The following is a 55,643-nucleotide window of genomic DNA, read 5'->3' as shown; positions in this document are numbered from 1 at the left end:
CGCTTGCCGTTCGCGCAAGACGATATAGATGCCGCTGGCAATGATGATGACAGCACCAACATAGGTCGCAACATCAGGTATCTCCTCCCAGAGCAACCATCCAAGCAGCGTCGCCCAGAGAAGGGCCGTGTAGTCAAACGGTGCAACAACCGCTGCCGGTGCGAACCGGAATGCTTGTGTCATCAAAGTGATACCGGCTGTGCCGAACAAAGCGATCCCCAGGAACAGCCAGATATCCTCAAGACGCGGAGGCACCCATACAAAAGGAAGGAGCAGTGCACTCAGCAGCGCACCGGCACCGACCAGATAAAGCATCAGCGTCCAGACGCTTTCGCGCGGATCGACCCAGCGGGCGCTCAACATCAGCAAGGCATAGAAGAATGCGGTTGTGAGCGGCAGCAGCGAGGCCATTTGAAATGTTCCGAAACCTGGCCTGATGACGACCAGGACCCCAAAAAAACCGGCAAGAACCGCTGACCATCGGCGCCATCCAACTTGCTCCTTGAGCAGCAATGCGGAAATAGCGGTCACAAATACCGGCATTGCAAATATGAGTGTCGTCGCTTCAGCAAGGCCAAGGTAAATGAAACTGGTAAAAAAGAGCCCGGCGGCAAGAAGCCAGAGCACACCACGCAACAGATGAGCAATCGGTCGGTGAGACACGAGCGCGGAGCGGCCGCCCAGCCGCAAAGCGATGAGCGTTGCGAAGGGAAGTGCAATGAAATTCCGGATAAAAATGATCTGGATAGGGGAATAGTCTGCCGTGAGAGCCTTCGCGATTGCGTCGCTGACACAAAGGCTTGCAACCCCGACGCTCATCATCAAGATGCCGGTGGTGACCTGCGATTGGGAGTGTGTTGTGACCGTTGACATGGGCTGTCCTCAGACTGAGTAGGCAACTAATCACCCCCAACGAACCTCAACAAGGCCACTTTGCACCTGAAGCGTCTGTTCATCATAAGCAGAGAAGACAGCGGACCTGTTTCTATTCAGCAGGAAACCTGTAAATAATTGGGAATTAGTAGAAAAATCGAACTTCTTTGATCCATGCAACCTGTTTTATCTCATTGCTGGTTTGAACGGTTTTCATGTTATATTTTTATCTGACTGTCGAAAGCGGGACATCTTTGAAAGGCAGAACTCTGCCAGTCAATCCAACTCACTCCCAAGCCTTGGTTGACAACACAAGGTACACGCTGAGCGAGATTTTTTTTCTGACACAGCATTGCCCAAAGCTTCCGTAATCCTGCGGTTCTTTTGCCAGATTTCGCCATGAGCCTGCGGCCCGTTATGTGAAATGGGAAAGGGTAGATCATGGCCGACAATCCGGTGAACAAATTGAGTTCAAGCGAACAGCTTATTTTGGAACTCGTGAACAAGGAACGACTGGCAGCTGGCCTCGAGCCACTTGCATCCGAAGCACAGCTCAATTCGGCAGCGCAAAAACACTCCGACTGGATGGCATCTGGCCGCGTTCTGGATCATACGGGCGCTGGCGGGTCAGAGCCCTGGGACAGAATGAAGGCAGAGGGTTGGACGGAGTACCCAATGGGCGAAAACATCGCCTATAACCCCTTTAACCAGTCCAAGCCGATATCCGGCGAGTATGTGCCTCAGAAGATCATTGAAGACATGCATGAAGGCTGGATGAATTCATCCGGCCACAGAGCCAACATTCTCAGCGCGAATTATTCAGTGCTGGGCGTTGGTGATGCCATTGGTGGCCACCCGAACTCGCCAGACCATTCTACAAGCTACGCCACGCAAAACTTTGCAGGGACTCAGAAAAACTACGTGACGGGCGTTGTCTTTGACGACGCTGACAGCGACAAGTCCTACGATCTGGGTGAGGGGCTCGGTTCCGTTACAGTCACGATCGTCAATTCCTCTGGCGCGACTGTTGCCTCGCGAGCGACTGATCCCGGCGGCGGATACAGTATTGCGCTGGCAGATGGTTCCTACACGGCCAAATTTACCGGTACCGGCATTGATGGAACAATTGAAAAAACGGTCTCGGTTTCGGGCAAGAACGTCAAACTGGACGTAAAGGATGGCTCTGAAGGCGGTGGCACAACTCCTCCGCCGGTCGGAACCAACGGCAACGACACGATCTACTATTCAAACGGCGACGACTTTTGGACGAATGGCGTTCCAAAGGACATCGGCGGCACAGGCATCGACACGCTGATCATCAACAAGGGCTCGGTCTTCAACACTTCGGGCCTGTCCTGGTATGGTTTTGAAAGGTTCGTTGGCGCAGAGAAGAATGATCGCGTCATCGGCAACGAGAGTGATGTCGACTATCGGCTTGTCGGTGGTGCTGGAGAAGACATACTTCGCGGAAATTCGGGCAATGACTACATTAGGGGTGGTGCAGGCCGTGACGATGTTGCCGGTGGTGCCGGAAATGACATCATCTACTATGGCAGCGGTGACAAGTTCTGGGACAATGGCGCGCCGAAAGACATTGGTGGTGCTGGAATTGACACGCTTGTTGTGGAGACCGGATCGAAATTCAACACCGCAGCGCTCTCCAAATACGGATTTGAGAGATTTCAGGGCGCAGACTAGGATGACCGCGTTGTCGGGGATGATGCCAAGGTTGCTTATTTCCTGAATGGTGGCGGCGGCAACGATATTCTCAAGGGCAATGCCGGAAACGACACGCTCAACGGTGGCTCGGGCAACGACACATTGGAGCCTGGAGCGTCCTCAGGGGGCTTGCAAAAGCTTATGGGTGGTTCAGGAAACGACACATATGTCGTCACATCCAAGGGCGGAAAAATGGAGATCATCGAAATGGCGGGAAATGGCGCGGACAAGCTGGTCTTCAAAGATCTCAACCGCTCCGACATCGAAGCTTCGCGTGACAGCGACAACAACATGGTCCTGTCATGGGACAGCAGCCCCGGCGAAATCACCATCAATGACGCAGGCGCGGATCTCGAGCAGTTCGTCTTTGCCGACGGCACTGTTCTGCAACCTGACGATTTTGCGATCGTCTGACCTTCTTCAGAACTCGCTCCTAGGGGAGCGGGTTCTGTCACATCAGATGTTCCAGGACTGAAAAAACGCGCATCAGGCTAGACTTTAATTCTGCCACTTGCCAAATCCACTTGAGCGTTTGGTGAAGGCCTGCATGCGTGCAATGAACCTGGCTGTGATATTGTGAAAACGGTCAGCACAACCTAACTTTCAGTGGAGACCAGCAACACTAGGTGTATCCATTGAAACGATCCCTCGGACCTCAAGAAACGCTATTTTCTGAACTGATACGTCGAGGCAATGGCGGAATACAGCTGGTAACGATGGCGAAGTTTGACGTCTCTCCAACAGTTTCGGAGCTTCGATCGGCGCTGAAACGGATCCACAACCGTCACCCCATGATGCGTGCTCGAATAGAGGGGCAAGTTTCCCGCGACTGGGTTGTGGATGTTCCATTTGAACAAATTGAAATCGCGGGCCACACCGCAGGAGAAGCGTTTGACGTCGAAGCGTTCTACTCCGAAATTGCCAAACCGGTCCTGGACATTTCAACCGTTTCCTGGCGTGCCTATCTGGTGACCGGTCAAAGCGATGAGGTTACCTGGATTGCTCTGGTGACCAATCACGGGGGGATCGACGGACGCTCGGCATTGGTCATTCTCAATGACCTTGACCGTTTGCTGAACGAACCGGAAACCTGGCAATCGGCAACGTTGCCGATGACTGCGCCCGTGGAGAAAGGACTGGCCGCGAGAGGTTTTTCCGGGGATCGGTCCATACTCTCGTCCTGGCCGAAAGAAACCAATTGGCCCGTCAACCAGCCCGCCGTCAGCAGTCGACGCATACCGCATGGCTTTTTACGTGTCCTGGAACCTAGGACCTTGGGTGCACTTCATGCCCGCTTGAAACAAAACGGGTTGCATCTTGCTTCGGCTTTTGGCGCAGCTGCAGTCAAGGCGGCGTCGGTTTTGCCAGGGGGGACGGGTTGGACCGGCATCGTTGCCCCAACGGACGTTCGCGACGATTGCCTCCCGGCCATTTCGCATGATGCAGTCGGGGAATATGTAGCCGGTATCAATCTGCTCCTGGGACCGGAATATCGTGAAGCAGATACACTTGAGATTGCTCGTGCACTGCAGACCCAGTTCAAGGAGCATCGTCTACCGTCCCTGTTGATGGATGCAGAAGTGCCTCTTGCCGTCACTCTGGCAACGGTCGACCAGATGTCGGCAGCAAACAATGCCTTTGTTGGCGGGATTTGCGTCACCGATGTGGGCGACCTTGAACAGCTTTCCAGTCGTGCGGTGGGCTATTCCGAGCTTCTTCTAATGCCATCGCAGAACCATGGCATTCATCCAGTGCTGGTTGCCATTGTCTCGACGGCAGCCGGGGTATGTTTGTCCTTCGGCTACTCGGAACCTTTGCAGACGCGTGAAACTGCACATGCCTTTGCTAACAGCTACGTCAAAGTTCTGGAAGCGCTCGCAGCCTGAGACGCTTGGTAGACTATTCTTCGGTGCCTTTGAGGACATCGTTGCTGCAAGAGGTGAGGCCAAGGAAATAGATCTGTCTGTCATGATAAGCCCAGTCGCAATCGGAGAACAATCATGCTGCCAAGAGGGATGACACTCCTTGCCGTCTTTTTCTTCTCAACCCAGCCAAGTGCTGCATTCCACGACTATATTGATCGCAACTCCAATACCGTAACGACGACACATCAGGCAGCCTATCGGGTCAGCATCATCGAAAGCTTTGAACCGCTTGGGGAATTACATCATCGCCAGGAGAGCAATGGACGGATGTTCAAGGTTTCCTTTGCAGCCTTTTCAAAGGGTTCGGACATTGTCCTGATCCACGCTGAAACGCTCGAGGAGCCAACCGGCATCCTGGACTACGGGCATCTCGATCAGGTGAAGATGGATGGTGTTGCAGTTTCAATCAGGGAGCAGTGCGTTCCCGCAGAAGCGGAAGCGGCATTGGCTGACAATCCGGAAGCGAATTTTGTCAAAGACAATGGCTTTGACCTCCGGCTACCGTTCCTGCTGACACAACACTTGATAACGTCAGATGATGGAAACGCAGAAGTCGTCATCTCATATGGCAGAGGCGTCGAAGATTGCGATGTGATTTCTGAAAGTATCAGGAAAGACATCAGGTTGCGTGTAGAAAACTCAATCACATTGGAGCGTTTAACGGATTAGTTGGTGTTTCGAATTGTTGCCAGGGGAACGTATGACGTTCCTCCTGTCTTTGATTGATATGAGTTCCGGTCCCGCAACGAAAGCCTGCCTGCGGTGAGCTCGCCAAGTCATCGTTTCTCTTAGCGAAAAGACCCTGTCTAATTTGGCGCCGGGCAGCGGTTCAATGGACCATTTTTGACCGGAAAATCCCACCGGAGTGTGAGTTCGCCCTTATCCAGTTTCACGCCCAGAAAATATTGTCGAACGCTGTCTTCTCCGCAACGCGCATGGGCAGCTGAAAAGAGCCCATTTTCACGCCTTTCAACCGGCCCCCAGCTGAGCATGCACCACAACTGGCCCTGCCTGAGCCACTCAGGTCCGATCTCAAAGGGCTCTGAGAGCACGGTTCCACCAGGCTTTAGCGGCACACGCGCGCATTGTTTTGCAGTTCCCCAGGTCCCGAAAAAGCTTCCGTGTTCCCCAGCACCAGCGGGCAACACAAGCACTGTCAGTAAAGCGATCAGAAGGGCCGTGCGCATGGAAACTGAATAGCCGCAAGAATCTTCAGCCACCAATCACTTCGGTTTGATCAGGCCGCTGAAACTCCAACGAAGTCAAGCACAAGGCCTGACGAACGGTTGAAGCTCACAGCTCCCTAATGTGTTTGTGATTGGCAGGTCACTGCAACAGAGCTCTACCGTGCTTCAAGAGTTGAACGACCCATCGCATGCGGTTGCGCTGTAGGCGTGGGTAACTTGGGAAAGGCGACAGAATGGCAGTGGCGATCAGCTTTCGGTCCCGTTTGAAACTCGCAGCCTTCATGGCGGTGCTGGTGTGTCTCTTTTGTATGGAAGACTTGCGGGCACAAGACGCCGGCAAGCTGCCGGACTATGTGATCGAGACCTATGGCGAACGCCCGGCGGTGCCGGATGGCCCGCTTTCAGAAGAGCTTCAAAAAGCAATCCGATCGGCGTTCGTCGACAGTGTCACACAATCAGCCTGGGGCAGGGACCAGGTGGTTGCCTTGTCGGAAATCGCAGCGTCGAAGGACCCGCGCATTGCCTGGATCATTGGCGATCTGATGCGTTTCATAACATCGCCTCAGCTGAATGTGGCTCTCTCAACGGCGGCCTCGGATCTTTTGGGCAAGGATCTGCGCCGACAAAACGCCTGGGGTGTCCTGACGGATCATCTCATTGCCTGGCACATTCCCGCACCTCCCGGGTATCTGGAGGTCAAGCGCGAGATTTTTACAAGCGTCATCCCGGGCTGGGACAAGATCTTTATCGAGGGCGATATCGATTGGCGAATGGTGTCCTGGGGCGGTGTTCTGATTGACAATCGGCCACACGACAAAACCGATGAGCTGTGCAACTGCATACCGGCGGCCGACAACCCGGAAGTGATCAGTGCTCAAGAGGCAACCTGGCTCAAGGACGACGATATTGTTTTCGGAGTCACGGTAAACGGCGAGTCCCGCGCTTATCCTCGCCGCATCATGGAAGTGCGCGAAATGGTCAACGATACACTCGGCGGCCGTGATCTGGGCATTCCCTATTGCACCTTGTGCGGAGCGGCCCAGGCATACTTCACCGACCGCATGCCGGAAGGCATTGACCGTCCGATCCTGCGCACCTCAGGTCTTCTGATCCGGTCCAACAAGGTGATGTACGACCTCAACACCTATTCAGTCTTTGATACATTTCTGGGTCATGCGGTGACGGGCCCGCTTGCGGAAAAGAACCTGCAACTGGACCAGGCAACGGTGGTGACGACTGACTGGGGCCGGTGGAAAAAGGAGCATCCCGAGACCACAGTGCTGAAAGAGCGTTATGCCCTCGGCCGTGACCCGGATTTCCGCAACACCCGCGACGCAAATGGCCCGATCTTCCCCATCGGCGACATCGATCCGCGCTTGCCCGTTCATGAGGACATCATCGGCGCGTTGACTGCCTCGGGCAAACCGGTTGCTTTTCAACGCAGCAAGGCAATGGCAGCCCTTCAGAATGGAGAAGAAATCGCCTTTGAAAACGTGCGTCTCAAACTGGATGCCGGGGGTATCCGTGCGCAAGACGCCGATGGCTCCGATCTCGGCAGTCACCAGGCCTTCTGGTTCGCCTGGTCGCAGTTCCACCCTGGTACAGCGCTTTGGCCGGAGTAACGGATCAAGGACACGGTACCTGTTGCTTATATCTTCGGGTCCGGTTCATGGCTTGAATTCCAAACAACTTAGCCATCTGTTTCGGAATGCTTGTGGCGGCGTGGCCAAGTATTGCATCGCTGATAGACCTCAGATCGCATTTTTCCGCATTGTGTAAGTCTTGGTACCTGCAACTCATCGAATTGGCAGTCATGGTATTATTAGGTAGATAAATTATCTTGATATGTCAGTTAAGTATTATGGACTGCTGTTAAGGGGACAGGCTAGGCTTCGGATCCTTAAAGTGGGTATGCCAATCAGTTGAAATCTGATTCAAATTCCTGAACAGGAGTCTGTAGAGGTCCAATGGGTTATTCTGGCGCAGCGATGAGCAGATTTCACGGTTGCAGCCGCTTTTGCCGACTGATACGCGGGGCAAGGCACGTATTGATGATCGGCGAGTGATCAGCAGGATCATTCGTGTCCTGAAGTCGAGCGGTCGCTGGATCGATGCGCCGGTTGTCTTTGAACCAAAGAAATCCTTGTACAATCGCTTTGTTCATTGGTTCGGGAAAGGAGTCTGGACACAGGTCTTCGATACGCTGTTGCACGCTGCCGGTCCTGTCCTTGATTAGATGATCGCCTCTCGGTGATGCTCGCATCACCTGCCAGCCAACGCACAGCACCGCTGTTCGGGCACAAGGGGGGGATCAAGCACCTAGAGCGCCAGGACGAGAGCTGATTTGGCTGTTTGGGAAAGGTCCAGTTTCTTCCGTTCGACCGTTGCAGTAAATGGCAACTTTATACTGCGCCGGAACACGTTGAATTGCCGGTAACCCAGCTTTTCCAAAACTGCGATCAGTTGCATTCCGCTGACATCGTTCAATACCTCAAACAGCAACGGAATACCTGAATTGACAAGAGTTTTTTCTGCTCCATCAATGACGTTTTTCTCGTGGCCTTCCACATCGATCTTGATCAAACCAATTCGACGCGGGTCGATGCCCTCGTCTGCGACAAATGCATCCAACTGCATGCAAGTGATCGTTGTTCGATCAACGGGAACCGTATGGTGATCACCATTGAGGGTGGCCCAGCCGAGATTGCCATTTTGAGGAACATAGAATGGCACTTCACCACTTTGGTTGGAAAGGGCGAGGTTGACTGGTTTGGCATTGGCAACATTGGCCAACACAATATTGGCCTTGAGAATATCATACGTAATCGGATTGGGTTCGAACGTGTAGATTTTCGAGAAGTAGTCGCGCAGCAAAATAGAATAAACACCGATATTTCCACCCACATCGAGGAAAATGGCATCCTTTTCCGGTGAGTTCTCATCGAGATAGTCCAGAACACCGTCGAGTTGGGTCTGTTCAAAACTGCCAGTACTAAACAGACGCATGCCGATCACATCGTCCATTGGAACGCAGATGTGAGTGAAGCGGTGCTTTTGGACTGCGCGTTTGCGCATAAATTCGGCAAGACTATTCAGCCCACGATCAAACAGAAGGCTCGGTAAGCTTGTTTTACGCAACATATGGGAAGACCTGAAAATACGTCGTTTAAATCGCTATCTTCAAACTATGCAGAAAGGATTTACACGTAATTAAAGGTTGAATTGTTTCTTTTGTTTTGGGGCTTGCGTTTAGGCAAGGATTTGTTTCCAAGGATGTCTTTAACTTCAATGAGATGCCGTGGTAATCATACTCGTCATTACCCAAATTGCATGCTCCATATTTGGATACTTGGGACGACTAGGTGTAAGTTCTGAGAAGGTTGATGCATTGCGGACATGCTTTCTAAGAACGCTTTCGCCGCGGTCGATGCGACACTTAGTGTCTAAGGCTCACCGTTCGGCATATTTGCGTCGTCGATATGCATCTGAATTATAGACACCATTGCGACGAACTATGGCCTGCCAATTGCCAGATGAAAGCTTTTGAAAGTTGGCCAAGTTTGCTATCCAGCGTTTACACTTTGTACGGACAGAGAGATCCAAAGAGGGGTAAACGTGCGCAGTTTTGTCCAACTTTAGGTGTACATATTCGCTTTAAGAAAATGAACAAATGACGAAATATCAAGAGCATAAGTTTGCTGTTGCGCCGATGATGGAATGGACGGACCGGCACTGCCGTGCGTTTCACCGGCAGCTGACGGCGCGTGGCTTGCTCTATACCGAAATGGTGACGACGGGTGCGGTGATCCACGGGGATCGGGAACACCTGATTGGGTTCACCGAGATTGAACACCCAATTGCCTGCCAACTGGGCGGATCCGATCCGGATGAAATGGCAAAGGCGTCGAAAATTGTTGCCGACTTCGGGTATGACGAAGTCAATATCAATGTCGGTTGTCCATCCGACCGGGTACAGTCCGGCCGCTTCGGCGCCTGCTTGATGCAGGAGCCGGATCTTGTCGCCAGTTGCGTGTCGGCGATGAAAGATGCGGTCGATATTCCGGTGACCGTCAAGTGCCGGCTGGGTGTTGATGAACAGGACACTGAGAGCGCGCTTGATGACATGGCCGACAAAGTCTTTGCGGCCGGTGCGGATGCACTCTGGGTGCACGCCCGAAAGGCATGGCTTCAAGGCCTCAGTCCCAAGGAAAACCGGGACATTCCGCCGCTCGACTATGACCGCGTTATCCGATTGAAAGAGCGCATGCCGGACAGGTTCATCGGCTTGAACGGCGGATTGCAATCGCTCGATCAGGCAGAGCCCTTTCTGGAAGATCTTGATGGCGTGATGTTCGGGCGCGCTGCCTATCATACGCCTCAGCTCCTCGGCGAAGTCGACCGCAGGCTCTATGGCAGCCGGGAGGGTGATGTCTCACCCTGGGATGCTGTGCGGGCGCATATGACCTATCTTGAAGACCAGCTCGGCAAGGGCGTCAAACTCGCGCGCATGACCCGCCACATGTTGGGGCTCTTTCACGGACGGCCTGGCGCGCGGTCCTGGCGGCGCATTCTGACGGTCGAGGCGATCAAGCCGGGGGCAGGGCTCGACGTTGTCGAGAAGGCACTCGCTGCCGTCAGCCCGACGGACTATGACGTTGAGGCTGCCGAATAGCGTTGCTGCAAGTTCAAGGGGTCATGATCAGACGGTCGCCTTCGATCCGCCAGCTTCTCAATCGGTCCAGTGCCGTCATTCCAAAAAGGCTTGCTTCAAGATTGCCTTGTCTTCCTACGAACGCACGAACATTGCGCAAGGTATGATCGCCGATAGTCAGGCTTTCTATCCGCACGGGCGCGACCAGAGTTCTTCCATTGGCTGTTGAAACCGGGACTGTGAATGAAAGATCCCGATCCTCAAAGCCTGCGCGGAGGGCGTCCTGATAGCTCAGAACAACTGCGCTGGCGCCAGTATCCAGCAGGAAACTGGTCCGTGTACCGTTGACACGGCCATCAAGGACAAAATGGCCCCCGGCATCACGCACAATCAAGAGAGATCCATCAGGTTGGCTGACGGCAAGACCCGGCGACAATGCCCCCAGCACCCGGTAGCCTGCCTGCACAAGATCTGTACGAAAGGTGTAGCCGATCACAAGAAGAGCGCAAAGACCGCCCCAGAACAGTGTTCCTTGGATGATTTCCCGCACCTTCGGTTGGCCGAAAATGAAGCTGGCGATGAAAACAAACGCCAGTGCCGACAAGGCCACGACACGCGGGCCCCTGTCATCGAAGTTGGCGTTGGCCGGGTCCGTCGGATCACCGAATACGGCGTAGAAAACGGCGATGCCAGCGACCACGATCAGGACGGCGACGATGAGGCCGCGCAGTTGCTTCGGGCCACCCATCAGCGCGCTCCGGAAATGCCGCCACCACGCGTTTCGTGTGCGGCCTTGCGGCTATCCAGCCCGGACATGATCTGGGATCGGATTTCTGCGCTATAGCTCGACCAGCCGGCAATTTCGTCGAGTGAGCGCCAGCATCCCGTACAAAGGCCACTGTTTCGGTCGATCTGGCAGATTTTTATACATGGCGAATTCATGTGGCGCATATGGCGCTGGAATATGGCTTTGCCAAGACGTCATGCCTCATTCAATTGCGGTGATCCATCAAGTTCCACCGCCTGCATAGTTGAACGGGGCTGCAATGATGCGAACGGGCAGCGCAATTGTGTTGCCGACCAAATTGCCCAGATCATCGCCAACTGTCCCGGCGTTTCCCCGGTTTACCGACCTGGTCAAGCTCGATTGCCCGAGAGTTTTGCGCAATTGCGGTTGAAACTGAGCCAATTGAGCGAATTTCGAGTGATGAGACCCGTCCTGGGCATCCAATTCCGTTAGATCCACGACGACGGCACCAAGCTCGGTCAGCTCCTTGTCATCGGAAAAAGCACCAACACGTTCCTTGCCACCGGCTATGGCCCGTGACAGGCGCAATGCCCGGTCGTCACGAGAAACAATGACGATATATGGTTTGGGTGGGCGGCCGAGTTTTTTCAGCTGTGCCTTGAAGAGGTCGATGTCGATATCGGGTGCTGCAAGTATGACCTCGTCAATCTTGCGTGTCATTTTGCGCCTGTCATTCGGAGATGCCTGCACCGCCGTTTCCATCAACAGCCAATTGCCCATGGAATGCGCAAGAATTGTGATCTTCTCTGCGCGTGTGTTTGACAGCTGGATAAGCGTCTGCTCCAGGGCCTGCCGCGCAATCGCAGCGCTGTTCAGGTCATAGACATAGTCCTGAACCTTACCTCTTGAAGCCCATGTGAAGAGAACCGGAACGCCTGAAAACTCTGAATCGTGAATGATCTGCGTGAACCGGTAAAGGGCTTCGGGAAAGCGGGTATTGTAGCCGTGAATGAAGACAAATATTTCACGTTCGTCGCGCGGTTTGGCAGCCAGCCGACGATTTATCTCGTTCGTGAAGGAAGCCTTGTCGGCGATATAACCGGCCTTTCGTGTCACAAAGTTCTTTTCAGGGTCCCCCGGGAAACTGTTTGGCCATTCAATTTGTCCCGGTTCATGGTCCGGAGGAACGGAGATGGACGCTTCCGCATAGCCGATGGCCTGTCCGCGTTCACCGCCGAAATAGGTGTCGGGGGTCGCATCCTTGTCACGTGTCGTGACAATCATGATGTCGGTGACCCGCGCTCCCGGGGCCGGTGCGTCGTTCAACGCCAGGGCGCCAAGGTCAGGTCGCTCGCCGCAGGCAGCAAGACCGAGACACAAAAAAACAATCGTGAAAGCCCTGAGGCATGCTGCCTGGTGCTTGAAGAACGGATCGCGCGGGAAAGTGGCGGTCATCTGTTTGGCAGCCTTTACTCGGTAACTCAGGGCACCATAAGCATCCCAAGCAAAAAACCAAGTGCGCAAATTTGCTGAATTGCGCCCAGAACATCGCCTGAAACACCACCAATCTTTTGGTTGGCGAGGTGTCCGATGCCAAATGCCAGGGCTGCCGGTATCAGGCAGGCAAGCAGTAATCCCGGCAACGTGAGCAGGAAGACTGCAGGCAGGAGGAACGGAGCCGTGAACAAAAACGCCTGTCGGACGCAGTTTTTGTCAGGTTTTCCGAACCGGGCCGCCAGGCCGTCTGGGCGGGCGAGGGGGCGTTGCTGCCACTGCCAGACAATAAAGGCGCGACTGGCCGCTTCTCCACCAAGGAAAAGCAGGGCAGCATCGGCCGGATCGAAACGCTGCCAAAGAGCGGCAAGGAGCGCAATCCTCAAGATCACTGATAGTACCAGTGCCAAAGCCCCGAAGGCCCCGATGCGGCTGTCCTTCATGATATCCAGCCGTTTTTGCCGGGTTGAGCCGCCAAAGAAACCGTCTGCAACATCGCTGAGACCGTCTTCATGAAGGGCACCTGTTGTGACAGCCAGCATGGCGGCAATCAGCGCCGCAATGGCAAGAACCGGAAGAGCTGTATAGCCCAGAAGCATGCCAAGACCGGCGGCCGGCAAGGCAACGGTCACACCGGCTATGGGGGCGGCCCGGCTGATCTTTTCAAAGTCCGGTACGGCAGCCGGATCGTCTTGAACGTTGACTTTTTCCAGGGGCAGACGAGAGAAGAATCGAACACAGGCTGCAGTGTCGGCTATCAGTGCCGGGAAACTTCTTCTGAGCCGATTGAATTGATCCCAGGTTTTGTCGGTTCCGGTTTTTGCACCTGAATCAGCAGGTTGGTCGGTTTCAGGGCTCATCAGGCCGGTCCTGTGCTTGAGTTTTGCGTGTGCGCCGTTATAGATCAGCGCCTTAGCGAGACCAAGTGGCTGGCATGTACCGGCCGAAGAACCGGAACCTGAAATCCATGTCCCTTTCCGAGACCGCGCTTCCTTTTGACGACATCCGCAACTTGGTAAAATCCATGCCCGGGCCGGATGATGAAGCGGTTCGCAAGGTGAAGGAGCGGGACGCGCAATTGACTAAACCCGCCGGTTCGCTCGGTCAGCTGGAAGAGATTGCAGAGTGGCTGGCAGCGTGGTCCGGCAATGCGCCGCCCAAGGTCACGCGGCCACTTGTTGCGATCTTTGCAACAGCGCATGGCGTAGCAGATGAAGGCGTTTCTGCGTTTCCAAGCGCGGTCAACCGGCAAATGGTCGAAAATTTCGCAGCAGGTGGTGCCGCGATCAATCAGATCTGCCGTGCGTATGATGTCGGATTGAAGGTATTTGACCTTGCTGTCGACATGCCAACACCCAGCATCACGAAGGAAGATGCCCTCGATGAAGCCAATTGCGCAGCCACTATGGCCTACGGCATGGAAGCGCTGGCCGGTGGTATCGACCTGATTTGTCTTGGCGAAATGGGGATCGGCAACACGACGGTTGCTGCCGCGGTCATCAATGGTCTTTTTGGCGGCAAGGCAGAGGATTGGATCGGACGTGGCACTGGTGTCGATGACGAAGGTCTGAAACGCAAGCGTGACGCAGTTGAGAAAGCCGTTGCCCGCCTTGGTGGTGAAAGGGATCCGTTGGAGGTCCTGCGCAAGGTTGGTGGGCGTGAGATCGCGGCGATGGCCGGGCTGATCATTGCTGCGCGATTGCAAAGAGTACCCGTCATTGTCGATGGATTTGTCACGACTGCCGCAGCAGCCGTTGTTTATGCAATGGACCCGGATGGGCTTGACCATTGCCTGTTCGCCCATCTTTCCGCAGAACAGGCACATGCCAAAACCCTTGAGCATATGGGCAAGGAAGCCTTGTTCGATTTTGGAATGCGGCTTGGTGAAGGATCGGGTGCAGCGCTGGCTGCAGGTATTGCAAAGGCAGCTGCTGAAATGCATTCCGGCATGGCGACTTTCGCGGATGCAGGCGTTTCGGAAAAATCAGACGACGAGGAAATCTGAAACGCTTGAGTGCGGCATCGATCAGGCCGATTTGGCGCCAATGTCCTTGTTGTTCCCAGGGCCCCACTGCACTTCCGGCGAATAGTTCATGATACGTGTGCGGGGCAGCGTAACTGTCACCTCGGTGCCATTGCCAGGGCTCGATTTCAGTGAAAAATTGCCGTCATGCATGCCGATAAGAGCTTGTACGATCGACAGTCCCAGGCCTGTACCGGGTTCCGCGCTCTTGATTGCATGAGACCCTTGGCCGAATGCTTCCAGAACAGTGGGGATTTCATCTTCGGGAATACCGGGGCCGCTGTCCTTGATGGAAACGTACTGGCCGCCTTCTGCAGTCGGTCCGACCACAATCCTGACCTCGCCGCCAACCGGCGTAAACTTCAAGGCGTTGGACAGTAGATTCAGAACCACCTGGCGCAAGGCACGTTCGTCCGCCCACACAGTTGGCAGGTTTGGTTCGTGTGCATGGTAAATCGAGATCGATTTCGCTTTGGCCCGCACCTTCATCATGGCGCCGCATTCTTCAACGACATCATCGAGCAACAAAGGAGCCTCGTGCAATTCGTGACGTCCAGCCTCGATGCGTGACAGATCCAGAATTTCATTGATCAGATTAAGCAGATGCTGGCCGGAACCGTGAATGTCCTCTGAATAGGACCTGTAAGTCTTGTTGTGCATCTCACCGAGAACTTCATCCTTCATGATTTCAGAAAATCCGAGGATCGCATTGAGCGGTGTGCGCAGCTCATGGCTCATCGTTGCCAGGAAACGTGACTTGGCCATGTTGGCCGCCTCGGCTCGGCGCCGCGCTTCGTCCGACATTGCGTTTGCTGTTTCAAGTTCCGCAATCAGATGATCCTTGTCAGCGCGGTATTCCAGCATTGTATTGGCGTTCTTCAGGAGCTGGTTGCCGAGGATCAGAAAGAACCCTTGAGCGCCGATCGCCATCGCAGCCAGCGTATAGTGGATCGGATCGACTTTTTGCAGAAAGCTGATCGTGACCACCAGCGTGATTGGCATGGTGCTGACCAACAGACACTTGGGCAGCGTAGCGGCCTGCATCGTGTTCATGGCCACAACGATCAAAAGGGCCGCAAACTGAAAAATGACAAAACCTTCGCCGGCACCGTTCTTCAGCGGCAATATGAAAAACAGGGCCCAGCTGCAGCCATAAATGAGTTCACCGATGGTGAAACGGAGACGCCAGATGGACCGTACTTTCTGGTCCGACGGTGCTCTTTCATATGAATGGCTGGTTACGACCATCAAAAGATGGGTGCACAGGACAACTGCGAACCATGCGCCAATCGAAACAGGTTCGACCCAAAGAACCGATATGGCGGCAACAATGAGTGCCAGTAGCGGAACCGCATAAGCGGCATTGATACGGGTATCGGCAAAAAGATGCTGCCGCTCAAGATCGAAAGTTGTGTGCAGACCGGTTGGTGTGCCCAGTTTGCTGCGCACATTGTTCATCGTGCGTGCCAGCTCGCGGCGGCGTTTTGCCCGCTGCTGGTTGATGGCGACTTTTTCGTCGCCTGTTTCTGGCGCAAGGATGCCCATTTGCCGCCCGCACGGTTTTGATTTGGTTATTTGGATACTGCGTGTTTATTGAAAGTGACTCACCATTCCTTAAGATCGTCCTCAGGAGCGTGGTAAGAGAAGTGTTAACCGGCTGTGCCAAGGTGCAACTCATTGTCTGAAAAGAAGATTTCTGAAAGCTTGAAGTCCATTGCAGCTGACATTCGTGCATGCCGTATATGCATTGAAAATCCAGAGAAATCTGCGCTGCCACACGCGCCGCGTCCGGTCCTTCAAGTGTCGTCCTCTGCAAGGCTGTGTATTTGTGGTCAAGCACCTGGAACCAGGGTTCACAAAAGCGGCAGACCATTCACGGATCCCTCCGGAGACCGTCTCAGAAACTGGATGGGGATCGGGGAAGATGTGTTTTATGACGCGGACCGACTTGCCATTATTCCTATGGGGTTCTGTTTTCCAGGATTGGACGCAAAGGGAGGCGATTTACCGCCGCGCAGCGAGTGCCGGAAAACCTGGCATGATAAGCTTTTTGCGGCGATGCCTCAGTTGGAACTTGTTCTGGTAATTGGACAATACGCACAGGCCTATCATCTAGGCAGCCGCCGTGGAAAAACGCTTACCGAAACCGTATCCAGGTGGAACAGCTATCTTGAGGAAATGCCGGGGAAGGATCAGCCCAAAGTGTTGCCTTTGCCCCATCCGTCCTGGCGAAACAATACGTGGCTCAAGAAAAACCCATGGTTCGACAAAGATCTGGTGCCTGTTCTGCGAAGCGAAGTCGCACGCCTGACTTCCCGCTAGAAGGCTGAACAGCGTTTTCGAATTTTTTTCTCAATTGGGGCGCATTTGACATTCATGTTGAAATTCCGTTACGAGGATTGGCTTGGAATTGAAATCATTTACCAAGATCTGAGCGACCTGCCACAGTTAGACGAAACGAAAAACAATGATTGACCGTATCGACCGCCGAATTCTTTCAATCCTGCAGGAGGACTGCACTGTGCCGGTTGCTGAAATCGGTCGCCGTGTCGGATTGTCGACCACACCTTGCTGGCGGCGCATTCAGAAGATGGAAGAAGACGGCGTCATCACAGGCCGTGTCGCCTTGCTTGATCCGACGAAGGTCAATGCAAAGGTAACTGCGTTTGTCGCCATAACGACGAGCCAGCATTCTGAGGACTGGCTGAAGAAGTTTGCCGATGTAATCCAGGAATTTCCGGAGGTGGTGGAATTCTACCGGATGGCCGGGCAGGTTGACTACCTTTTGCGTGTGGCCGTTCCGGACATTGAAGCCTATGATGCTTTTTATAAAAAGCTGATTGCCAAAATCGAGATATCGGATGTGTCGACGACATTCGCTATGGAACAGATCAAGAATACGACGGCATTGCCGTTGGCATATGTTGCTGCTGAAAAGCCCCGCGCGGACAACTAGACCGGATTTGCGCTTACCGATTGGTGCCCGGCTGAGTGCCTGGCGAGAAAACGTGAACACTCAGCTTCAGTTACGTGCTGCCCGCTGAAAATCTCGGCGTAATTGGGCATGCGTTCAAGTCGCGGTAGAAACGGCTCGGACGGCCTGTCCTTCATCATGGAGATGTAGCCGATCTGGGTCTGATAAACAGTATTGGCCCGAATGTTTGCATAAAGAGTGTCAAAGCCGTACCGCTCAAACATGACTTGGAGGGCATCCACCCGGATCTTGTCGGCCTCTTCAAGCTGCCTGGCCAGGACTGTGTCAACATGAGCCCAATTTCGGACTGCAAACTCAAGTCGTGAATCGAATAGGTCCGGCATCAGCCAGAGGTCGAAAACGTTGAAAACGGCTTCGTTGATTGTTTCGGCATAAGCTTCTGACCGCTCGATCAAGTTGCCGGTATTTTTTGATTGCCAAAGCGTGATCAAAGCGCCCAGCAATTCATTTCGATCCGAGAAGTGACCGTAAAAACTGGTGCGAGACAGCTTCAAACGGTCAGCAAGAGGCATGACCTTTACGCCATCGATCCCCTGTTCAAGCAAGGCATGATAGGCAGCGTCGATCCAGATCGCCCGGCTGCCGCGCCAGCCGGATGTTTTTTCAATCAGATGTTCCATCGTTCATTCTCGATAGCAGCGATAGATCGCGCTGCCAAACAAAATTGACACCTATGTTTTCAAAAACGACATAGATGTCGTTTTTACGTCTTTTCACATGTAGTCACCCGCAATTAGTCTCGCTGATGCCGACACTGAATAGTGCGCTTGAGAGGAAGGCTGATGTCCAAAGATCCGCTGTTACAGCCCTATCGGCTCAAACACCTGACGCTGAAAAATCGGATCATGATAACCTCGCACGAGCCGGCTTACCCTGAAGATGGGATGCCGAAGGATCGGTACCGCGCTTACCACGAAGTGCGCGCAAAAGCCGGTGTCGCGATGACCATGACAGCAGGTTCAGCGGCTGTGTCGCGCAATTCTCCCCCGGTCTTCAACAATATCCTGGCTTATAAGGATGAAGTCGTTCCCTGGGTGAAGCGGTTGACCGACGCGTGTCATGATCATGGTTGCGCGGTGATGATCCAGTTGACGCATCTTGGACGTCGTACCCACTGGAACAAAGGGGACTGGTTGCCTGCCGTTTCCGCCGGGCATGAACGGGAAGCAGCTCACCGTGCATTTCCCAAACAGGTGGAAGACTGGGACATTCAGAGGATCGTCCAGGACTATGCCGATGCTGCCGAGCGCATGCAGGCAGGTGGAATGGACGGGATCGAATTGCAGGCCTATGGCCATCTTATGGACCAGTTCTGGTCTCCTGCCACCAACACGCTCGACGGTCCATATGGCGGCTCCCTGGACAACAGGATGCGTTTCTCGCTGGAAGTGTAAGCGCAGTCCGTGAACGCGTTGGAACGGACTTCATTGTCGGGATCCGCTTCACCGCGGACGAAGATCTGGAAGGCGGACTGTCGGCAGAAGAGGGGCTGAAAATAGCCAAACGCCTGAAGGAAACGGGTCAGATCGATTTTCTCAATGTCATCCGCGGGCATATTGACACCGATCCTGGCCTGACGGACGTCATTCCTGTTCAGGGCATGCCGAATGCACCCCATCTCGACTTTGCGGGAATGATCCGCAAGGAGGTTGGCTTGCCGACGTTTCATGCGGCCAAGATCCCGGACGTTGCTACTGCCCGCCATGCCATCGCGGAAGGTTTGCTGGACATGGTCGGGATGACCCGCGCGCATATGGCCGATCCACTGCTTGTGAAGAAAATTGCCGAAAGGCGGGAAGAAGACATCCGGCCCTGCGTCGGTGCAACCTATTGTCTCGACCGGATCTACCAGGCAGGCGATGCCCTTTGCATTCACAATGCGGCGACAGGCCGAGAACTGACCATGCCGCATGAAATCGATGCTGCAACAAACAAAAAGAAGGTCGCCGTCATTGGAGCCGGGCCTGCGGGAATGGAAGCCGCCCGGGTAGCTGCTGAACGCGGGCACGATGTGATTGTCTTCGAAGCAGCTCCGGATGCAGGCGGTCAGGTTCGGCTCACCGCACGATCAGAACGGCGGCGAGAGATGATGTCGATCATCGACTGGCGCATGGAGCAGTGCCTGAAGCGGAATGTCGTCTTCCGTTTCAATTCCTTTGCAGCGGCAGACGATATCTGCGTTGAAAACCCCGACGTCGTTGTTGTCGCAACTGGCGGGCTGCCACATACCGACGTTTTGCACGAAGGCAACGACCTTGCCGTTTCTTCCTGGGACATCATCGCAGGTGACGTGAAGCCGGGACGGCGCGTTCTTGTCTATGATGATGCAGGTGATCACGCTGCGTTGCAGGCTGCTGAAATTGCAGCAAAAACCGGTGCTCATGTGGAAATCATGACCCCTGACAGATCGTTTGCGCCGGATGTCATGGCAATGAACCTCGTGCCTTATTTGAGGGCACTACAGGACAGGGACGTTCGTTTCACCGTGACATACCGTCTGAAAGCCGCGAAGCGGTCGGGCAACATGATAACCGCAGTAATCGGCACTGATTATTCAAACCACACGGAAACGCGTGAGTTTGATCAGATAGTCGTCAACCATGGAACAATTCCCATGGATGAGCTCTATTTTGAACTCAAGCCCAAATCAAAGAACCTTGGTGCCATCAATCAGGAAGCGTTGATCTTTGGTCGTCCGCAGCCGCTCGGAGCCAATCCGGATGGGCAGTTTGCACTTTTCAGGATCGGCGATGCTGTGTCGGCACGAAATACTCATGCGGCGATCTACGACGCGTTGCGGTTGCTGAAAGACATATGACGGTCACGCAGACTGTGAAGTTTTTGCCGTGTCTCAACTGAATAAGCGTGTGCCGCTTTTGCACTACGGGAAATGCAAAAAAGCCTCTAAGTTCATCAGGAACACGGATCGATGATGCCGATTGGAAAGGACCAATCACTATGTACAGCGATGCGGACATACTTTCTTTGTTGATGAGCCGCAGGCCGGGATATTCCCTGCCGCAGGCATTCTATACCGACGAGGATGTTTTTCAGGCGGATATGAAGAACATCTGGCACAAGGAATGGGTTTTCGCCGTGCCAAGCGCCGAGCTGCCAAAGTCTGGCAACTATGTAACGCTGCAGATCGGGGATTACTCAATTGTTGTCGTACGAGGTTCGGACGGCAGGATCAGGGCATTTCACAACTCCTGCCGCCATCGGGGCAGCCGCATATGTTCAGCCGCACGGGGCTCGGCACCGAAGCTTGTCTGCCCGTATCATCAATGGACTTATGAACTCGACGGCAATCTGCTCTGGGCGCGCGATATGGGGCCGGATTTCGACCCAAAACAGCATAGCCTCAAGACTGTCCATTGTATTGATGTTTCCGGCATGATTTTCATCTGCCTTGCCGATGCCGCGCCTGATACGTCTGCTTTGGAAAAGCAGGCATCGCGGTATCTTGGGCCACATGACCTGACAAATCTGAAGGTTGCCCACCAGTCATCCATTGTTGAAAAAGGCAATTGGAAACTGGTGCTTGAGAACAATCGTGAGTGCTATCACTGTTCGGGGTCGCATCCTTCGCTATGCCGGACATTTCCGGATGATCCGAACCTTTTTGGTGGTGACGATACAAATACAACCAATGAAGCCAGGCAACATATTTCGCGGTGCGAAAGCGCCGGTCTGGCATCCAGGTACGTCATCTCACAAAATGAGCAGTGGCGCTTTGTTCGCATACCGATCCTCGGAGAAGCGGTCAGCTATACGATGGATGGAAAGGCTGCAGTTTCCAGGCGGACCGGAACAATTCCATTCGACCACGCAGGCGCATGCCTCTTCTTTCACTATCCGAACACCTGGAACCATTTCCTGTCAGATCATGTTCTGATGTTCCGTGTCTTGCCGATTGGGCCAATGGAGGCGGAGGTCACAACGTTCTGGCTGGTTCACAAGGATGCAAATGAAGGTGTTGACTACGATCTCAACCGCCTGACCGAAGTGTGGATCCATACCAATAATGAAGATCGCCAGATCATTGAAGAAAATCAGCGAGGCATCAGATCGCCGGCCTATGAGCCTGGACCATATTCACCGGTGCAGGAAAGCGGGGTGATACAGTTCGTTGAATGGTACGCCCGGACGCTGGAAGCCGGTCTGCTAGGCCGTTTCCGAGTGGCCGCGGAGTAAGATCATGATCCCGATGCCTGCGCGCGACACGCCGGTGTGGTCCGATGAGGAACTGCTGGAATGCGTGATGGTGGTGCCGGAAGCACCTAACGTGAAGACCTTCTCGTTTCGCCCGCCGTCAGGAGCTGGTTTCGTTTATCGGGCCGGTCAGTTCATCACGCTGGACTTGCCTGTCCCAGGGGGTAATCTTCAAAGAACCTACACGCTATCTTCGTCGCCGGTCTCCAACGCCTACATAACCGTGACCGTGAAGGCGCAGGAGGGCAGTGTCGGCACGCGGTGGATGCTCGATCATCTCAGGCCAGGCATGCGCCTGAAAGCGTTTGGCCCGGCGGGGCTTTTTCACCTGCCTGCGGTCCCTGATGGAAAGTATCTCTTCATTTCGGCCGGTTCCGGCGTGACACCGGTGATGTCCATGGCGCAGACGCTCTTTGAAAGAGGGGAAGACCCTGACATTTGCTTCATCCAATGCGCGCACCGACCGGTGGAGCTGATTTTCAGGCAGAAACTGGAATATATGGCAAGCCGGGTCACAGGATTGCAGCTGCATTTTGTTGTCAATCAAAGCGATCCATACGAAGTCTGGACCGGCTATCGAGGCCGGTTCAATCAATTGATGCTCGGGCTCATGTGCAGCGACTATCTGGAGCGTGATGTGTTCTGTTGTGGCCCGTCTGGCTTCATGGAAAGCGTGCGCGAAATCCTGAATGCGCTTGGGTATGACATGGAGCGGTATCATCAGGAGAGTTTTCAGGCTCCGGCAGAAACGAGGGATGAACTCACCGATTTCGATGACGTGGTGCCTCAGGAGGATCAACAGGCACAAGTCGTCTTCACCAACTCGAATGTTTCGGCCTGGTGCTCTCAGACGGACACCGTCCTTGCTGTTGCCAAAGAAGCTGGTCTCAACATTCCTTCGGGCTGCACCTTCGGTGTTTGTGGAACATGCAAGGTCAGGAAGGGTGCCGGCGAGGTTCACATGATCCATTCCGGTGGTATCAGTGATGAGGATATCGAGGCAGGATTTATACTGGCTTGTTGTTCCAACCCGATTGGAACTGTAGAGGTTGAGGCCTGATCGGTCGGCCTGAGCATTTTCAAAAACAAAGATCGCGGCAGCAGTATTCGTTGAGGTTGGTATAAGCTCAGGGAAGGCCGAGACGGGTTCTCACCTTCTCTGAATCCAGTTCCTTGACCGCTTCCTTGCCGATCCGACGCGCAATTCTGTCGTCCGAAGCTTGAAGTTCAAGGGCAAGGGCGAGGGCAGGGCCGTGCAGGTCAGTTGAGCGCTTGCCTATCTGGCGCAATGCCCAGTGAACGGCCTTCCAGACAAAGTTTCGTCCGTCGCTCGAAGCTTCCCGGATCAGCTGCAGGTGCTCAAGGAACTCAGCATCAGATGCTTTCTTGGCATGAACCGCGCGCCATGCGATCAGGGCAAAGGCAGCCCGTTTGACGAACTCTCGCTCATCAAGGGCCAATTTCGTAACCAATGCGTTCGAATCTGCACGCCGCGCCAGAACGTTTGTCAGCTGGTCGCACAAATCCCAGGAGCCGATGTCTTCCAGCCAAGTCAGTGCCTGCTCAGGTGTCATGTCCTTTGCGGGTGTCAACAAGATCGCAAGAAGTCGTGCTTCATGAAAGCCCGTTTCCCAGAGATCTCGAGCCAGTTCGGGCGATCTGCCGATCTTTTTTGCAAAGGGACGCAATACTGACATCGGCACACCAAATGCCTGGTCGATCTCGATGCCAAACCGCGCCATTCCAGCGCGGTTTGTGTCCGAACCGGAACACCGGAGTTCGGCCAGGACATCATCGACGGTCAAGTGGTCGTCATCTCGCACTTTCATGTCAGCCGACTTTATTTCTTGTCGGCATTTTCAAGTCGCGCAATCAGGCTGGACGTGTCCCAACGATTGCCACCCATTGCCTGAACTTCGGCATAGAACTGGTCGACAAGAGCGGTTACCGGTAGACGTGCACCTGTTTCATTGGCGGTGCTTAGGCAGATGCCAAGGTCTTTGCGCATCCAGTCAACTGCGAACCCAAATTCGAATTCGCTGGCATTCATGGTTTGCCAGCGATTTTCCATCTGCCAAGACTGTGCGGCACCGCCGCGGATCGCCGAGATGACCTTTTCGACGTCAAGGTCGGCCTTTTTGGCGAAATGAATAGCTTCGGAGAGCCCCTGAACAAGCCCTGCGATACAGATCTGGTTGACCATCTTGGTCAGTTGACCTGCGCCGCTGTCACCCATGAGACCAACGAACTTTGCAAAACAGTCAATAACCGGTTTGGCTTTGTCGAACACGTCCTGATCACCACCGCACATCACCGTCAGGACACCATTTTCCGCGCCTGCCTGACCACCGGAAACCGGTGCATCGATAAATCCGCACCCTTTTTCCTTTGCAGCAGCATAGAGTTCGCGGGCGACATCGGCCGAAGCAGTTGTGTTGTCGATAAAAACAGCCCCGGTTTTAAGACTGTGAAAAGCACCATCCGGTCCGGTTGTTACCGACCTTAGATCTTCATCATTGCCGACACAGGCAAAAACGAAATCGCACCCTTCGGCTGCTTCCATGGGCGTGTGTGCGACGCTTCCGCCAAATTCCGCAGCCCACTTTTCGGCCTTTGCTGTTGTGCGGTTGAAGACCGTGACCTCATGGCCTCCCTTGGTTTTCAGGAAACCGGCCATAGGATAGCCCATGACCCCGAGACCAATGAATGCAACCTTTGCCATGAAGACGTTCCTTTTGCATGAGAAGGCCCGGCAAATCTGCCGGGCCTTGCTGTATTTAAAGTCGTCATGGTTTTAGGCCATTTGCGGCCGGCTGTCAGCTAACAGCACGCATCAGAGCCAGTAAGGCCTGCGCTTCCAGAGCTTTGCGGGTATCCCATGCCTAGCTGCCGTGAGGTCAAGGTGTTGCTGGGTTCTCGGGTCGGGACGCGTGAAGGATGTGAAGCGACTGGCATCGAGAAACTTCTGAATTTGAAGACTTAACATCTGCTTACAACTCCTCATCGGTGTGTCTGGTTGAAAAGTGATGCTTTTTCGCCCAAATTACCAATCAGGAAGATTTTTAATATGTAAGGAAAAATTACATATGGATTGGCGCTCGCTTCCGCCCCTCAATGCGCTGAAGGCTTTTACCGCGGTTGCGGGACGAAAAAGTCTTTCAGCAGCAGGTCGAGATCTGAATGTCACGCACGCGGCGATCAGTCAGCAAGTTCGTAGTCTTGAAACCTTCATGGGTCAGCAATTGGTTGTCCGGGAAGGCCGCGGCATTGCACTGACGCCGGAAGGGGAATTGCTTTTCAACGGCCTGAAACGCGGCTTTGAGGCAATTCAGGAAACGGTGGATGAGCTCCTTGAAGACGATGCGGCAAGGCCTTTGCACATAACGACCACACCGTCCTTTGCTGTCAGCTGGCTAATGCCCCGGATCAATGATTTTCGCCTGAAACATCCCGAAATTGAATTGATGCTCAATCCAACGCCTGAAGTTGTCGAATTGACACCAGGAGGTGCTGATCTGGCGATCCGGTATGGCGATGGAGACTGGCCAGGGATTGCGGCTGAACTCTTTATGGAGACCCATTTCGCGGTCGTCGGCGCAAGTTGTCTGGTCAAGGATCGAAAGATTGAGAAACCCGAAGACATTCTGGATTTCCCCTGGCTACAGGAATACGGCAGCAACGAATTGAAACTCTGGTTGGAAAAACAGGGGAAGGTGCCTTGTGGCAAACTGAATGTCACCCACATGCCCGGCTACATGGTCCTGGAGGGTTTGCGGCGTGGCGACGGCATTTCCGCTGTCGCGACGGCCTTTGTCGAGCCTGATCTTGAGACAGGAAATCTGGTCATTTTGATTGAGGGCAGCATCTATGAGGGGACAGGATACTACATAGCATCGAGACCGGGCGTAAAACGTCCCCCCTTAAAAGCCTTCATGAGTTGGCTCAGAACCATGCGAGCTGAACAGGAACACAAATCCAAAAGCATATGCTAGAGCATCGGCCTAAAGTGCCGCCAGTGCCTGATCGAGGTCGGAAATCAAATCATCCGCGTGTTCTATTCCGACTGACAGGCGAAGCAGGTTCTCCGGAATGCTGGAACCTGGGCCTTCAATTGTAAATCGATGCTCAACGAGGCTTTCCGTACCACCAAGTGAAGTTGCCCGTTGGAAGAGATCCAGCGCGCCTGCCACATTCAGGGCCGCCTCACTGCCGCCCTTGACCTGCAAGGATAAAAGAGACCCGAATCCTGCCTGCATTTGTGTTTTGGCAAGATCGTGCTGAGGATGGTTCTTGAGACCGGGATAGAGGACCGCTTCAATCCGCGGATGTTTTTCCAGAAAACCAGCAACTGCCATGGCGTTCTTGTTCATGCGTTCCACCCGCAGGGACAGCGTTCTGAGGCCACGCAGGAGCAGCCATGTCTCGAACGAGCCGAGAACGGCACCGGCGAGTTTTCGTTCCTCGCATATCAAGTCCCAGCTTTCTGAAGCTGCGTCCTTTGCCGTTACGACGCCGCCGAGCAGATCAGAATGGCCATTCAGTGCCTTCGTTGCTGAGTGCATTACAAGATCGGCACCCAATTCCAGCGGTTTCAGGATCAATGGGGTTGCAGCAGTCGCATCAACCGCCAGGACGGCACCTGTCTGGCTACACTGTTGCGCTATGCTTCTGATGTCCGCGACCTTCAAAAACGGATTGCTTGGAACCTCAAGCCAGACAAGATCCGGCTTGGTTATGGAGAGTTCCTCGTTGAATGCTTGCAGGTCCGCAGCGTCTGCTTCAATCAATGCCACTTTGTTGCGGGCGCACAGCTTGCGCAAGAACAGCGTGGTTCCCCAGTAAATGTTCGACTGGACCAGCAGCGTGCCACCCGGTTTGACGAGACGGGCCACCGCGGCCACTGCCGCCATTCCGGAAGCGAACAATCGGCTCTGGGATCCGCCTTCCAGAGCAGCGATCAAACCTTCAGTCTTTTGGTAGAGCTGATTGTCGTCCCGGCTGTAGATGTGACCGGGGCTGACAGGTTCATAGTCTTCGTCACGGACAAAGGTGGTCGCCATCTGGATTGGCGGTACCACTGCACCGGTCGCTTGATCGAAGCCACCTCCGGCATGTGCCAACAGGCTGTCTGGGTGCAGGCCTTGAGCCTTGGGCAGGGTTGCGGACATAGCGAGGTATCCTCATGGAAAAGGGACGTTGGAATCGGTAAATGTGCTGACAATCAGCGTTTCAGGTGGCGGGTGAGGCGATCTTCGATCTTGTCCCAGATGCGCCGCAAAGTCTCGACGATCATCAGGTAAATCACCGCAGCCCAAATGTAGGCCTGGAAATCGTAAGAGCGGGAATAGGCGCGCCGGGTTTCGCCCATAATGTCGTAGATGGTTACGATGGACGCAATCGCTGACCCCTTGATCATCAAGATGATTTCGTTGCCGTAAGGGCGCAGGGCCACCATCAAAGCCTGAGGCAGGATAATTTTGAAAAAGGTCACGGGTTTCGAAAGGCCAAGCGCAGCAGCACCTTCCCATTGACCTTTAGCCACATTTTGGACTGAACCACGAAGAATTTCGGCCTGATAGGCAGACGTATTCAGCGAGAAAGCGAAGATCACGCAGTTGAATGCTTCACGGAAAAATCCCCAAAGTCCGACCGCTTCAAGTTCAGGCCTGAAGGAACCAGCGCCGTAATAAATCAGGAAAGTCTGCGCCAGAAGCGGTGTGCCGCGGAAGAAGTAGACGAATGCATAAGCGGGCGCAGAGAATATTTTCCAACTTGAGGAGCGCGCGAAGGCCACTGGCACACTCAGGATCATTCCAAGGACCAGCGACAAACTGACGATTTGCAGGGTTACCAGAAACCCATCGATATATTTTGGCCAGTATTTCTGGAAGAAGGGGCTCGCAACGCTGGTGCCCAGATACCAGACCAGCGACACACCTGCGACGATCCAGAGAGCCATCAGTGCGTTGCCAAAAATCCGTGTATTTGTCCAGGGACGCGGAGGGATTGGAGGGCGTTTGGCTCCGGTTTCAGGGCTGGCAGCAATCATCTTGAAGCCTCTCCCCGTTTGGACCAACGTTCAACACGGCTCAGCCCTGCAGATGAGATCATCGCCAAAACGAGATAAATGAGGCAGGCGAGCCCGAAGAACAGGAATGGTTCTTTTGTGACCCTTGCCGCGATGCCCGATTCACGGATCAGGTCGGCAAGTCCGATGACTGATACGAGCGAGGTTTCTTTCAAAAGGATCAGCCACAGATTGCTGAGCGCTGGGAGAGCGAGTCGGATGAGCTGAGGCAGAATAACAAGCGTCATTGTTTGATAACGGGACAGGCCCAGCGCATAGCCCCCTTCATACTGGCCTTGCGGTATGCCTCGAAATGCGGAGAGAAATGCCTCGGACGCGTATGACGAAAACACCAGTGCCAACGCGACCATGCCGGCGACGAACGAATTCACTTCGAAATAGACATCGAAGCCGAGCAGTTTAAGTCCTTGCTGAATGCCAATCTGGACACCGAAATAGACAAGAAAGAGCGTCAGAAGTTCCGGTAAGCCGCGAAATATAGTCGTGTAGATATTGGCGGCGAGCTTCAGACTGGGTTCTGTAGAGTTTTTTGCCAGAGCAATCAAAAACCCGAGGATGAGGCCAAAGGGCAGGGTGCAGATTGCCAGTGCGACCGTTATCATGACGCCGAGCGCGATAGTGTCGCCCCAGCCTTGTTCCCCAAACGATAGCAGCGTCAAAGCTTCATTCATGAGCCGGCGCTTCTTTCTGTCTTGTTGTTGTTGTTGGCCGCCCCTCCGGCCTTCTGCGGGCTATTACCCTACAGCAAAGCGCGGCACGCAAGCGCGCCGCGCTTATTTAGCGATCAATCCAGAATAAAATCAGCCGCCATACACGTCGAAAGTGAAGTACTTGTCGTTGATTTCCTGGTACTTGCCGTTCGCAATAATGGCTTCGATGGCCTGGTTGAACATTTCCTTCAACTCGCCGTCATCCTTGCGGATTGCAATGCCGGCGCCTTCGCCGTTGATCACAGGATCCGGCGTCAGCGTGCCGAGGATCTTGCAGCAAGCACCGTCATCGGTCGCAAGCCATTCGGACAATACAACCACATCATCAACGACTGCATCCAGTCGACCGCTCACCAGATCCAGTTTGTATTCTTCTGCAGTTGGGTAAAGACTCAAGTTGGCGGAAGAGAGCTTTTCCTCTGCATAATTGGAATGTGTAGACGAAGATTGTGCACCTAAATTTACACCTTTTAGGTTTTCGTCAGAAGTCCCTTCCAACTTTGAATCTTTTGGAACTGCAATTGCAGGTGGTGTGTTGTAGTACTTTGCAGTGAAGTCGACTTTTTCCTTACGCTCGTCTGTGATCGACATAGATGCAATGATCGCGTCGAACTTGCCTGCCTGAAGTCCAGGAATAATTCCATCCCAATCCGAAATGACAAATTCGCACTCGACCTTCATTTCTGCACAAAGTGCTTTTGCGATATCGATGTCGAAACCAACTAGGTCTCCATTGGCCGTCATATTGTTGAACGGAGGGTAAGCACCTTCTGTGCCGATGCGCACCTTGGACCAGTCTTTCGCCTCAGCGCCACCTACAACAGCCAGAACTGCAACGGCGGCCGCAGCCATACGCAATACACGCATATTTAGTTCCCCTAATCATTTTTCGCGGCGCAGACAGGTTCTTCCTGCCTTTTTGCCCGATGGCCCTATTCCATACACTTCAGACTGAATTTCAAGCATGTGCGCGAAAAAAACACAGTGTTAGCGTGCCTTTTTCGCATTCCCAGCGTGTATTCCGTTAGGGAAGGCAGCGTCTGGCTGTGGAAAATTGTTGCGCCTTGGATGTCTTCCTGAGTGAAAGTTCGCAGCTTTTTTGGAAACTGCGGAAAGCATGTTGCTGCAATCAACCGATCTTGGAACTCTTTTAATCGGGCGTAAAAACTCATGCGCGTTAAGTAAATTATGATGATTTTTAGCTTAATTTACGGAAATACTATAAGTATTATGATGAAGATTTGCGTTTCCGCAGTTTATTTTCAGTTGCGGATAATAGATCAATAATTTTCATCGAATTCATGAACTTCTTGAATTTGTATATCCCGATTCAGCATCGTACGAACTTCATCCAGCTCAGTGATGTAACTTGCTGATAGGCTGCGAGATCGACGAACTTGAAAGGAAATCCAAATGGCAGAGATTGAATTGTTCATTGGAAACAAGAACTATTCCTCATGGTCTTTCAGGCCCTGGATTGCCCTGAAACAAAAAGATGTTCCTTTTCGCGAAACCCTGGTTCCCTTTGATTTCGACAATGGCAATCCCGAATTCGCTGCCTTTTCGCCAAGCATGAAAGTTCCGGTGCTGAGGGATGGTGATCTGACCGTTTGGGACAGCCTCGCGATCATGGAATACGCAGCAGAGCTTTATCCGGAAAAGGAATTGTGGCCCGCGGATCGGGCAGACCGCGCGAAGGCGCGCGCAATTTCATCGGAAATGCATTCAGGGTTTTCAGCTTTGCGCGGAGCGTGCCCCATGAACATGCGCCGCCCGGTTGAAGCATTGAATGTCGATGACGCTGTTAAGGCGGATGTCGCGCGCATTGTCGATATCTGGAGCGAATGCCTCAATGCGTCCAATGGGCCTTTTTTGTTCGGAAGTTTTTCGATAGCAGACGCCATGTATGCACCAGTGGTCAGCCGGTTTGCCACGTATGGCTTGTCCGAAGATCCAATCGTTCGTCGCTACACGGAAGCATTGACCCAGACCAAGGCCTGGAAGGAATGGGAAACCGAGGCTCTGAAGGAGACTTGGTATGTCGCCGTCGACGAAATCTGAACAGGAATAGCGTCGGCTTTATCTGTGTGCCACCTGCAAGCCATTGTTGAACGCGCCGTGGTGATCAAAGAAGGTTTGCAGGCTGTCCACAAACCGGCGAACCTTCAAGGGGATGAACCGGTTCGACGGATAAACGGCATGAATGGGATGCGGCGGATACTGCCAGTCTGGAAGGACCAGCTCCAGCTCGCCTGATCGTAGAAGCGGGTCGATAAGCCACCGGTTCGCAAGGGTTATGCCAAGGCCGGCGAGGGCGGCTTGCCGCAACGTGGCCGTGTTGTTGACGATCATGGACGGGACAATGCGCACGGATAGCCGCTCGCCGATCGTACTGATAAACGGTACCCGGTCGCCGGTCGAGATATTGCGATAAAGCAGATAGTCATGATCCGGCAGATCGGCGGGGTGTTGGGGACGTCCGCGCCTATCGAGATAATCCGGTGAAGCAACCAGACACCTTTGTGCCGTTCCCAGCTTTCGGACAATCAATCGATCGTCGCTTATTTCTCCCATGCGTATAGCCAGATCCAATCGTTCCTGAATAACATCGACAAAGATGTCGGACAGCGACACATCAAGTAGAATTGACGGGTGGTTCTGCTTGAAGCGGATCAGAAAGTCCGACAGCACACTTTCAGAAAACCCCAAAGGCAGGCCGATCGATAGCGGGCCTGACATCTGTGCTTCATCGCTTTGAACAGAACGGTCGGCTTCGGCAATGCGGTCGAGAATATCGCGGGCATAGGCGTAATAGCGTTCTCCCGCTTCCGTCAGTCTCAATTGTCGCGTGGTTCGGTTCAGCAATCTGGTGCCAAGGTGGTCTTCCAGGCCACGAATCTGTTGGCTGACGGCCGGTTGTGAAATGCCAAGGTGTTTTGCAGCGGCTGAAAAACTCCCCAGTTTGACAGAATGAACGAACCCGGACAGCGCACTGATTTTTTCCATCGATCAAGGTTCCCAATAGCTCTAGGCGGTCAAGGCTTCTTATATAACTTTTGCTTATGAGTTTTATAAGATCTCGGGGACTTCAAAAACCATGCGAATGAAACACTTATGGAACAGCCCGGTTGCTCCTACCATTCCGGGTGTTCATCCGATTGCAATCACTTAAGGTCGAGCCTGGAGGCGTTCATGCCAAATTCTCGTTTTTCTCTCTCCAGACGTTCACTTCTTGGGGCCACAGCCGGAGCTGGAGCTCTTGCCGCGGCCGGGGGAATGTCAGTTCTGTCGGCGCCGGCAAGCGCCGCAGCTCCCAAAGCCGGAGCGCCAATGGCCGGTGCACTTCGATACAAGGTCGGAGACTTCGAAATCACTGCTCTGCTTGACGGCTACCTGGATGTTACCCCGGAGTTGGTCGTCGGCTACGATGCCGGTGAGGGCGAGAGACTTCGCGGCGACGCAATGATTGAAGGAGAGGCATTGCGTATCCCCGTAAACGCGTTTCTGGTCAATACCGGCGATCGGCTGGTTTTGGTCGATGCAGGCACGTCGGACGCGCTCGGTCCAACCATGGGACGGTTGCCCAATGCACTTGAGGCGGCCGGTGTCACACCTGATCAGATCGACGCATTGCTGATCACGCATATGCATCCGGATCACTTGTTCGGAGCAATTGACGGAGACGGCAAACCCGTCTTTTCCAATGCCGAGCTGATCCTGCCTGAAGTCGACAATGCCTTCTGGTTTGACGACGGGGCCATGAACGGCGCACCTGAACAGTTCAAGCCTTTCTTCTTGGGCGCCCGGCGTGTTGCCGAGGCCTACAAGGACAATCAAACGCTTGTTTCGGGTGACAAGGAAATTCTACCGGGAATTCAGGCGATGGCCTTGCCGGGTCACACGCCCGGTCACTCGGGTTATGTATTCGACAGCAACGGTGAAACACTGGTGATAGCCGGCGACATCATTCACATGACCGTTTATCAATTCGCAAAGCCGGATTGGGGCATCGGATTTGATATCGATTCAGGTCAAGCTGCTGAAACCCGGAAAAAATTCTTTGATCAGGCAGCGAGCGAAAAGCTCTTCTTCGCCGGCGCCCATATTCCGTTTCCGGGGATGGGCCATGTCGCACGAGAAGGCGACGGCTACCGGTTCGTCGCCGCTAGCTGGCCCTACGCCTACTAAACTTCGACTGATGGACCCGGCGCGCTGCGCCGGGTCCGGTTCTTACGCGCGAACTAACGAATGCCAAATTCCGAAAAGGGCAGAAACCGAACCAGGTCCCCCATTCGAATTTCCGTGGTTTCTTCCGGTATTTCAATCAATCCGTCGGCTTCTCTCAAGCCAGAAATCAACCCCGAACCATCACGCTGAAATTTTTGCGCCACGGGATTGCCATCGGGGTCTTTTTCCAGCCAACCGCGATAGAATTCGCGTCTGTCCGGTTTCTTCTTTGGCACCTCGAAAGCAGCTGGTACCTGATATCCTTGTGGCTCCAAGAACCTGCCGCCAGCCAGCACATTGATAACCGGACGTGCATAGAGCAGAAAGCAGACCATGGCGGCGACCGGATTGCCGGGCAGACCGAGAAAGGCGCAAGACCCGATGTTGCCGAACATCATTGGTCGGCCCGGTTTGATCGCCAGTTGCCACATGTATCGCTGACCCAATTTGTCGAGCAAACGCAGAATGTGGTCTTCTTCTCCAAGGCTCGCGCCCCCGGTTGTCAGCACAAGGTCAAATCGGTCCGCTGTTTCCTTCAATTTGGTCTCGATAAGCGTCGCATCGTCTTTGAGAATGCCGAGATCTTCAATCACGACCGGAAGCCCTGCACACAGCCCTCGTAACAGGAAATGATTGGCGTCATAGACATCGCCAACAGAAATGAGATCGCCGGGTCGGCGAAGCTCGTCACCCGTTGAGACCAGTGCAACCTTGAGCGTACGAAAGGCTTTGATCTCTGCCTGACCTGTTGAGGCGATGGCCGCCAGATCCTGTGGTCTCAGCCGGTGCCCTGCAGCCAGGAGCGCTGTTCCCTCCTTGACGTCCTCACCAGCTTTCCGGCAATTGGCGCCTTTCTTGAGGCCCTGAGGAACGATGACAAAGTCTTTCCCGTCCTGCTGGTGCGTCTCGCAGTCCTCTTGCATGGCGACAGTGTCCGCACCGGGCGGCATGACTGCGCCGGTGAAAATGCGGCCTGCTGCCCACGGACCTAGAGTGGCATCGCTTGCATGACCGGCGGCAATACGCTGCTGAATCTGAAAAAAACCTCCAGCTTCTTCAAAATCCGAATGACGGAAGGCATAGCCGTCAACCGCTGAATTGTCGGCGAGCGGAATGTTTCGTGGGGCGGTGATGTCTTCAGCGAGAATGCGTTCAAGCGCATTTTCGAGGCGCACCGTTTCAGTTTCTACAATTGTCGTAACTTGCTCTCTCAGGATATTCAGAGCTTCGTGATGACGCAGCCGTTGCTTGTCGTGCAAAAAACAGTCGTTAAGGACGGATTTGTCGCTCATGTGGCCGGCCTTTTCAGACCTGAATGGGATTCGATGAAATCCGCCATGGAACTAACATCGTTGAGGTCGAACACAGGCAGGGTTTCGTCTGGCTGAGCGTGATCCGCTGCAACAGCCAGAATGTTCGGATCTGCAGGCGCGAGGCGCCCGCGATCGCGAGTCTCGGTCCGTCTGGCTTCAATTTTGGCGTGGTTTTCCCGCTTGTATCCCTCGATCAGAATGAGGTCACACGGAGCAAGCCGGGAAAGAATTTCATCAAGCGGTGGTTCTTCTTCGCCCCGAAGCTCATGCATCAGTGCCCATCGGCGTCCGGACACAAGAGCGACTTCGCTGGCGCCGGCCTCCCGGTGCCGGTAGCTGTCGGCGCCTGGCCGGTCGATATCGAAATTGTGGTGTGCGTGCTTGACGGTAGACACTTTGAACCCACGCGCGGTGAATTCGCCAACAAGGCTGGTAACAAGTTGTGTTTTGCCGGAGTTTTTCCAGCCGGTGATGCCGAAAACAGGGGTTTTTGTCATGTAAGCGCTTTGCGGACGGTGTTCAGGTCTTCGGGCCGATTGGCGTTGAAAAACGGATCCAGACCGGTGGTCGCGTCGGTGTTGAAGGAAACTTCGACACTGTCGTGCCTGTCGACAAACGCGAGTACCTTGCCGCTCTGTCCGGTGGCCAGCCAGGTATGAAGGTCCGAACACAGACTGACCGGCCAGAGGCCAAAGACGGGATGCAACTTGTCTGACGATGTGGCGAGCGCGATCACGGGTTTTTCTGATGGAACCGAAGAGCAGAGATCTTTGACGAGAGTTGCCGGAAAAAAGGGTGTGTCGCCGGCAACCGAAACAACATGGGTTACGTCCGGTCTGTGTTCTTTGACATAAGTTAACCCGGCAAGAATGCCCGCCAGAGGTCCGGCGAAACCACCGATAGGGTCCGGAACAACACTCAGCCCGAATTGTTCGAAACGGCTCGGATCTCCGTTGGCATTCAAGACAATGCTGTCCACTTGAGGCGACAGGCGGGCGAGGATCATCTCGAGCATTGTCTTGCCGCCGATATCCAGAAGGCTCTTGTCGCCACCTCCCATGCGCCGGGACTGACCTCCGGCCAGAACGCAGCCGAGTACATTTTCAATCGGCACACTCTTGCTCATAGCGTTCATTCCGCTGGCACGCTCCCTTTTCGCTTTATCTTGTCCGGCTCATCGCTTGCCTGCGACGGATCCATGTCAAACTCGATCCTTTCGGCTCCCGAAAGGGCGACGAAGCGTTTTCCCTTGGCGCGGCCAATCAAGGTCAGACCGGCCTTGCGTGCAAGCTCGACACCCCACGCGGTAAAACCGGACCGCGATACAAGTATCGGAATGCCCATCATTACGGTCTTGATGACCATTTCGGATGTCAGCCGGCCCGTGGTGTAGAAAATCTTGTCATGGGCGGGCACGTCATTCAGGACCATCCAGCCCGCAATTTTGTCGACTGCGTTGTGGCGACCGACATCTTCCATGTAGACCAGCGCGTTGTCTTGCTTGCACAAGACGCATCCATGGATAGCGCCTGCCTCAAGATAAAGGGACGGGGTCGTATTGATGGTCTTGGACAGCGCATAAAGCCAGGATGTTTTCAAACGCGCTTCCTTTGACAAGGCAACGGTTTCAAAACCTTCCATGATGTCGCCAAATACGGTGCCCTGGGCGCAGCCTGATGTACGCACCTTTTTCTTCAGCTTTTCCTCAAAATCGGTCTCACGCTGTGTGCGCACGACAACGACCTCAAGATCATCATCGTATTCGATCTCCGTGATGACATCATCGTCGGCGAGCATGTTCTGGTTCTTAAGGTAACCCACGGCAAGAAGATCGGGATGATCACCGATTGTCATCATCGTGACCACTTCTTGCCTGTTCAGGAAAAGCGTTAGGGGTTTTTCCGTTACGACCCGTGTCTCGACCGCTTCACCGTTTTGGTCAATTCCTTGAACGGAGGTGGAGAGTTTCGGATCAAGAGGGTTGGGTTTTAGAACATATTGGCCTGTCACAGCCTGGCGACTCCGCATGTGATTGTTTCGCAAACACTATGGGAGCATGACGACAAAGGGCAAGGCGTCAGGTGGACCAACGCGGTAGATTTTTTGAGAAGACTTGATTGCCCGTAGTCGAAAGTCTGTGGAGACATCCGGCTCTGAAGGCTGCCGAACAGTTTGGGACACGAGGCAGCAGCCCAGAGCAGGCGCGTCAGATGCTTGAGACGTGGACCGTCGTCAGATCCGTGCCACTCAGATCATAAGCATGTCGTTGGTCAGGCGACCTTCTTGCAGCTCTTTGGCAAAATGTCCGAAAGCTGCATAGGCTTCTTCACGTGTCACATCACCTGGATGATCGAGCAACGGGCGCAGGACGTCATGCTGTGATGCTGCAATGCCGTCACTCAAGTCCCGGAAGAACATCAGTGAATTCGGGAACATGCGGAAGTCCGCCGGTTCATGAATGATGCCTTCAATGGAGTGCAGCCGAGGATCGTTCATGACACAATAAACGGTGTCGAGCACTTGACCGGTTTGCCCTTCCAGAACCTGAACAATGTGCTGATCAACGAGAAGAAGAGCCCCGGTCACACCAGCCTTTCGATTGATTCGCCGTATGCGCAGAAGGGTTTTGTCGATTTCGTCGGGCAGCGGCAGATGCATTTTGTTCCATCTGATCTGGCTGCGGTAACAAGCGCGATAGAGTTCCATGGCGTGTCCCATCTTTTTTGCCGATGAGATCAGCGTGCGCCTCAATTCCTCACATTTGCTTAAAATTTGGAACAAATCCGAAGAAGAGCTGAAAATCACGTGGATGTGTTGGCTAGTGTTCCCAGGCCTTGTGCTTCAAGGGTCTGTGCGCAGTATTAGAAGATTGCGTAAAACAACGCGGCCTCATCTTTATGTGGAAAAGTGCACTAGCGTTCTTCGGCAAGCTTGAATTCCAATCCGGCTCTCACGGTTGGCCATTCATGAGGAAGAATCGAATAAACGGCGGTGTCTCTCAAGGAACCATCCGTGGTCCTCATGTGGGATCGCAGGACGCCATCGAGTTTCGCGCCGAGACGCTCGATAGCTGCGCGACTTTGCCGGTTCATGAAATGCGTCCTGAATTCAACGGCGATGCATTGCAGTTCCTCAAACGCATGCGTAAGCAACATGCGCTTGCATTCCGTATTCACTCGCGTCCGCTGGACGGCTTTTCGGTACCATGTCGAACCGATTTCAACCCGCTTGTACGTCGCGTCGATGTTCATGTAGGTGGTCATGCCGACCGCCTTGCCGTCGGGCGTCAGGACAGCAAAGGGAAGCATTGAGCCACTTTTTTGCAAGCCGAGCCGACGGTCGATTTCAGCCGGTATTTCACTTGGTTTCGGCACCGTGGTGTACCAGGCTTTCCACAAATCGCCTTCATTGGCCGCCTCGGCAAGATCAGCTGCGTGCTCTTGTGACAAGGGCGCAAGCGTTGCGTATTGGCCGGTCAGCGTGACGGGAAGGGGCCATGTCATAGTGCGACTCCTGAGTAACCTTACAATGGGACTAAAAGGGGCGTTCTTCACCCGTCCATTTGAAAAATTTACCGGTCTCTGCAATGGAAAGACTGTCAGCGATATCCAAGATACCGTCCGCGACGTCCTTCGGGCAATTGTCGGCTGAAGGGCCGCCCATATCCGTGCGAACCCAACCGGGGTCGATCAGGGCAACCGGGATGCCTTCCGCTTCAAGCTCGGTGGCAAGGCCTTGCATGACCTTGTTTACGGCGGCCTTCGAAGCGCGATAGGCAAGAGTGTCCGACTTGCGATACCCCATCCAGGACATTTGGCTCGAGATTGTCAGTATCCTGCCGGCGCTGGAGCGTCGCAGGTGCGGAAGGAAGGCATGTGAGACCGCGAGCGGAGCGATAGTGTTGATGGCAATCGTTTCGCTAAATCCGGCCATGTCCATATCGAGCGGAGATTGCCGCTGAGGGCCTATGACACCGGCATTGTTGATCAGCAAGTCGACCTTATCGGAAAGCAAAGCTGCCGAATTCTGGACGCTGTCATGGTCTGTCACGTCGAAAACCAGGGGAATGAATCCTTCGCCAAGGGACTTGGCGGTTTCATCTGCGGCTGCATCTGTGCGCGCAGATCCGAAGACGGTCCAGCCTCTGGCAAGTGCTGTTCGCGCCAATTCATATCCAATCCCGCGGTTGGTCGCGGTGATAAGGCAAGCCGGCATGGCAAAGTCCTGTAGTTTGATTGCTTCGAGGGAATCCTGAACGGACCTCCGTGCGAAGACTAACTTCGGACTTTCGCACTGCAAGGCAAATATTGTCCTCATGGTTTCATCGGGACAATCGGCCGAACGTCCAGTTTTCGAACTAAAATCGACACAGGTTGTTGCCTTGGCCGCGCTTCAAGGCTCCAAAAAAGTCGCCGGTTTCAAGATTGAAGGTTTGAATTTGCGGCAATGGGCAATACCTAGGGTTTGGACAGTTTTGGGGCGCAGGACTCATATGTGCAGCATTTTGACAGATTGCTTTTGATGTCAGGAAAACTAGGGTTCCCTAGGTTTTTGCCCCAAAGGGCAGCAGAAGTCGGATCAGTCGACAGGACAAGTGAATGAACGAGAGCATTAAATCAGCGGTCATGGAGCGCCTCAGGCAGATTAAAGGGCCGGATCTTGAAGGAGATATCGTTTCTCTGGGACTTGTCTCCGATGTGTTTGTCTCCGATGGCCGGGTGGCCTTTTCCATAACAGTGCCGGCAGAGCGCGCGCAGGAGTTGGAACCCCTTCGCCAAGCAGCCGAGAAGGTCGTCAAGGAAGTTGATGGCGTTCAAAATGCAATGGTCGCGCTGACCGCAGAACGTGCACCCGGTGCCGCCAGAAACGCACCGCAACCGACTGCGCCGGCACCCCGGGCCCAACCGGCCCGGGAGGAGCAAGCGCCTGCCAAGCCAGGTGTTCCCGGTATTCGGCACATTGTTGCGGTTGCTTCCGGCAAAGGCGGCGTCGGCAAATCGACAACAACAGCCAATCTCGCGCTCGCGATGGCCGCAAACGGACTGAGGGTAGGTGTCCTTGATGCCGACATCTACGGGCCATCCGTTCCCAGGCTCTTCAATGTATCAGGGAGACCGGAAGCCGATTCTGGACGTGTGCTGAAGCCGTTGGTCGGATACGGCATCAAGGTCATGTCCATGGGTTTCATGGTCGAAGAGGAAACACCCATGATCTGGCGCGGACCGATGGTGATTTCCGCCCTGACCCAGATGCTTCGAGAAGTCGCCTGGGGAGATCTGGACGTTTTGGTTGTCGACATGCCACCTGGAACCGGTGATGCGCAGCTGACCATGGCCCAGCAGGTCCCCCTTGCTGGTGCGGTCATCGTGTCGACGCCTCAGGATTTGGCGTTGATCGATGCACGCAAAGGCCTGAACATGTTCAAACGCGTTGATGTTCCTGTGCTCGGCATCGTGGAAAATATGAGCTACTTCCTCTGTCCTGATTGTGGCGGACGGCATGACATCTTTGGTCACGGCGGTGCGAGGGCGGAAGCTGAACGCTTGTCTGTGCCATTCCTGGGCGAGATCCCACTCACGATGAAGATCCGTGAAACGTCTGACGCAGGAACACCGATCGTCGTGTCCGATCCGGAAGGTGCTATGGCCGAAATCTACAAGGACATTGCAACCAAGGTTGTGGCTGGCATTCAACGCGCTGAGAGTTCGCCGGAACGGGGAGCTCCCAAGATCGTCTTTGACTGAGAGCGGTCACTTTCGAATTTGCAGACAAGCCGGCGGCACATTGTGAGTTGCCGGCTTTTTTATGGGTGAAAGCTGCGTTTTGCGCGGAAGCCGGCAGAAGCGGTATACGATCGTGACACAGTCATTCAGGTTGTGTTTGATGCGACTCGAAAATCTGAATCAATTCTCCAGAAAGGTAAGTTTTTTCATCCAGTTGAAAGCTGACTGGTTGTATCAATAGCGCTTTTCACAACCGGATCACGCCGGTCACTTATGGTAGCCCTATCCTAAGCTGTTTTCGGCAAAGGAAAAATAACAAGGGTTCCTTCCTGGGCATGAAATCCGGCCAAAGACACGCGACAGAAAAGGCTGCAAGGCCTTCTTTAGCTGTACTGATAGCGGTTTCGACCGTCAATCCGCTTGCAATGCAGATTTATCTGCCCTCGCTTGCGGGAATGATGATTGTTTTTTCCGCAACTGCTGGCGAAATCCAGTTGTCAATGTCCGCATTCTTTGTTGCCGTTGCCGTGTCGCAACTGATTTGGGGGCCGCTGTCTGATCAATATGGCCGTCGTCCCGTGATCATTGTCGGCATGACACTGTTCGTGATCGGCAGCGTCATGTGCCTTTTTGCGCCTACGATCGAAGCTCTGATCTTTGCCCGCATCTTGCAGGCCGCCGGTGGTTGCACCGGAATGGTTCTCGGCAGAGCCATCGTGAGGGACCTATATGGTCCAAATCAAGCTGCCAGTATGATCGGGTTTGTCACCATGGGCATGGCCGTTATGCCCACGATCGGCCCTGCCATAGGCGGTTTGCTCGATGAGTTTTTCGGCTGGCAGGGTGGTTTTGTGTTGATGCTATTCCTCGGTATCGGGGCTTTGTGGGCAAGCATCTACAAATTGCCGGAAACGCATACAGAAAGAACCAAAGTCGGGCCGCGGCAAGTTGTGAAATCCTATACGGAACTGTGCAGGGAACCGCTGTTTTGGAGCTATGCACTGACGGCTGCTTTTTCCGCGCTGACCTATTTCGCCTATCTCGGGGGCGCGCCCTATATCGCCGCCGGAATGTTGTCACTCAGCGCTGCTGAAATGGGGTTCTACTTCATGTTCGTGGCGCTTGGTTACATAGCCGGAAATTTCGTATCAGGAAAATTTGCCGAACGGGTTGGTCTGATGCCAATGATCATGGCAGGTACGCTGATCGGAATTCTCTCGGTCTCGATCATCGCGACCTTCACTTATTTCAATGGTTTGTCGGCGCAGATCCTGTTTTTGCCAATGTTCTTGCTTGGGCTGGGGAACGGCGTTTGCCTGCCAAGCGCGCTGTCAGGCGCCGTCAGCGTCCGGCCTGAACTTGCTGGTTCGGCTTCTGGATTGACTGCATCGCTGCAAGTCGGCGCTGGTGCGATCACCGGTTCATTTGTCACCTGGCTTTGCACCGGCAGTGCCATCGCGGGTTCGCCTTGGGGCATGATCATTGTTATGGCTGTCGGAATGCTTCTTAGTCTCGGAGCAGCACTTTCGGTGCGCCATCTTTCGGCGCGGCATTCATTCGTGCCCGCCGAATAGCGCAAATGTTCGTCTGAAAAACTCTGGATCTGGCAATCAGCCGCCAGTGACGCTCATATGCCGCGAAACAGCCGGCTGGTTGCGATCTCTGTCAATGACAAAGTCATGGCCTTTCGGTTTTCTGCCGATCGCTTCGTCAATGGCATCGTTCAGCAGTTCATTGCCTTCTGAAGCGCGCAAAGGCGCGCGCAGATCAGCCATGTCGTCCTGACCAAGGCACATGTATAACTGTCCGGTGCAGGTAACCCTGACGCGGTTGCAGCTTTCACAGAAATTGTGAGTCAGCGGAGTAATGAAGCCAAGTTTACCACCTGTTTCCTCGATGGTGACATAACGCGCAGGACCACCGGTCTTATAAGGAATGTCAGTGAGCGTGAAACGTTCGGCAAGTCGGGACCTGACTGTCGACAGCGGGAGATACTGGTCGGTGCGGTCGCCGTCGATTTCCCCCAGAGGCATTGTCTCAATGAGTGTCAGGTCGTGACCTTCGCCGTGACACCACTCCAGCATGGGTTCAATTTCGTGCTCATTTACATCCTTGAGCGCCACCATGTTGATCTTTGTCTTCAAGCCGGCCGCAGTTGCAGCCCGGACCCCGTCCAGAACTTTGTCGAGGTCACCCCATCTGGTCACGGTCTTGAATTTCTGAGGATCGAGCGTGTCGATTGAAACATTGATCCGCCGGACGCCACAGTCATAGAGTTCATTCGCGAAGCGCGATAACTGCGAACCGTTCGTCGTGATCGTCAGTTCCTCCAAAGCCCCACTATCAAGATGACGGCCAAGGTTTCTGATCAGGCTCATGATGTTTTTTCGCACCAGCGGCTCGCCGCCGGTCAGACGCAACTTGCGCACACCTTTTTCGATAAAGGCCGTGCAAAGACGATCCAGTTCTTCAAGGCTGAGCACTTCGCGCTTCGGAAGGAATGTCATGTCCTCGGCCATGCAATAGACACAGCGGAAATCACACCGGTCGGTCACAGAGACGCGCAGATAGGTAACGGCACGTCCAAACGGATCAATCATGGGACCTGATATCGGTGCTGCACCGGTATCCGGCTGAGCCGGAACCACAATCTTGCCATCTGTCACGAACGTTCTCCCTCGTATTTTGTTCCCGATCATATGGCGCGTAAGCGGGCAAGATCAATTCAAACCGGACTTTTCGTTTCCGGTTTGTCTTTGCAGGTAAACTTATCAGTGTATTTTTGTCAATCGACCCCTTTTGCCGATGTCACGCGCCAAAGGTCTCACGGGTCCCGATATGCGTCCATGAAGGATCTTATTTCAGCCAGGAGTGGAAGCATCTGTTCCACCTTCTGTTTTGGGAAAGCTGCCTGCAGTGCATCGATGTCCGGGTCGCTTGACTGGATCGCAGCCGCGCGAAATGTCCGCCCCGCATCCGTCAGCCAAACAGTTTTGCTGCGCCCGTCTTTCGGGTTTGGCCGCATTTCGACCAAGCCATGCTCAAGCAAGCCGGACAAAGTGTGCGTCATGGTTGTTTTGGGAACCTGAAAGGCCCTGGCCAGGGTCAGCGGCGTTTGTCCATCGCGTACCCTGATCAAATGATTGATGACGCTGAAATGGGGCAGAGTAAGCCCTTTCGGCAACCGGGCTTCCATGGCGGCTCGGCTGAGCTGGGCAATGATGCCAATCTCATTGAAAAATGTAAAATAGACGTGCCGTGTGTCGTTATCCATTCAATATCCGTGTTTCGAGCGGCCAGCGCGGCGTCCGTGGAATTGTCGGGCCGTAACCCAAACGTCCTAGCATCTGAACGGTTTCACCCGGATTGGCAAGTATGCGATGAGCTTCGGCATAGTGTGCGTTCATTTCCTCATATTCCTGAAGCGCTTGACTGACGGGGTGAAGAGCCAGTCCCAAGGCGGTCGTTTCAAGGTTCAGCCTCAGCCATCGGCGACCCGCTTCAATCTGGTCTGCGCGGCCATTTCCTTGAGTTGTTATCGCGATATAGGCTGGAGTTGCTGCAAGCATCTCCTGATAGATCTTCACGCCTTCCTGAAATCCGCTTGAGCCTGGATCAAGCTGGCCCTCACGGGTCAAAACGCCCGCAAGCATGAGACTTTCGAGGAACGGCCCGCCGAGATCAATGCCATCCGGGTTTGCGTTGATTTCCGATTTGCCGAAACGCATGAGATCAACACTCTCCTTGAGGGCGCGATACGTATTTGCTTCAGTGAGCCACGCGTCCCAGGTGAGTTTCTTCAGGGCCGCAACGGAGTCATCGTCCTGAATCACCTGTCCATAAGAAGCGAGTTTTTGCGCGATGTCTTTCGGAACCGGGGTAGCCTCAAATGGTTCCTTGCAGGAGCGCCGGTTCATTATGTGGTCTGAAAGCGGGTCGATGGAACCTCCGTCCCGCAATTGAACAAAGGCTATCGGCCCGTCCGGGCCATCCGGAAACAGCTCGATTTCGGCACTTCTATGCTGAAGCGTGGCTGCAACAGCCATCAACTCAATGAAGCAGCCAAGCCCGACGAATATCTGTCTCAGGAACGGATCTGTATGCGGCAAGGCCCGGGTCTTGTCTCTATGCAGAAGAAAGCTTGTGCCTTCTGTGAGTTCAACCAGCCAGGGTTGTCTGTTGTGCGGGTTTGGTGCCAGCAGCGCATAGGAGAGTGCGAACAAGCGCGGGTCTTCATAGCTTCCTGCGGCTTCCCAGGGAGAAAGAGCCTTCTCAGGGGTTCGTGTGGCAAGAAACGTTCCTGCCGACGCGGAAGCGGCAACAACAATACCTCCACCGATCAGAGCGAGCGTTCTTCGACGTGACAAGTGCATGATGATTTCTCCAGTAAGTACGATATCGTACTAAATAGTGCGAAATCGAACTAAAATCAATCGCTGAGAAATTCGATAAGAGAAAAGTTTTTGGAATGACTTGTAATAACACTAAAAGGTGTCATATAAATAACACCAAATGGTGTTATAAGGAGATTGGAATGAACATCGGAAAACTTGTTGGTGCAGCGGCAGTGTCGATCTCGGTTGCGAGCCTGACACTCTCGGCTCAAGCCGAGGACATTAAACTGGCGATTCAACCTGATCTCACATGGGAGACGACACCGGAGGGCGTCGCTTTTGCGGCACTTAAGGGCAATCGCTTTAGCGAAAGCTATATGGCGATGGTTCGGCTTCCGGCGGGACTTGTCAGCCCGGTTCACACCAAGAGCTCGGCCATGTTCGGCCTAATCGTTTCTGGAGAAATGGTGCATCTGTCCGAAGATGGGGTCGGTGGCAAGGAAGTCGTCCTGAAGCCGGGGGACTACTATGAGATCCCTGCGCACCTTCCGCACCTGAGCAAATGTGTGTCTGAAGCAGAATGTGTCACCTTCCTCTATCAAGATGGACCATTTGACTTTGTCCCGGTTGGGGAGGGGCAAAAATGAACTCCGGACCTCAAAGTGTTTTCCGGGCTCTGTCCGATCCGACGCGTCGCCAAATTCTTATTCATCTGGCCCAAGAGAACCTTGCCATTTCAGACATTGCAGCGCGTTTCGATATCACCAGGACCGCAATCAACAAACATCTGACCATTCTTGAGGAAGGCGGCCTTATTCAGACCGAAGTGATCGGACGGGAGCGGCGCAACCGGCTGTCGCCGGAGCCATTGCGATCGGCGTTCGAGTGGCTCGGATTTTTTGAGCAGTTCTGGGACAGCAAGCTTGCAGATTTGCAGCGTGAAATCGCCAAAGACATGCAGAATAGAAAGGAAACAGGAAAATGAATACGACAACCATCACAAAGACAATCTTTCTGGACGCGCCACGCGATATCGTTTGGTCGTTTTTGACCCAAAAAGACAAGCTCGCCCGCTGGTTTCATCCGGCCGAGGAAGACTTGAAGGAAGGCGCGGACTACACCTTGCTCGATCAGCACGGCGACATGTCACGTATCTGTTGGGGGCAGGTCCTAGAAATGCGTCCGCATGACAGCTTGGTCTACACATTCACCGTCAAACCGCTGAACGGTGCGATGACCACAGTGCGCTGGACACTTGAAGATGCAGCAGGTGGAACGCGTCTGACGCTTGCGCATGAAGGGATTGAGCAAGCAGCAGGAGAGGCGGCCTTCATGATGTTAAGCGCACTTGACGCAGGTTGGGACCAGCACTTTGGACGCTTGCGTCAAGAGGCGAAGGCTCTCGTCGAAGCCTGACTTGGCCCGGTTTCTGCCAACAGCCGGTCCAATTGGGCCGGCTGTTGCGTTGATCTGTTCGGAACCTTTTGCGTATGTCTCATCAAGAACACCTCAGAGGCATCATGACAACACTCGTTTGGTTCCGCCAAGATCTGCGAACACAAGACAATCCCGCACTATTCGAAGCAGCACGGAAAGGGGCGGTGCTTCCGGTTTTCATTCTTGAATCGCCGGCGCAATCCGGCGAAACGCACCCAATGGGTGGGGCCAGTCACTGGTGGCTGCATCACAGTCTTGCAAGGTTGAAAGCATCATTGCCGGGACTGGTGTTTCTGCGCGGCGATGCCCGGCATCTCATTCCGCATCTGGTATCCGAACATCAGCTGAATGCCGTCTATTGGAACCGCTGTTACGAGCCACACGCCATTGAAAGAGACACTGACATCAAGGCGGGTCTGAAAGATGCCGGCATTGAGACCAGGAGTTTCAAGGCCTCCTTGTTGTTCGAGCCATGGGAACTCGAAACCAAGTCGGGCGGGCCTTTCAAGGTTTATTCGCCTTTCTGGAAATCGGCACAGCAAAAGCCAATTGGATTGCCCTTGGCTGCACCAAAAAACGTTCAATTCGTGAAAACCGATGCAGGTGAGGACCTGGAGAGTTTTGGACTGTTGCCGCAAAAGCCCGACTGGGCATCTGGGTGGGGAAACATCTGGCAACCGGGCGAAGAGGGCGCAAGGAGGCGTTTGACAGAGTTTCTTGATGAAGGCCTTCAAGGTTATGGCGGTTTGCGCAATCGGCCTGACCTGCCCAATGTATCGCGCTTGTCACCTGCATTGCATTTCGGTGAGATCTCTCCCCGGACAATCTGGCATGAAACGCAAAAACACATGACTTCAGAAGAGTCCGCCACGTCAGACGGGTTGAAATTTCTATCCGAGATTGCCTGGCGGGAGTTTGCCTATCATCAGCTCTATCACTTCCCGCACTTGCCTACCGACAACTGGAAACCGGCATTCGACGCCTATCCCTGGCGTGAGGCTCCAGGTGATCTGAAGAGATGGCAAAAGGGCCAGACAGGTTATCCGATCGTCGATGCAGGGATGCGCGAACTCTGGCAAACCGGTTACATGCACAATCGCGTGCGGATGATTGTCGCAAGCTTCCTGATAAAGCACTTGCGAATTCATTGGAAACACGGCGAAGCCTGGTTCCGCGACACGTTGCTGGATGCCGATCTTGCGAACAATTCGGCCAGCTGGCAATGGGTCGCCGGTTCCGGTGCCGACGCAGCGCCGTATTTTCGAATATTCAATCCGATTACTCAGGGCGAGAAGTTCGATCCGGAAGGCCATTACACCAGGCGGTGGGTGCCGGAACTTGCAAACCTGGCAACGCAACACTTGTTTGCGCCCTTTGCTGCACCGACGGAAGCTTTGCAGCAGGCAGGCATTGAATTGGGAAAGATCTATCCGAAGCCGATTGTCGATCATAGCCAGGCAAGGCAGGCAGCGCTCGCCGGTTACAACGCCGTCAAAGAGGCGGGACAAAACGCGGCTTGACGGTAGAGGCCTGGGCGCTATCGTCCGCCTCAACCTGCTGAAATGATTTCCGATCAAGGATCCGACCATGACCGATGACACTGCTCCCTGGCCGACGGAACTGCGCGTTTCCAAGGACAGAAAAGTGCTGACAGTTGCCTTCAATACCGGCGATCGGCACGAATTGTCCGCCGAGTATCTTCGGGTTTGTTCCCCCTCGGCTGAGGTGAAAGGACACACCCCCTCGCAGAAGCAAACGGTTCCAGGCAAACGAAACGTTGAAATCATCAAAATCGAGCCGGTTGGCAACTATGCCGTCCGCATTCATTTCGACGACATGCACAGTTCCGGTATCTACACCTGGACCTATTTCATGGACCTTGGAACACGACGCGATGTTCATTGGGCCGGCTATTTGAAGGAACTGGAGGACAAAGGGCTCGGACGGGATCGATAAGCCTTCAAGATCATTCTGACCCTCTAGGCAGCGAGGGTGCGAATCTGGTATCCAAAAGACGGTGCTGCCCGCGCCATCCCCCTCCGAACGGAGCAGCAGCTGACCTGCAGGGCTGAATGGTCTTGAACCGCTTGTCACGTGCGCGCACAAGGAGGGACTGCGGCTTTTGCACGTTGCCGAGAGGTCGCATATGAGACTTAAAGCACCCATCTATCGACTGAAGCGACAAGCTAGAGTGCTGTCGCGCGAGTCGGGAATACCTCTTCACAAAGCGCTCGATGAGATCGCGACCACAATGGGGTACAGGTCCTGGAGCCAGCTTGCCAAGATTGAGCGCTCATACGACCGGCCGGCCGCAAGAATACTCTCCACTTTGAAACCTGGCGCACTTGTGACCCTGTCGGCGCGCCCGGGTCACGGGAAGACAGTGCTTGGCCTGGAGATCTTAAAAGAGGCGGCATCAAGCGGTCGATCTGCAGGTTTTGTTTCTTCCGAGTTTTCGCTTCGCGACGTCCGGAACAAAGTGCCGGGCTGTGAAATTGAAACCTCAAAAACGGATGAGCAACTGAAGCTTCATTTGTCGGACCGCATTGCCGCAAGTTATGTCGTCAAACAGTATTCGAACGCCGCTGCCGGGGCTGTGGTGGTCATCGATTTTCTGCAGGTTATGGATCAGCATCGCAGCGATCCACCGATAGGCGAACAAGTCCGGCAATTGAAGCAATTTGCATCAGACAAGCAAATGAGCATTGTCTTTCTGTCGCAAATTCATCGCTCGTTTAACCCTGAAGAACGGTCTGTGCCTAACTTTCGGGACATGCGAAAAACCAATCCGCTCGACTTGGGTCTGTTCGATGTGGGGTTTTTCCTGCATGAGGGCGTGTTGCAGGCGCAGTCTGTCAGTGAAAGACCAGTCCGGTAAACTAGCAGCCGAACGGGTTCTATTTGGCTCGCTATCCGATGGTGAAATCAAAAAAAGCCGGGCACGTCGGCCCGGCTTTTCAAACGTATCGTCTAAACGGTCAGCGCTTGACGATAATCTTGGCACCAACCTGTACATTTTTGTAGAGGTGAATGACGTCTTCATTGGCAAGCCGAATGCAGCCGGAGGATACTGCTGATCCGATCGTCCATGGCTCAGTCGTACCGTGGATGCGATAAAGCGTAGAGCCAATGTAGAGCGCGCGTGCACCCATCGGATTGTTCGGGCCGCCCGGCATGTAAGTCGGCAGGATGCGGCCTTTACGGCGCTCGCGTGCACGCATCTGTGCAGGCGGTGTCCAGCTCGGCCACTCTGCCTTACGGGTGACGCGGTGTGTGCCCGCCCACTGGAAACCATCTTTGCCGACACCAACGCCGTATTTCATCGCCTTGCCATTTGGCAGAACGTGATAGAGACGACGCTCGGACGTATCGATGACAATGGTACCTGGCGAATAGGGACCGTCGTAGCTAACACGCTTGCGCTTCACAGGCGATTTGCCACCGGGATGATATTTCGGTGTCACCCAGGTGTTTGTGCTGTGATCGAAGTATCCAAAACGCGGTGCGGCCTGTGCGGTGAGTGCAAAGACCCCCGCCATAAGCGCCACCATAACGAAGTAAAATCTGTTCATTCTAATTCCCCCATCAGCGCTCGCTCCACCTTAGGAGCGCTTCATGTCGAAGGTTACGTTAGGAAAAGGTCCTTGCCGCACTATTAACAATCATGACCTAAAAAGGGCGAAAATGGAATCTCACGTTGATGTGAGGTGCCCTTGCCGTGATCAATTGTGCTGAAATTGCAACTCGTCTTCCGGATTTGGCGGTGTGTCACGGTTCAAAAATCGCGTCAAGGTTGTTTATTGTGTCTTTTCAAGAACAAGACGCCGGTGATTTTTAATTAAGTCGATTGACGAACAAGAGTCGAATGCCTGTTTCGCTGCCCCGAATTTTCAGGTCGATTCGATCTTCACCCACTTTTGAGTAGCCTTGCCCGGTGCCGGATGACGCCACTGAGCGGCCAAGGTTCGACTGCTCTGCGTGTGAAGTCGTGGTCGGAAGCTGGCTGCAGGGCAGCGATTGCTGCCCCAGCGCCAATCGTCAACTCAGGTTGAGCTCCTTGAAGAAGTCGTTGCCCTTGTCATCGACCACGATGAAGGCAGGGAAGTCCTCGACTTCAATCTTCCAGACAGCTTCCATTCCGAGCTCTTCGAATTCGACGACCTCAACTTTTTTGATGCAATCCTGCGCCAGTCGAGCAGCCGGTCCTCCAATTGAACCGAGATAGAACCCTCCATGGGCTTGGCAGGCCCGGCGAACCTGAGCCGAGCGATTGCCTTTTGCCAGCATAACCATAGAACCGCCTGCCGCCTGGAATTGATCGACATAGGCATCCATCCGTCCCGCGGTTGTTGGGCCAAAGGAGCCCGACGGCATGCCTTCCGGCGTTTTGGCAGGACCTGCATAATAGATCGGGTGGTTCTTGAAATAGTCCGGCAACGGTTCGCCGCTTTCCAGGCAATCGCGCAGCTTGGAATGTGCCAGGTCACGCGCAACGATCAGCGGCCCTGAAAGGGACAGCCGGGTTTTAATCGGATGCCTGGAGAGTTCACCAAGAATTTCGGACATTGGCCGAGTCAGATCGATCTTGACCACGTGATCCGACAAGTTGTCATCCGTGACTTCAGGCAAATATTTTTCAGGATGCATCTCAAGCTGCTCCAGAAAAATACCATCCTTGGTGATTTTTCCGACAGCCTGCCGGTCCGCCGAACAGGAAACGGCGAGGCCGATCGGCAATGAGGCTCCGTGCCTGGGCAGCCGGATAACACGCACATCATGGCAGAAGTATTTTCCGCCGAACTGAGCGCCGACACCGGTGGCCTGGGTCAGTTTGTGGATTTCGTCTTCCATTTCGAGGTCGCGGAAGGCGTGACCGAGATCAGAGCCCTGTGTTGGCAAGCCGTCCAGATACCGCGCGGATGCATATTTGGCCGTCTTGAGGTTCATCTCTGCCGACGTGCCACCGATGACAATTGCAAGGTGATAGGGAGGGCAGGCCGCCGTGCCGAGCGTCAGGATCTTTTCCTTCAGGAATTCGATCATGCGGTCGTGGGTCAAAAGAGACGGAGTGCCTTGAAAAAGGAAGGTCTTGTTGGCTGAGCCACCGCCCTTTGCCATGAACAGGAATTTGTACGCATCTTCGCCATCGGCATAGAGCTCGATCTGCGCCGGCATGTTGTTCTTGGTATTTTTTTCCTCGAACATAGAGATCGGCGCCAACTGCGAATAACGCAGGTTTTTCTTGTAATAGGCGTCGCGGGCGCCTTCGCCGAGCGCGGATTCGTCGGATCCGTTCGTCCAAACGCGTCTGCCCTTCTTGCCCATCACTATGGCAGTGCCTGTGTCCTGGCACATGGGCAGGACGCCGTGGGAGGAAATGTTGGCATTTTTCAATAGGTCGAACGCAACGAACTTGTCGTTCTCAGTTGCTTCAGGGTCGTCCAATATTCTACGCAGTTGTTCCAGGTGACCTGGACGCAGATAGTGGTTGATATCCTTGAATGCCTCTTCAGCCAGCAGCCTCATCCCTTCCGCCTCGACAACCAGAACCTCTTCGCCATTGAATTCTGCTGTCTTGACATGGTCCGAAGTGAGCTTGCGATAGGGGGTCTTGTCTTCTCCTTGAGGGAAAAGTGCGCTGTGCTGGTAGTCGGGAGGGGTGACGGGAGCGTTCATAGGACGGTTTCCTGATCTGGCTGCTACTGCGGTCTTGCTCAACCGGAAGCGCTGGAACTAAAGTCGCCCTGTCTTACGGCAAAAAGGCCGCGCACGCCAAGTGCTGCGGCCTTCCCAATTCGTCTGAAGTTTCGGTTTCGTGCCCTACCGGGCTGCAGTCAGATCAAGCGTAACGGATACAATGTCGCCAACGGTGTCGGTTCCAACCCCAGCACCAAGCGCGTAGGAAAGTCGATTGACTGTCGCTGTCCCTGTTGCCCTGGCAGTGTCTCCATTGATCTCAAGCGTGAAATCCAGTTCAACGGGGTGTTCCATATCTTTGATCGTCAAGGTCCCGTCAGCCCGGTAGCTATTGCCCTCGACAAGCGTCACCGCAGTCGACTGGAATGTCGCTGCCGGAAAGGCGCTTACGTCAAACCAGTCCTGGTTGGGCAGGGTGCCGTCGAACTGGGCATTGCCGGTGGTTGCAGTGGCCGGATTGATCTCTGCCGAAATTTTAGCGGCTTCCGGTGCTGCGGGGTCGAAATCAATACTGGCTTTCCAGATGCCAAAGAGGCCGGTCAATTTGCCGCTTCCCTGTTGGACTTCAAATCCCAGTTTGCTATTTTCCTGATCGACCGTCCAAGTGTCAGCAAGACCGGGTGAAACAAGGCCAAGCGAAACAACAGCACCAAGTGACAAAATCATATTTTTCAGTTGCATAAAGATAAGTCCTAAAGCTGTTTCTCTGAATTCGCGGAGGCTGTCGAAACCATCCTTTTCAACGTGTCGTCTCTGGCGATGAAATGGTGTTTCAATGCTGCTGCGACATGGACGACAATCAATGCAATCAGCAGGAAAGCTCCATATTCGTGCAGTACCTTGAAGAAGGTTTCAGCGTCCTCCTGACTGCCAAGCGCGGCAGGAACCGGTAGATGCGGAATTGGCAGGACGTTGAAGGCGATTGTCGGAATGTTCCAGGGCGACGCCGACACCATGAACCAGCCCGTGATCGGCATGGCAAAGATGAGTACGTAGAGCCCGACATGGCCAAGGTTTGCCGCGACTTTTTCAAGCGGGTGCATTCCCTCTGGCAATTTCGGAGTGGGATTGAACAACCGCCACACAAGCCGCATTGCAGCGAGAGCCAATACAACGAACCCTATGGACTTGTGCAACTGGTAGAGCTGAAACGTCGACTGCTCGGTTTGCGGCAATCCATCCAGGTAAAGGCCGAATGCGAGCATGCCCAGGATCAGGAGCGCCATTGTCCAGTGAAAGAAGATGGCAATGAGACCGTACCCGGTGGAGGAATTGCGCAGCATGAGTGGCTCCAGTGAAGCTGAGACCGGCATTTACCAGTCTCAGCCGAGGGATATTAGTTCGTTGCTTCGGCCTTAAGCACTTCAGCGTGGAACGTCACCGTGATGTCATCACCCACATAAGGCACGAACTTGTCCATGCCAAAGTCGGAGCGCTTGACAACCGTCGAGACGGCAAAACCGGCCGCTGCTTTCTTTGCCATTGGATGTTCCCCGATCGAAGTTACGTCAACAGTCAGCGTGACTGGTTTCGTGATGCCTCGGACGGTCAGATCACCTGTGACGGCCAGTTGTTTTTCGCCGGTCTGCTCGACGTTGGTGCTTTTGAAAGTAGCTTCCGGAAATTTTTCTGCGTCGAAGAAATCGGCACTCTTCAGGTGTGTATCGCGGTCAGCCCAGAACGTGTCCATGCTGGCAATATCGATGGTGAATTCGATGGATGAATTTGCCGGCGTTTCCTTGTCGATCAACAGAACGCCATTCCAGGACCCGAAACGGCCTTCGGTCGTGGAATACCCGAGGTGGTCGTAGGAGAAAGTGAGGTTCGCGTGGGATTTATCAAAGTCATAGGCGACAGGCTCGGCGACGGCGGTGCCGGCCAGAAGGGACAAAGCAAACGCAGACGCAGCAAAACGGATCATGTTCAAACCTCTTGAATGGTGTTTCCTTGAGCGTTCGGCTGTGAACGCTTAGGGGTTGAGATAGTCATTGCTGCGCTGCATGCAATTTGACTGACCGTTCGAGCTGAATGAACAATTCGTTATCCCTTGGGTCTCAGAAGCAATGCACGGAGGTAAAGGGGATTGGCTGTTTCCTTTTGCAAGCGAACGATTGACAATCGTGCCAGCTCGAATCGAGGGCTCCTTGTGGAGTTGATTGCAGAGAAAGGTTGTTGCAATCCAGAATAGATTTGGTGGATTAGCTATTGAAAACAAAAGAAGACTTGATCTGTCATCAATTCATCAAGGAATTCAGGCACCTCTTTGACGGTCGTCACAAGCGGACGGCGGCAATAACCGGCAAGTTCCAGATCCATGATCCGAGAGCGCAGGAGAACTAGACATGAAACGAGCAGTCATTGTGTCCCATAGAGGCGCTTGTTTGGTGGCTCCGGAGAACACTTTCGCGTCTCTGGAAAAGGCCATCGATCTCGGAGCGGACGTTGTCGAATTCGATGTTCGTCCCTCTAGCGATGGTATTTTTTATGTGATGCACGATGCGACCGTTGACCGGACGACGAACGGCAGTGGCCGCTTTGCTGAAATGACGTCTGCCGAAATTGATCAGCTTGATGCAGGCAGTTGGTTCGGTTCCGAATTCGCGGGAGAACGGGTTCCGCGATTGGACGCTTTTCTTGATGCTTGTAAGGGGCGCATTGGGACTTACGTGGAAATCAAGGAAGGTGATCCTGCAGAAGTGCGAGACATGCTGGCTGCACGCGGCATGCTTGAGCACGCATGGACCTTTTCCTTCGATCAATCGATCCTGGCTGAGGCTCGTGCCAAGGTGCCGGACCTCAGGCGCATGGTTCTCTTTGGGCACGTCGGATCTGTTGAGCGCGCTGTTGCCCAGGGCGCATCCATTCTTGAGTTTCACGAAGATTGCCTGATCGCAGACTCTGTCGAGGAAGCGCGGGAAGCAGGTCTTACGACCCAAATGTTCTATGCGGGTCAGGATCGATCCGTATTCGAGCAGGCCGTCCGCCTCGGTATTGAACAGATGAATATCGATCACATAGAGATTTTTCGCGAAGTTCAAAAGTGTATTTTGGAGTAAACGTGAATTATACTTATTTCCGTGTTGGGTATGATATTATTTTTTCAAAAATATTTGGTAAATATAAATATAATGAGAGTGATGGAATTTTAAGAATGATTGAATAGTGTTTTTGTATTTAGAATATTACCAGTTTTCATTCAAATGCTATTAATTTTCTTATGACACGATGGCGCGCAATATCACTTTGAACGTGTGAGCACCGAGCCATGTTGACGGAAAAATTTGAAGAGCTGCCTCAGCGAGAATCATTCACTGCTGTATTAGAAGCCCAAATTTGTGCAACTCCACATTCAAGAGCAATCGAGTTCCTATCCCAAGCAATTCTGATCTTGTGTCTGGCTTTTTTTGGGTCAGGAACAGCGCGTGCGGCAAGCCAAGATAAGCAGACACAAGACTGGCATTGGCAGATTGAGCGTGTCGTTGGAAAGGTAACGGTCGAAACGCATGATGGTGATGTTTTTAATGCCAAAAAAGGCATGCTTGTTCGCAAGGGCTGGAAAGTAACGACAGGAAAAGGACGGGTGTTGATCGCAAGGGGGGGAGAGAAAATCACCGTCATGCCTGGATCATTGGTGAAGTTGGAGCCAAAGGGTTTCCTGATCAAACGGACGGTTGTTTACCAAGACCGTGGTCGAATAGACGTGGATGTGAGCCGCCGCTGGTACCGGCATTTCAAGGTCGAGACGCCTTTTTTGGCCGCCGTTGTTAAGGGTACGAAATTTAGCGTTCGTGTTTCCCAAAGTAGCGCATCTGTCAATGTTGGGCGGGGTCTGGTCAATGTTCATGACTTTGCGTCCGGTGAAAAAGCCAACGTCGGATCAGGTCAGTCAGCAAAAACCAACCCAACGAGACGTGTGGGTCTTTCCGTAAGTGGAAGAACGAAACCTCAAATTGAATCGGGGCCCAAGCGAGCACCAGCATTTGAAACACGCATTGTAAAAAACGTACCTGCAAATCAGGAAGCCGCACGCGAGGCAAATGGCAACTCCGGTGGGAACGGCAACTCTGGTGGCAACAGCAACGGCAACTCCGGTGGGAACGGTAACTCCGGTGGGAACGGCAACTCTGGTGGCAACAGCAACGGTAACTCCGGTGGGAACGGAAACTCCGGCGGCAACAGCAACGGCAACTCCGGTGGGAACGGCAACTCCGGTGGCAACAGCAACGGTAACTCCGGTGGGAACGGAAACTCCGGCGGCAACAGCAACGGCAACTCCGGTGGGAACGG

General features: G+C 53.9%; 55 protein-coding genes and 3 pseudogenes (1 of these 58 running past the window's edge). 27 read left to right on the top strand and 31 right to left on the bottom strand.

What is annotated here, in order from left to right; translation table 11 throughout:
* Positions 1–873, bottom strand: the 5' portion of a protein-coding gene (locus tag Q0835_RS00285; RefSeq protein WP_298814199.1) for a DMT family transporter. 9 nt of this gene lie to the left of the window's left edge; only the first 873 of its 882 coding nucleotides appear in the window; it begins with the start codon at positions 871–873; its stop codon lies off the left edge, out of view.
* 441 nt (positions 874–1,314) lie between these two features.
* Between Q0835_RS00285 and Q0835_RS00280 the strand changes: the two genes are divergently transcribed.
* The 5 genes and pseudogenes from Q0835_RS00280 (at position 1,315) to Q0835_RS00265 (ending at position 5,186) form a co-directional block, all read left to right on the top strand.
* Positions 1,315–2,571: a CAP domain-containing protein gene (locus Q0835_RS00280; RefSeq protein WP_298957712.1), complete on the top strand. Its 1,257-nt coding sequence runs from the start codon at positions 1,315–1,317 to the stop codon at positions 2,569–2,571.
* Positions 2,572–2,613: 42 nt separating this feature from the next.
* Positions 2,614–2,685 (top strand): annotated as a pseudogene (locus tag Q0835_RS30315) (hypothetical protein); the annotation flags it as partial.
* Positions 2,686–2,733: 48 nt separating this feature from the next.
* On the top strand, positions 2,734–3,006 hold the full coding sequence (locus Q0835_RS00275) for a calcium-binding protein (protein WP_298957710.1): 273 nt from the start codon (positions 2,734–2,736) through the stop codon (positions 3,004–3,006).
* Positions 3,007–3,308: 302 nt separating this feature from the next.
* Positions 3,309–4,478 (top strand): hypothetical protein, encoded by a 1,170-nt coding sequence (locus Q0835_RS00270; protein ID WP_298957708.1) that lies wholly within the window; start codon positions 3,309–3,311, stop codon positions 4,476–4,478.
* Between the two features lie 114 nt (positions 4,479–4,592).
* A complete protein-coding gene (locus tag Q0835_RS00265; protein WP_298814191.1) occupies positions 4,593–5,186 on the top strand; it encodes a hypothetical protein in 594 nt (197 codons plus the stop codon).
* A 137-nt stretch (positions 5,187–5,323) separates the two neighbouring features.
* On the opposite strand, the gene Q0835_RS00260 is transcribed toward Q0835_RS00265, so the two are convergent.
* On the bottom strand, positions 5,324–5,737 hold the full coding sequence (locus Q0835_RS00260) for a hypothetical protein (protein ID WP_298957705.1): 414 nt from the start codon (positions 5,735–5,737) through the stop codon (positions 5,324–5,326).
* A 200-nt stretch (positions 5,738–5,937) separates the two neighbouring features.
* Between Q0835_RS00260 and Q0835_RS00255 the strand changes: the two genes are divergently transcribed.
* Positions 5,938–7,326: a DUF3179 domain-containing (seleno)protein gene (locus tag Q0835_RS00255; RefSeq protein WP_298957704.1), complete on the top strand. Its 1,389-nt coding sequence runs from the start codon at positions 5,938–5,940 to the stop codon at positions 7,324–7,326.
* A 374-nt stretch (positions 7,327–7,700) separates the two neighbouring features.
* Positions 7,701–7,928: pseudogene (locus tag Q0835_RS00250) on the top strand (transposase); the annotation flags it as partial.
* A 95-nt stretch (positions 7,929–8,023) separates the two neighbouring features.
* Here Q0835_RS00250 and Q0835_RS00245 read toward each other — a convergent pair.
* A complete protein-coding gene (locus Q0835_RS00245) occupies positions 8,024–8,845 on the bottom strand; it encodes an FkbM family methyltransferase (RefSeq protein ID WP_298957702.1) in 822 nt (273 codons plus the stop codon).
* 529 nt (positions 8,846–9,374) lie between these two features.
* On the opposite strand from Q0835_RS00245, the gene dusA reads away from it, so the two are divergent.
* Positions 9,375–10,376, top strand: coding sequence for a tRNA dihydrouridine(20/20a) synthase DusA (dusA, locus tag Q0835_RS00240; protein ID WP_298957699.1), 1,002 nt, complete (start codon positions 9,375–9,377; stop codon positions 10,374–10,376).
* A gap of 13 nt (positions 10,377–10,389) precedes the next feature.
* Here the strand turns inward: dusA and Q0835_RS00235 are convergent, their stop codons facing one another.
* The 4 genes from Q0835_RS00235 to Q0835_RS00220 form a co-directional block, all read right to left on the bottom strand.
* Positions 10,390–11,103, bottom strand: a complete 714-nt coding sequence (locus Q0835_RS00235) for a TIGR02281 family clan AA aspartic protease (RefSeq protein ID WP_298814151.1) — start codon at positions 11,101–11,103, stop codon at positions 10,390–10,392.
* Positions 11,103–11,297, bottom strand: a complete 195-nt coding sequence (locus Q0835_RS00230) for a DUF1289 domain-containing protein (RefSeq protein WP_298814150.1) — start codon at positions 11,295–11,297, stop codon at positions 11,103–11,105. The genes Q0835_RS00235 and Q0835_RS00230 overlap by 1 nt, the downstream gene beginning before the upstream one ends.
* 67 nt (positions 11,298–11,364) lie before the next feature.
* A complete protein-coding gene (locus Q0835_RS00225; protein ID WP_298814148.1) occupies positions 11,365–12,558 on the bottom strand; it encodes an alpha/beta hydrolase in 1,194 nt (397 codons plus the stop codon).
* A 26-nt stretch (positions 12,559–12,584) separates the two neighbouring features.
* Positions 12,585–13,457, bottom strand: coding sequence for an adenosylcobinamide-GDP ribazoletransferase (locus Q0835_RS00220; protein WP_298957697.1), 873 nt, complete (start codon positions 13,455–13,457; stop codon positions 12,585–12,587).
* Positions 13,458–13,564: 107 nt separating this feature from the next.
* Between Q0835_RS00220 and cobT the strand changes: the two genes are divergently transcribed.
* Positions 13,565–14,602 carry a nicotinate-nucleotide--dimethylbenzimidazole phosphoribosyltransferase gene (gene cobT / locus Q0835_RS00215; RefSeq protein ID WP_298958577.1) on the top strand — a complete coding sequence of 346 codons (1,038 nt, stop codon included), beginning with the start codon at positions 13,565–13,567 and terminating at the stop codon, positions 14,600–14,602.
* 21 nt (positions 14,603–14,623) lie between these two features.
* On the opposite strand, the gene Q0835_RS00210 is transcribed toward cobT, so the two are convergent.
* The gene (locus Q0835_RS00210; protein ID WP_298957695.1) at positions 14,624–16,165 is read right to left on the bottom strand and encodes a HAMP domain-containing sensor histidine kinase; all 1,542 of its coding nucleotides are present in this window, start codon (positions 16,163–16,165) and stop codon (positions 14,624–14,626) included.
* Between the two features lie 132 nt (positions 16,166–16,297).
* On the opposite strand from Q0835_RS00210, the gene Q0835_RS00205 reads away from it, so the two are divergent.
* The gene (locus Q0835_RS00205; protein ID WP_298814142.1) at positions 16,298–16,942 is read left to right on the top strand and encodes a uracil-DNA glycosylase family protein; all 645 of its coding nucleotides are present in this window, start codon (positions 16,298–16,300) and stop codon (positions 16,940–16,942) included.
* A gap of 148 nt (positions 16,943–17,090) precedes the next feature.
* Positions 17,091–17,576: an Lrp/AsnC family transcriptional regulator gene (locus tag Q0835_RS00200; protein WP_173006250.1), complete on the top strand. Its 486-nt coding sequence runs from the start codon at positions 17,091–17,093 to the stop codon at positions 17,574–17,576.
* On the opposite strand, the gene Q0835_RS00195 is transcribed toward Q0835_RS00200, so the two are convergent.
* Positions 17,573–18,223 carry a TetR/AcrR family transcriptional regulator gene (locus tag Q0835_RS00195; protein WP_298958576.1) on the bottom strand — a complete coding sequence of 217 codons (651 nt, stop codon included), beginning with the start codon at positions 18,221–18,223 and terminating at the stop codon, positions 17,573–17,575. The two genes, Q0835_RS00200 and Q0835_RS00195, sit on opposite strands and share 4 nt — an antisense overlap.
* A 174-nt stretch (positions 18,224–18,397) precedes the next feature.
* On the opposite strand from Q0835_RS00195, the pseudogene Q0835_RS00190 reads away from it, so the two are divergent.
* The 3 genes and pseudogenes from Q0835_RS00190 (at position 18,398) to Q0835_RS00180 (ending at position 22,887) form a co-directional block, all read left to right on the top strand.
* Positions 18,398–20,433 (top strand): annotated as a pseudogene (locus tag Q0835_RS00190) (NADH:flavin oxidoreductase).
* A gap of 140 nt (positions 20,434–20,573) precedes the next feature.
* On the top strand, positions 20,574–21,809 hold the full coding sequence (locus Q0835_RS00185) for an aromatic ring-hydroxylating dioxygenase subunit alpha (RefSeq protein WP_298957693.1): 1,236 nt from the start codon (positions 20,574–20,576) through the stop codon (positions 21,807–21,809).
* A 4-nt stretch (positions 21,810–21,813) separates the two neighbouring features.
* Positions 21,814–22,887, top strand: a complete 1,074-nt coding sequence (locus tag Q0835_RS00180) for a hybrid-cluster NAD(P)-dependent oxidoreductase (RefSeq protein ID WP_298957691.1) — start codon at positions 21,814–21,816, stop codon at positions 22,885–22,887.
* Between the two features lie 67 nt (positions 22,888–22,954).
* On the opposite strand, the gene Q0835_RS00175 is transcribed toward Q0835_RS00180, so the two are convergent.
* On the bottom strand, positions 22,955–23,656 hold the full coding sequence (locus Q0835_RS00175) for a DNA alkylation repair protein (protein ID WP_298957686.1): 702 nt from the start codon (positions 23,654–23,656) through the stop codon (positions 22,955–22,957).
* Positions 23,657–23,667: 11 nt separating this feature from the next.
* Complete coding sequence (locus Q0835_RS00170) at positions 23,668–24,549, bottom strand: NAD(P)-dependent oxidoreductase (protein WP_298957684.1); 882 nt, start codon at positions 24,547–24,549, stop codon at positions 23,668–23,670.
* 364 nt (positions 24,550–24,913) lie between these two features.
* Here Q0835_RS00170 and Q0835_RS00165 point away from each other — a divergent pair, with 364 nt between their 5' ends.
* Positions 24,914–25,819, top strand: a complete 906-nt coding sequence (locus Q0835_RS00165; RefSeq protein WP_298957682.1) for a LysR family transcriptional regulator — start codon at positions 24,914–24,916, stop codon at positions 25,817–25,819.
* A 9-nt stretch (positions 25,820–25,828) separates the two neighbouring features.
* Here Q0835_RS00165 and Q0835_RS00160 read toward each other — a convergent pair whose 3' ends face one another.
* The 4 genes from Q0835_RS00160 to Q0835_RS00145 form a co-directional block, all read right to left on the bottom strand.
* A complete protein-coding gene (locus Q0835_RS00160) occupies positions 25,829–26,995 on the bottom strand; it encodes a PLP-dependent aspartate aminotransferase family protein (RefSeq protein WP_298957681.1) in 1,167 nt (388 codons plus the stop codon).
* Positions 26,996–27,048: 53 nt separating this feature from the next.
* Positions 27,049–27,876, bottom strand: coding sequence for an ABC transporter permease (locus tag Q0835_RS00155; RefSeq protein WP_298814123.1), 828 nt, complete (start codon positions 27,874–27,876; stop codon positions 27,049–27,051).
* Entirely contained in the window at positions 27,873–28,586 is a 714-nt protein-coding gene (locus Q0835_RS00150; protein ID WP_298814121.1) for an ABC transporter permease, read from the bottom strand. The genes Q0835_RS00155 and Q0835_RS00150 overlap by 4 nt, the downstream gene beginning before the upstream one ends.
* A gap of 129 nt (positions 28,587–28,715) precedes the next feature.
* The gene (locus Q0835_RS00145; RefSeq protein WP_298957680.1) at positions 28,716–29,492 is read right to left on the bottom strand and encodes an ABC transporter substrate-binding protein; all 777 of its coding nucleotides are present in this window, start codon (positions 29,490–29,492) and stop codon (positions 28,716–28,718) included.
* A gap of 546 nt (positions 29,493–30,038) precedes the next feature.
* On the opposite strand from Q0835_RS00145, the gene Q0835_RS00140 reads away from it, so the two are divergent.
* On the top strand, positions 30,039–30,686 hold the full coding sequence (locus tag Q0835_RS00140) for a glutathione S-transferase family protein (RefSeq protein ID WP_298957678.1): 648 nt from the start codon (positions 30,039–30,041) through the stop codon (positions 30,684–30,686).
* An 18-nt stretch (positions 30,687–30,704) separates the two neighbouring features.
* On the opposite strand, the gene Q0835_RS00135 is transcribed toward Q0835_RS00140, so the two are convergent.
* On the bottom strand, positions 30,705–31,631 hold the full coding sequence (locus tag Q0835_RS00135; RefSeq protein WP_298957676.1) for a LysR family transcriptional regulator: 927 nt from the start codon (positions 31,629–31,631) through the stop codon (positions 30,705–30,707).
* A gap of 186 nt (positions 31,632–31,817) precedes the next feature.
* Between Q0835_RS00135 and Q0835_RS00130 the strand changes: the two genes are divergently transcribed.
* A complete protein-coding gene (locus tag Q0835_RS00130) occupies positions 31,818–32,813 on the top strand; it encodes an MBL fold metallo-hydrolase (protein WP_298814113.1) in 996 nt (331 codons plus the stop codon).
* A gap of 53 nt (positions 32,814–32,866) precedes the next feature.
* Here Q0835_RS00130 and glp read toward each other — a convergent pair whose 3' ends face one another.
* The 7 genes from glp to Q0835_RS00095 all read right to left on the bottom strand — a co-directional run bounded on the left by glp (position 32,867) and on the right by Q0835_RS00095 (position 38,380).
* The gene (gene glp / locus Q0835_RS00125) at positions 32,867–34,144 is read right to left on the bottom strand and encodes a gephyrin-like molybdotransferase Glp (protein ID WP_298957674.1); all 1,278 of its coding nucleotides are present in this window, start codon (positions 34,142–34,144) and stop codon (positions 32,867–32,869) included.
* A complete protein-coding gene (mobB, locus tag Q0835_RS00120) occupies positions 34,141–34,662 on the bottom strand; it encodes a molybdopterin-guanine dinucleotide biosynthesis protein B (RefSeq protein WP_298814109.1) in 522 nt (173 codons plus the stop codon). Before mobB ends, glp begins: the two co-directional genes overlap by 4 nt.
* Positions 34,659–35,291, bottom strand: a complete 633-nt coding sequence (gene mobA / locus Q0835_RS00115) for a molybdenum cofactor guanylyltransferase MobA (protein WP_298957672.1) — start codon at positions 35,289–35,291, stop codon at positions 34,659–34,661. The genes mobB and mobA overlap by 4 nt, the downstream gene beginning before the upstream one ends.
* 5 nt (positions 35,292–35,296) lie before the next feature.
* Entirely contained in the window at positions 35,297–36,193 is an 897-nt protein-coding gene (fdhD, locus tag Q0835_RS00110) for a formate dehydrogenase accessory sulfurtransferase FdhD (RefSeq protein WP_298957670.1), read from the bottom strand.
* 219 nt (positions 36,194–36,412) lie between these two features.
* Entirely contained in the window at positions 36,413–36,871 is a 459-nt protein-coding gene (locus Q0835_RS00105) for a BLUF domain-containing protein (RefSeq protein ID WP_298814102.1), read from the bottom strand.
* Between the two features lie 206 nt (positions 36,872–37,077).
* The gene (locus Q0835_RS00100) at positions 37,078–37,668 is read right to left on the bottom strand and encodes a GNAT family protein (protein ID WP_298957666.1); all 591 of its coding nucleotides are present in this window, start codon (positions 37,666–37,668) and stop codon (positions 37,078–37,080) included.
* Positions 37,669–37,699: 31 nt separating this feature from the next.
* A complete protein-coding gene (locus tag Q0835_RS00095; RefSeq protein WP_298957665.1) occupies positions 37,700–38,380 on the bottom strand; it encodes an SDR family oxidoreductase in 681 nt (226 codons plus the stop codon).
* A 383-nt stretch (positions 38,381–38,763) separates the two neighbouring features.
* On the opposite strand from Q0835_RS00095, the gene apbC reads away from it, so the two are divergent.
* On the top strand, positions 38,764–39,909 hold the full coding sequence (apbC, locus tag Q0835_RS00090; protein WP_298814096.1) for an iron-sulfur cluster carrier protein ApbC: 1,146 nt from the start codon (positions 38,764–38,766) through the stop codon (positions 39,907–39,909).
* A gap of 314 nt (positions 39,910–40,223) precedes the next feature.
* Entirely contained in the window at positions 40,224–41,462 is a 1,239-nt protein-coding gene (locus tag Q0835_RS00085) for a multidrug effflux MFS transporter (protein WP_298957663.1), read from the top strand.
* Positions 41,463–41,498: 36 nt separating this feature from the next.
* On the opposite strand, the gene moaA is transcribed toward Q0835_RS00085, so the two are convergent.
* The 3 genes from moaA to Q0835_RS00070 all read right to left on the bottom strand — a co-directional run bounded on the left by moaA (position 41,499) and on the right by Q0835_RS00070 (position 44,261).
* The gene (gene moaA / locus Q0835_RS00080; RefSeq protein ID WP_298958575.1) at positions 41,499–42,488 is read right to left on the bottom strand and encodes a GTP 3',8-cyclase MoaA; all 990 of its coding nucleotides are present in this window, start codon (positions 42,486–42,488) and stop codon (positions 41,499–41,501) included.
* A gap of 224 nt (positions 42,489–42,712) precedes the next feature.
* Positions 42,713–43,162 carry a MarR family winged helix-turn-helix transcriptional regulator gene (locus Q0835_RS00075; protein WP_298957661.1) on the bottom strand — a complete coding sequence of 150 codons (450 nt, stop codon included), beginning with the start codon at positions 43,160–43,162 and terminating at the stop codon, positions 42,713–42,715.
* Positions 43,155–44,261, bottom strand: coding sequence for a twin-arginine translocation pathway signal protein (locus tag Q0835_RS00070; protein ID WP_298957659.1), 1,107 nt, complete (start codon positions 44,259–44,261; stop codon positions 43,155–43,157). The genes Q0835_RS00075 and Q0835_RS00070 overlap by 8 nt, the downstream gene beginning before the upstream one ends.
* Before the next feature lie 161 nt (positions 44,262–44,422).
* Here Q0835_RS00070 and Q0835_RS00065 point away from each other — a divergent pair, with 161 nt between their 5' ends.
* The 6 genes from Q0835_RS00065 (at position 44,423) to Q0835_RS00040 (ending at position 48,537) form a co-directional block, all read left to right on the top strand.
* Entirely contained in the window at positions 44,423–44,869 is a 447-nt protein-coding gene (locus tag Q0835_RS00065; protein WP_298814089.1) for a cupin domain-containing protein, read from the top strand.
* Complete coding sequence (locus Q0835_RS00060; RefSeq protein WP_298814087.1) at positions 44,866–45,207, top strand: metalloregulator ArsR/SmtB family transcription factor; 342 nt, start codon at positions 44,866–44,868, stop codon at positions 45,205–45,207. The genes Q0835_RS00065 and Q0835_RS00060 overlap by 4 nt, the downstream gene beginning before the upstream one ends.
* Positions 45,204–45,638: an SRPBCC domain-containing protein gene (locus tag Q0835_RS00055; RefSeq protein ID WP_298814085.1), complete on the top strand. Its 435-nt coding sequence runs from the start codon at positions 45,204–45,206 to the stop codon at positions 45,636–45,638. Before Q0835_RS00060 ends, Q0835_RS00055 begins: the two co-directional genes overlap by 4 nt.
* 104 nt (positions 45,639–45,742) lie before the next feature.
* Positions 45,743–47,179 carry a deoxyribodipyrimidine photo-lyase gene (locus Q0835_RS00050; RefSeq protein WP_298957657.1) on the top strand — a complete coding sequence of 479 codons (1,437 nt, stop codon included), beginning with the start codon at positions 45,743–45,745 and terminating at the stop codon, positions 47,177–47,179.
* A 67-nt stretch (positions 47,180–47,246) separates the two neighbouring features.
* Positions 47,247–47,615 carry a DUF971 domain-containing protein gene (locus Q0835_RS00045; RefSeq protein WP_298957655.1) on the top strand — a complete coding sequence of 123 codons (369 nt, stop codon included), beginning with the start codon at positions 47,247–47,249 and terminating at the stop codon, positions 47,613–47,615.
* Between the two features lie 190 nt (positions 47,616–47,805).
* Positions 47,806–48,537: a DNA helicase gene (locus Q0835_RS00040; RefSeq protein WP_298957654.1), complete on the top strand. Its 732-nt coding sequence runs from the start codon at positions 47,806–47,808 to the stop codon at positions 48,535–48,537.
* A gap of 100 nt (positions 48,538–48,637) precedes the next feature.
* Here Q0835_RS00040 and Q0835_RS00035 read toward each other — a convergent pair whose 3' ends face one another.
* The 5 genes from Q0835_RS00035 to Q0835_RS00015 all read right to left on the bottom strand — a co-directional run bounded on the left by Q0835_RS00035 (position 48,638) and on the right by Q0835_RS00015 (position 53,277).
* A complete protein-coding gene (locus tag Q0835_RS00035) occupies positions 48,638–49,231 on the bottom strand; it encodes a L,D-transpeptidase (RefSeq protein ID WP_298814077.1) in 594 nt (197 codons plus the stop codon).
* Positions 49,232–49,697: 466 nt separating this feature from the next.
* Positions 49,698–51,335, bottom strand: a complete 1,638-nt coding sequence (locus Q0835_RS00030) for a fumarate hydratase (RefSeq protein WP_298957652.1) — start codon at positions 51,333–51,335, stop codon at positions 49,698–49,700.
* 144 nt (positions 51,336–51,479) lie between these two features.
* The gene (locus Q0835_RS00025; RefSeq protein ID WP_298957650.1) at positions 51,480–52,037 is read right to left on the bottom strand and encodes a YceI family protein; all 558 of its coding nucleotides are present in this window, start codon (positions 52,035–52,037) and stop codon (positions 51,480–51,482) included.
* A gap of 11 nt (positions 52,038–52,048) precedes the next feature.
* Positions 52,049–52,639 carry a cytochrome b gene (locus Q0835_RS00020; RefSeq protein WP_298957648.1) on the bottom strand — a complete coding sequence of 197 codons (591 nt, stop codon included), beginning with the start codon at positions 52,637–52,639 and terminating at the stop codon, positions 52,049–52,051.
* Positions 52,640–52,692: 53 nt separating this feature from the next.
* The gene (locus tag Q0835_RS00015; RefSeq protein ID WP_298957646.1) at positions 52,693–53,277 is read right to left on the bottom strand and encodes a YceI family protein; all 585 of its coding nucleotides are present in this window, start codon (positions 53,275–53,277) and stop codon (positions 52,693–52,695) included.
* 421 nt (positions 53,278–53,698) lie between these two features.
* Between Q0835_RS00015 and Q0835_RS00010 the strand changes: the two genes are divergently transcribed.
* Together Q0835_RS00010 and Q0835_RS00005 are read left to right on the top strand one after the other, a co-directional pair.
* A complete protein-coding gene (locus Q0835_RS00010; protein ID WP_298957644.1) occupies positions 53,699–54,412 on the top strand; it encodes a glycerophosphodiester phosphodiesterase family protein in 714 nt (237 codons plus the stop codon).
* Between the two features lie 332 nt (positions 54,413–54,744).
* Positions 54,745–55,643 (top strand): FecR family protein (locus Q0835_RS00005; RefSeq protein ID WP_298957642.1); only part of this gene is annotated, 899 nt, incomplete at its 3' end.

It is taken from the genome of uncultured Roseibium sp. (genome assembly GCF_947499295.1).
GTDB lineage: Bacteria > Pseudomonadota > Alphaproteobacteria > Rhizobiales > Stappiaceae > Roseibium.
The sequence above is the reverse complement of the archived record's forward strand: the minus strand, read 5'-3'. Positions and strand labels throughout refer to the sequence as shown.

What these genes read in the sequence shown, in the direction of transcription:
- Q0835_RS00180 (WP_298957691.1), top strand. Translation starts at nt 21,814, where the DNA reads ATGATCCCGATGCCTGCGCGCGACACGCCGGTGTGGTCCGATGAGGAA.
- Q0835_RS00105 (WP_298814102.1), bottom strand. Translation starts at nt 36,871, where the DNA reads ATGGAACTCTATCGCGCTTGTTACCGCAGCCAGATCAGATGGAACAAA.
- Q0835_RS00275 (WP_298957710.1), top strand. Translation starts at nt 2,734, where the DNA reads ATGGGTGGTTCAGGAAACGACACATATGTCGTCACATCCAAGGGCGGA.
- mobA (WP_298957672.1), bottom strand. Translation starts at nt 35,291, where the DNA reads ATGAGCAAGAGTGTGCCGATTGAAAATGTACTCGGCTGCGTTCTGGCC.
- Q0835_RS00145 (WP_298957680.1), bottom strand. Translation starts at nt 29,492, where the DNA reads ATGCGTGTATTGCGTATGGCTGCGGCCGCCGTTGCAGTTCTGGCTGTT.
- Q0835_RS00185 (WP_298957693.1), top strand. Translation starts at nt 20,574, where the DNA reads ATGTACAGCGATGCGGACATACTTTCTTTGTTGATGAGCCGCAGGCCG.
- Q0835_RS00065 (WP_298814089.1), top strand. Translation starts at nt 44,423, where the DNA reads ATGAACATCGGAAAACTTGTTGGTGCAGCGGCAGTGTCGATCTCGGTT.
- Q0835_RS00095 (WP_298957665.1), bottom strand. Translation starts at nt 38,380, where the DNA reads ATGCCGGCTTGCCTTATCACCGCGACCAACCGCGGGATTGGATATGAA.
- fdhD (WP_298957670.1), bottom strand. Translation starts at nt 36,193, where the DNA reads ATGCGGAGTCGCCAGGCTGTGACAGGCCAATATGTTCTAAAACCCAAC.
- apbC (WP_298814096.1), top strand. Translation starts at nt 38,764, where the DNA reads ATGAACGAGAGCATTAAATCAGCGGTCATGGAGCGCCTCAGGCAGATT.
- Q0835_RS00010 (WP_298957644.1), top strand. Translation starts at nt 53,699, where the DNA reads ATGAAACGAGCAGTCATTGTGTCCCATAGAGGCGCTTGTTTGGTGGCT.
- glp (WP_298957674.1), bottom strand. Translation starts at nt 34,144, where the DNA reads ATGAGCGACAAATCCGTCCTTAACGACTGTTTTTTGCACGACAAGCAA.
- Q0835_RS00135 (WP_298957676.1), bottom strand. Translation starts at nt 31,631, where the DNA reads ATGGAAAAAATCAGTGCGCTGTCCGGGTTCGTTCATTCTGTCAAACTG.
- cobT (WP_298958577.1), top strand. Translation starts at nt 13,565, where the DNA reads ATGTCCCTTTCCGAGACCGCGCTTCCTTTTGACGACATCCGCAACTTG.
- Q0835_RS00020 (WP_298957648.1), bottom strand. Translation starts at nt 52,639, where the DNA reads ATGCTGCGCAATTCCTCCACCGGGTACGGTCTCATTGCCATCTTCTTT.
- Q0835_RS00140 (WP_298957678.1), top strand. Translation starts at nt 30,039, where the DNA reads ATGGCAGAGATTGAATTGTTCATTGGAAACAAGAACTATTCCTCATGG.
- Q0835_RS00085 (WP_298957663.1), top strand. Translation starts at nt 40,224, where the DNA reads ATGAAATCCGGCCAAAGACACGCGACAGAAAAGGCTGCAAGGCCTTCT.
- moaA (WP_298958575.1), bottom strand. Translation starts at nt 42,488, where the DNA reads ATGATTGATCCGTTTGGACGTGCCGTTACCTATCTGCGCGTCTCTGTG.
- Q0835_RS00070 (WP_298957659.1), bottom strand. Translation starts at nt 44,261, where the DNA reads ATGCACTTGTCACGTCGAAGAACGCTCGCTCTGATCGGTGGAGGTATT.
- Q0835_RS00035 (WP_298814077.1), bottom strand. Translation starts at nt 49,231, where the DNA reads ATGAACAGATTTTACTTCGTTATGGTGGCGCTTATGGCGGGGGTCTTT.
- Q0835_RS00175 (WP_298957686.1), bottom strand. Translation starts at nt 23,656, where the DNA reads ATGAAAGTGCGAGATGACGACCACTTGACCGTCGATGATGTCCTGGCC.
- Q0835_RS00040 (WP_298957654.1), top strand. Translation starts at nt 47,806, where the DNA reads ATGAGACTTAAAGCACCCATCTATCGACTGAAGCGACAAGCTAGAGTG.
- Q0835_RS00050 (WP_298957657.1), top strand. Translation starts at nt 45,743, where the DNA reads ATGACAACACTCGTTTGGTTCCGCCAAGATCTGCGAACACAAGACAAT.
- Q0835_RS00230 (WP_298814150.1), bottom strand. Translation starts at nt 11,297, where the DNA reads ATGAATTCGCCATGTATAAAAATCTGCCAGATCGACCGAAACAGTGGC.
- Q0835_RS00235 (WP_298814151.1), bottom strand. Translation starts at nt 11,103, where the DNA reads ATGGGTGGCCCGAAGCAACTGCGCGGCCTCATCGTCGCCGTCCTGATC.
- Q0835_RS00280 (WP_298957712.1), top strand. Translation starts at nt 1,315, where the DNA reads ATGGCCGACAATCCGGTGAACAAATTGAGTTCAAGCGAACAGCTTATT.
- Q0835_RS00075 (WP_298957661.1), bottom strand. Translation starts at nt 43,162, where the DNA reads ATGGATAACGACACACGGCACGTCTATTTTACATTTTTCAATGAGATT.
- Q0835_RS00255 (WP_298957704.1), top strand. Translation starts at nt 5,938, where the DNA reads ATGGCAGTGGCGATCAGCTTTCGGTCCCGTTTGAAACTCGCAGCCTTC.
- Q0835_RS00060 (WP_298814087.1), top strand. Translation starts at nt 44,866, where the DNA reads ATGAACTCCGGACCTCAAAGTGTTTTCCGGGCTCTGTCCGATCCGACG.
- Q0835_RS00025 (WP_298957650.1), bottom strand. Translation starts at nt 52,037, where the DNA reads ATGCAACTGAAAAATATGATTTTGTCACTTGGTGCTGTTGTTTCGCTT.
- dusA (WP_298957699.1), top strand. Translation starts at nt 9,375, where the DNA reads ATGACGAAATATCAAGAGCATAAGTTTGCTGTTGCGCCGATGATGGAA.
- Q0835_RS00165 (WP_298957682.1), top strand. Translation starts at nt 24,914, where the DNA reads ATGGATTGGCGCTCGCTTCCGCCCCTCAATGCGCTGAAGGCTTTTACC.
- Q0835_RS00100 (WP_298957666.1), bottom strand. Translation starts at nt 37,668, where the DNA reads ATGACATGGCCCCTTCCCGTCACGCTGACCGGCCAATACGCAACGCTT.
- Q0835_RS00225 (WP_298814148.1), bottom strand. Translation starts at nt 12,558, where the DNA reads ATGACCGCCACTTTCCCGCGCGATCCGTTCTTCAAGCACCAGGCAGCA.
- Q0835_RS00220 (WP_298957697.1), bottom strand. Translation starts at nt 13,457, where the DNA reads ATGAGCCCTGAAACCGACCAACCTGCTGATTCAGGTGCAAAAACCGGA.
- mobB (WP_298814109.1), bottom strand. Translation starts at nt 34,662, where the DNA reads ATGACAAAAACCCCTGTTTTCGGCATCACCGGCTGGAAAAACTCCGGC.
- Q0835_RS00015 (WP_298957646.1), bottom strand. Translation starts at nt 53,277, where the DNA reads ATGATCCGTTTTGCTGCGTCTGCGTTTGCTTTGTCCCTTCTGGCCGGC.
- Q0835_RS00150 (WP_298814121.1), bottom strand. Translation starts at nt 28,586, where the DNA reads ATGAATGAAGCTTTGACGCTGCTATCGTTTGGGGAACAAGGCTGGGGC.
- Q0835_RS00130 (WP_298814113.1), top strand. Translation starts at nt 31,818, where the DNA reads ATGCCAAATTCTCGTTTTTCTCTCTCCAGACGTTCACTTCTTGGGGCC.
- Q0835_RS00170 (WP_298957684.1), bottom strand. Translation starts at nt 24,549, where the DNA reads ATGGCAAAGGTTGCATTCATTGGTCTCGGGGTCATGGGCTATCCTATG.
- Q0835_RS00270 (WP_298957708.1), top strand. Translation starts at nt 3,309, where the DNA reads ATGGCGAAGTTTGACGTCTCTCCAACAGTTTCGGAGCTTCGATCGGCG.
- Q0835_RS00210 (WP_298957695.1), bottom strand. Translation starts at nt 16,165, where the DNA reads ATGGGCATCCTTGCGCCAGAAACAGGCGACGAAAAAGTCGCCATCAAC.
- Q0835_RS00045 (WP_298957655.1), top strand. Translation starts at nt 47,247, where the DNA reads ATGACCGATGACACTGCTCCCTGGCCGACGGAACTGCGCGTTTCCAAG.
- Q0835_RS00030 (WP_298957652.1), bottom strand. Translation starts at nt 51,335, where the DNA reads ATGAACGCTCCCGTCACCCCTCCCGACTACCAGCACAGCGCACTTTTC.
- Q0835_RS00245 (WP_298957702.1), bottom strand. Translation starts at nt 8,845, where the DNA reads ATGTTGCGTAAAACAAGCTTACCGAGCCTTCTGTTTGATCGTGGGCTG.
- Q0835_RS00160 (WP_298957681.1), bottom strand. Translation starts at nt 26,995, where the DNA reads ATGTCCGCAACCCTGCCCAAGGCTCAAGGCCTGCACCCAGACAGCCTG.
- Q0835_RS00265 (WP_298814191.1), top strand. Translation starts at nt 4,593, where the DNA reads ATGCTGCCAAGAGGGATGACACTCCTTGCCGTCTTTTTCTTCTCAACC.
- Q0835_RS00055 (WP_298814085.1), top strand. Translation starts at nt 45,204, where the DNA reads ATGAATACGACAACCATCACAAAGACAATCTTTCTGGACGCGCCACGC.
- Q0835_RS00155 (WP_298814123.1), bottom strand. Translation starts at nt 27,876, where the DNA reads ATGATTGCTGCCAGCCCTGAAACCGGAGCCAAACGCCCTCCAATCCCT.